The sequence below is a fragment of the Donghicola eburneus genome, assembly GCF_900115865.1.
GTDB classification, from domain to species: domain Bacteria; phylum Pseudomonadota; class Alphaproteobacteria; order Rhodobacterales; family Rhodobacteraceae; genus Donghicola; species Donghicola eburneus.
The window spans coordinates 165,942-217,447 of sequence record NZ_FOXY01000008.1; the positions used below are offsets into that span (position 1 = coordinate 165,942).

The 51,506-nt window shown below is 58.6% G+C and carries 50 protein-coding genes (1 of these 50 only partly in view); 13 read left to right on the plus strand and 37 right to left on the minus strand.

What is annotated here, in order from left to right; all coding sequences use genetic code 11:
• Positions 1 to 45 carry the 5' portion of an ABC transporter permease gene (locus tag BM225_RS15050; RefSeq protein ID WP_072709881.1) on the minus strand. 1,038 nt of this gene lie to the left of the window's left edge, so the window shows 45 of its 1,083 coding nt (coding positions 1-45); it begins with the start codon at positions 43 to 45; the stop codon falls past the left edge of the window.
• 120 nt (positions 46 to 165) lie between these two features.
• Positions 166 to 1,200: a sugar ABC transporter substrate-binding protein gene (locus BM225_RS15055; RefSeq protein ID WP_072709883.1), complete on the minus strand. Its 1,035-nt coding sequence runs from the start codon at positions 1,198 to 1,200 to the stop codon at positions 166 to 168.
• Positions 1,201 to 1,401: 201 nt separating this feature from the next.
• On the opposite strand from BM225_RS15055, the gene BM225_RS15060 reads away from it, so the two are divergent.
• Positions 1,402 to 2,622, plus strand: a complete 1,221-nt coding sequence (locus tag BM225_RS15060; protein WP_072709885.1) for an ROK family transcriptional regulator — start codon at positions 1,402 to 1,404, stop codon at positions 2,620 to 2,622.
• Here the strand turns inward: BM225_RS15060 and cysG are convergent, their stop codons facing one another.
• The 12 genes from cysG to BM225_RS15120 all read right to left on the minus strand — a co-directional run bounded on the left by cysG (position 2,623) and on the right by BM225_RS15120 (position 20,682).
• Complete coding sequence (cysG, locus tag BM225_RS15065) at positions 2,623 to 4,005, minus strand: siroheme synthase CysG (RefSeq protein WP_072709887.1); 1,383 nt, start codon at positions 4,003 to 4,005, stop codon at positions 2,623 to 2,625.
• 25 nt (positions 4,006 to 4,030) lie between these two features.
• A complete protein-coding gene (locus BM225_RS15070) occupies positions 4,031 to 5,020 on the minus strand; it encodes a glycosyl transferase family protein (protein WP_072709889.1) in 990 nt (329 codons plus the stop codon).
• Positions 5,017 to 7,695 carry a nitrate reductase gene (locus tag BM225_RS15075; RefSeq protein ID WP_083595784.1) on the minus strand — a complete coding sequence of 893 codons (2,679 nt, stop codon included), beginning with the start codon at positions 7,693 to 7,695 and terminating at the stop codon, positions 5,017 to 5,019. The genes BM225_RS15070 and BM225_RS15075 overlap by 4 nt, the downstream gene beginning before the upstream one ends.
• Positions 7,695 to 8,024, minus strand: a complete 330-nt coding sequence (gene nirD, locus BM225_RS15080) for a nitrite reductase small subunit NirD (protein WP_072709890.1) — start codon at positions 8,022 to 8,024, stop codon at positions 7,695 to 7,697. The genes BM225_RS15075 and nirD overlap by 1 nt, the downstream gene beginning before the upstream one ends.
• A complete protein-coding gene (gene nirB / locus BM225_RS15085; protein ID WP_072709892.1) occupies positions 8,021 to 10,459 on the minus strand; it encodes a nitrite reductase large subunit NirB in 2,439 nt (812 codons plus the stop codon). Before nirB ends, nirD begins: the two co-directional genes overlap by 4 nt.
• Positions 10,459 to 10,938, minus strand: coding sequence for a globin domain-containing protein (locus tag BM225_RS15090; protein WP_072709894.1), 480 nt, complete (start codon positions 10,936 to 10,938; stop codon positions 10,459 to 10,461). Before BM225_RS15090 ends, nirB begins: the two co-directional genes overlap by 1 nt.
• A gap of 2 nt (positions 10,939 to 10,940) precedes the next feature.
• Positions 10,941 to 12,620 carry an ABC transporter ATP-binding protein gene (locus tag BM225_RS15095; RefSeq protein WP_072709896.1) on the minus strand — a complete coding sequence of 560 codons (1,680 nt, stop codon included), beginning with the start codon at positions 12,618 to 12,620 and terminating at the stop codon, positions 10,941 to 10,943.
• Between the two features lie 5 nt (positions 12,621 to 12,625).
• A complete protein-coding gene (locus tag BM225_RS15100) occupies positions 12,626 to 13,708 on the minus strand; it encodes an ABC transporter permease (RefSeq protein ID WP_072709897.1) in 1,083 nt (360 codons plus the stop codon).
• A gap of 91 nt (positions 13,709 to 13,799) precedes the next feature.
• Entirely contained in the window at positions 13,800 to 15,167 is a 1,368-nt protein-coding gene (locus BM225_RS15105) for a CmpA/NrtA family ABC transporter substrate-binding protein (RefSeq protein ID WP_072709899.1), read from the minus strand.
• Between the two features lie 264 nt (positions 15,168 to 15,431).
• Positions 15,432 to 16,616, minus strand: coding sequence for an ABC transporter substrate-binding protein (locus BM225_RS15110; protein ID WP_072709900.1), 1,185 nt, complete (start codon positions 16,614 to 16,616; stop codon positions 15,432 to 15,434).
• Complete coding sequence (locus tag BM225_RS15115; RefSeq protein WP_072709902.1) at positions 16,613 to 17,206, minus strand: ANTAR domain-containing response regulator; 594 nt, start codon at positions 17,204 to 17,206, stop codon at positions 16,613 to 16,615. Before BM225_RS15115 ends, BM225_RS15110 begins: the two co-directional genes overlap by 4 nt.
• Positions 17,207 to 17,343: 137 nt before the next feature.
• Positions 17,344 to 20,682 (minus strand): transglutaminase family protein, encoded by a 3,339-nt coding sequence (locus BM225_RS15120; RefSeq protein ID WP_072709904.1) that lies wholly within the window; start codon positions 20,680 to 20,682, stop codon positions 17,344 to 17,346.
• Positions 20,683 to 20,814: 132 nt separating this feature from the next.
• Between BM225_RS15120 and BM225_RS15125 the strand changes: the two genes are divergently transcribed.
• The 3 genes from BM225_RS15125 (at position 20,815) to BM225_RS15135 (ending at position 24,032) form a co-directional block, all read left to right on the plus strand.
• Complete coding sequence (locus BM225_RS15125) at positions 20,815 to 22,218, plus strand: circularly permuted type 2 ATP-grasp protein (protein WP_072709906.1); 1,404 nt, start codon at positions 20,815 to 20,817, stop codon at positions 22,216 to 22,218.
• Positions 22,218 to 23,231 carry an alpha-E domain-containing protein gene (locus BM225_RS15130; RefSeq protein ID WP_072709908.1) on the plus strand — a complete coding sequence of 338 codons (1,014 nt, stop codon included), beginning with the start codon at positions 22,218 to 22,220 and terminating at the stop codon, positions 23,229 to 23,231. Before BM225_RS15125 ends, BM225_RS15130 begins: the two co-directional genes overlap by 1 nt.
• 69 nt (positions 23,232 to 23,300) lie before the next feature.
• Positions 23,301 to 24,032: a proteasome-type protease gene (locus BM225_RS15135; protein ID WP_072709910.1), complete on the plus strand. Its 732-nt coding sequence runs from the start codon at positions 23,301 to 23,303 to the stop codon at positions 24,030 to 24,032.
• 24 nt (positions 24,033 to 24,056) lie between these two features.
• Here the strand turns inward: BM225_RS15135 and BM225_RS15140 are convergent, their stop codons facing one another.
• Entirely contained in the window at positions 24,057 to 24,647 is a 591-nt protein-coding gene (locus BM225_RS15140; protein ID WP_072709912.1) for a hypothetical protein, read from the minus strand.
• The gene (locus tag BM225_RS15145) at positions 24,640 to 25,173 is read right to left on the minus strand and encodes a sigma-70 family RNA polymerase sigma factor (protein ID WP_072709914.1); all 534 of its coding nucleotides are present in this window, start codon (positions 25,171 to 25,173) and stop codon (positions 24,640 to 24,642) included. The genes BM225_RS15140 and BM225_RS15145 overlap by 8 nt, the downstream gene beginning before the upstream one ends.
• Positions 25,174 to 25,233: 60 nt before the next feature.
• On the opposite strand from BM225_RS15145, the gene BM225_RS15150 reads away from it, so the two are divergent.
• On the plus strand, positions 25,234 to 25,473 hold the full coding sequence (locus BM225_RS15150) for a hypothetical protein (protein ID WP_072709916.1): 240 nt from the start codon (positions 25,234 to 25,236) through the stop codon (positions 25,471 to 25,473).
• 228 nt (positions 25,474 to 25,701) lie between these two features.
• Here BM225_RS15150 and BM225_RS15155 read toward each other — a convergent pair whose 3' ends face one another.
• Together BM225_RS15155 and BM225_RS15160 are read right to left on the minus strand one after the other, a co-directional pair.
• The gene (locus BM225_RS15155; protein WP_072709918.1) at positions 25,702 to 26,496 is read right to left on the minus strand and encodes a metallophosphoesterase family protein; all 795 of its coding nucleotides are present in this window, start codon (positions 26,494 to 26,496) and stop codon (positions 25,702 to 25,704) included.
• Entirely contained in the window at positions 26,493 to 27,485 is a 993-nt protein-coding gene (locus tag BM225_RS15160; RefSeq protein ID WP_083595785.1) for a diacylglycerol/lipid kinase family protein, read from the minus strand. The genes BM225_RS15155 and BM225_RS15160 overlap by 4 nt, the downstream gene beginning before the upstream one ends.
• A gap of 94 nt (positions 27,486 to 27,579) precedes the next feature.
• Between BM225_RS15160 and BM225_RS15165 the strand changes: the two genes are divergently transcribed.
• Positions 27,580 to 27,762 (plus strand): PLDc N-terminal domain-containing protein, encoded by a 183-nt coding sequence (locus BM225_RS15165; RefSeq protein ID WP_072709920.1) that lies wholly within the window; start codon positions 27,580 to 27,582, stop codon positions 27,760 to 27,762.
• A 190-nt stretch (positions 27,763 to 27,952) separates the two neighbouring features.
• Here the strand turns inward: BM225_RS15165 and BM225_RS15170 are convergent, their stop codons facing one another.
• Together BM225_RS15170 and BM225_RS15175 are read right to left on the minus strand one after the other, a co-directional pair.
• Positions 27,953 to 28,291: a phage holin family protein gene (locus BM225_RS15170; protein ID WP_072709922.1), complete on the minus strand. Its 339-nt coding sequence runs from the start codon at positions 28,289 to 28,291 to the stop codon at positions 27,953 to 27,955.
• Positions 28,291 to 28,605 (minus strand): DUF883 family protein, encoded by a 315-nt coding sequence (locus BM225_RS15175; protein ID WP_072709924.1) that lies wholly within the window; start codon positions 28,603 to 28,605, stop codon positions 28,291 to 28,293. The genes BM225_RS15170 and BM225_RS15175 overlap by 1 nt, the downstream gene beginning before the upstream one ends.
• A 173-nt stretch (positions 28,606 to 28,778) precedes the next feature.
• Between BM225_RS15175 and BM225_RS15180 the strand changes: the two genes are divergently transcribed.
• Together BM225_RS15180 and BM225_RS15185 are read left to right on the plus strand one after the other, a co-directional pair.
• Positions 28,779 to 28,940 carry a DUF1328 domain-containing protein gene (locus BM225_RS15180; RefSeq protein ID WP_072709925.1) on the plus strand — a complete coding sequence of 54 codons (162 nt, stop codon included), beginning with the start codon at positions 28,779 to 28,781 and terminating at the stop codon, positions 28,938 to 28,940.
• Between the two features lie 55 nt (positions 28,941 to 28,995).
• Positions 28,996 to 29,493, plus strand: a complete 498-nt coding sequence (locus tag BM225_RS15185) for a Dps family protein (RefSeq protein WP_072709936.1) — start codon at positions 28,996 to 28,998, stop codon at positions 29,491 to 29,493.
• A gap of 77 nt (positions 29,494 to 29,570) precedes the next feature.
• Here BM225_RS15185 and BM225_RS15190 read toward each other — a convergent pair whose 3' ends face one another.
• Positions 29,571 to 30,389, minus strand: a complete 819-nt coding sequence (locus BM225_RS15190; protein WP_072709938.1) for a response regulator — start codon at positions 30,387 to 30,389, stop codon at positions 29,571 to 29,573.
• 93 nt (positions 30,390 to 30,482) lie between these two features.
• Between BM225_RS15190 and BM225_RS21625 the strand changes: the two genes are divergently transcribed.
• From BM225_RS21625 to BM225_RS15210, 5 genes are all read left to right on the plus strand, one after another.
• Positions 30,483 to 30,647 carry a NepR family anti-sigma factor gene (locus tag BM225_RS21625; protein WP_143095393.1) on the plus strand — a complete coding sequence of 55 codons (165 nt, stop codon included), beginning with the start codon at positions 30,483 to 30,485 and terminating at the stop codon, positions 30,645 to 30,647.
• A gap of 8 nt (positions 30,648 to 30,655) precedes the next feature.
• Entirely contained in the window at positions 30,656 to 31,201 is a 546-nt protein-coding gene (locus BM225_RS15195; RefSeq protein WP_072710012.1) for an RNA polymerase sigma factor, read from the plus strand.
• A complete protein-coding gene (locus BM225_RS15200; protein WP_072709940.1) occupies positions 31,198 to 32,937 on the plus strand; it encodes a sensor histidine kinase in 1,740 nt (579 codons plus the stop codon). Before BM225_RS15195 ends, BM225_RS15200 begins: the two co-directional genes overlap by 4 nt.
• A gap of 64 nt (positions 32,938 to 33,001) precedes the next feature.
• On the plus strand, positions 33,002 to 33,139 hold the full coding sequence (locus BM225_RS15205; protein WP_072709942.1) for an entericidin A/B family lipoprotein: 138 nt from the start codon (positions 33,002 to 33,004) through the stop codon (positions 33,137 to 33,139).
• Between the two features lie 74 nt (positions 33,140 to 33,213).
• Entirely contained in the window at positions 33,214 to 33,858 is a 645-nt protein-coding gene (locus tag BM225_RS15210; protein WP_245780507.1) for an exopolysaccharide biosynthesis protein, read from the plus strand.
• Positions 33,859 to 33,865: 7 nt separating this feature from the next.
• Here BM225_RS15210 and BM225_RS15215 read toward each other — a convergent pair whose 3' ends face one another.
• The 16 genes from BM225_RS15215 to BM225_RS15290 form a co-directional block, all read right to left on the minus strand.
• Positions 33,866 to 35,608 (minus strand): hypothetical protein, encoded by a 1,743-nt coding sequence (locus BM225_RS15215; protein ID WP_072709946.1) that lies wholly within the window; start codon positions 35,606 to 35,608, stop codon positions 33,866 to 33,868.
• Positions 35,609 to 35,612: 4 nt separating this feature from the next.
• Entirely contained in the window at positions 35,613 to 36,743 is a 1,131-nt protein-coding gene (locus tag BM225_RS15220; protein ID WP_092464829.1) for a protein-glutamate methylesterase/protein-glutamine glutaminase, read from the minus strand.
• Positions 36,740 to 37,576 (minus strand): CheR family methyltransferase, encoded by an 837-nt coding sequence (locus BM225_RS15225; RefSeq protein WP_072709959.1) that lies wholly within the window; start codon positions 37,574 to 37,576, stop codon positions 36,740 to 36,742. The genes BM225_RS15220 and BM225_RS15225 overlap by 4 nt, the downstream gene beginning before the upstream one ends.
• The gene (locus tag BM225_RS15230) at positions 37,573 to 38,091 is read right to left on the minus strand and encodes a chemotaxis protein CheW (RefSeq protein WP_083595786.1); all 519 of its coding nucleotides are present in this window, start codon (positions 38,089 to 38,091) and stop codon (positions 37,573 to 37,575) included. Before BM225_RS15230 ends, BM225_RS15225 begins: the two co-directional genes overlap by 4 nt.
• Positions 38,084 to 39,811 carry a methyl-accepting chemotaxis protein gene (locus BM225_RS15235; RefSeq protein ID WP_072709961.1) on the minus strand — a complete coding sequence of 576 codons (1,728 nt, stop codon included), beginning with the start codon at positions 39,809 to 39,811 and terminating at the stop codon, positions 38,084 to 38,086. Before BM225_RS15235 ends, BM225_RS15230 begins: the two co-directional genes overlap by 8 nt.
• 12 nt (positions 39,812 to 39,823) lie before the next feature.
• Positions 39,824 to 40,324: a chemotaxis protein CheW gene (locus tag BM225_RS15240; RefSeq protein ID WP_072709963.1), complete on the minus strand. Its 501-nt coding sequence runs from the start codon at positions 40,322 to 40,324 to the stop codon at positions 39,824 to 39,826.
• Positions 40,321 to 42,339, minus strand: a complete 2,019-nt coding sequence (locus tag BM225_RS15245; protein WP_092464830.1) for a chemotaxis protein CheA — start codon at positions 42,337 to 42,339, stop codon at positions 40,321 to 40,323. The genes BM225_RS15240 and BM225_RS15245 overlap by 4 nt, the downstream gene beginning before the upstream one ends.
• Entirely contained in the window at positions 42,339 to 42,704 is a 366-nt protein-coding gene (locus BM225_RS15250) for a response regulator (RefSeq protein WP_072709967.1), read from the minus strand. The genes BM225_RS15245 and BM225_RS15250 overlap by 1 nt, the downstream gene beginning before the upstream one ends.
• Positions 42,705 to 42,729: 25 nt before the next feature.
• Positions 42,730 to 43,038 (minus strand): hypothetical protein, encoded by a 309-nt coding sequence (locus tag BM225_RS15255; protein WP_072709969.1) that lies wholly within the window; start codon positions 43,036 to 43,038, stop codon positions 42,730 to 42,732.
• Positions 43,039 to 43,285: 247 nt separating this feature from the next.
• Positions 43,286 to 44,686: a TRAP transporter large permease gene (locus BM225_RS15260; protein WP_072709971.1), complete on the minus strand. Its 1,401-nt coding sequence runs from the start codon at positions 44,684 to 44,686 to the stop codon at positions 43,286 to 43,288.
• A 4-nt stretch (positions 44,687 to 44,690) separates the two neighbouring features.
• Complete coding sequence (locus BM225_RS15265) at positions 44,691 to 45,320, minus strand: TRAP transporter small permease subunit (RefSeq protein WP_072709972.1); 630 nt, start codon at positions 45,318 to 45,320, stop codon at positions 44,691 to 44,693.
• A gap of 83 nt (positions 45,321 to 45,403) precedes the next feature.
• Positions 45,404 to 46,414: a C4-dicarboxylate TRAP transporter substrate-binding protein gene (locus tag BM225_RS15270; protein ID WP_072709974.1), complete on the minus strand. Its 1,011-nt coding sequence runs from the start codon at positions 46,412 to 46,414 to the stop codon at positions 45,404 to 45,406.
• A 217-nt stretch (positions 46,415 to 46,631) separates the two neighbouring features.
• Complete coding sequence (locus BM225_RS15275; protein ID WP_420809857.1) at positions 46,632 to 47,648, minus strand: quaternary amine ABC transporter ATP-binding protein; 1,017 nt, start codon at positions 47,646 to 47,648, stop codon at positions 46,632 to 46,634.
• Positions 47,645 to 48,478: an ABC transporter permease gene (locus tag BM225_RS15280; protein ID WP_218157059.1), complete on the minus strand. Its 834-nt coding sequence runs from the start codon at positions 48,476 to 48,478 to the stop codon at positions 47,645 to 47,647. Before BM225_RS15280 ends, BM225_RS15275 begins: the two co-directional genes overlap by 4 nt.
• Positions 48,479 to 48,632: 154 nt before the next feature.
• The gene (locus BM225_RS15285; protein WP_420809858.1) at positions 48,633 to 49,604 is read right to left on the minus strand and encodes a glycine betaine ABC transporter substrate-binding protein; all 972 of its coding nucleotides are present in this window, start codon (positions 49,602 to 49,604) and stop codon (positions 48,633 to 48,635) included.
• A 290-nt stretch (positions 49,605 to 49,894) separates the two neighbouring features.
• Entirely contained in the window at positions 49,895 to 51,145 is a 1,251-nt protein-coding gene (locus BM225_RS15290) for an Hsp70 family protein (RefSeq protein ID WP_072709992.1), read from the minus strand.
• Positions 51,146 to 51,506 lie beyond the last annotated feature (361 nt).

Consider the following 51,506-nt stretch of genomic DNA (forward strand, 5'->3'; position numbering starts at 1 on the left):
TTCAAAATCCTGACCTCGCGGCCGGGATTGGCTCTCGTCGCTCATGCGGCTCCTCCTTCGCTGCCAGACGTGCAGCTTTGGTTTGGATGGTGTGTGGGGAAGAGAAATTTACAAACAAATCGGGGGGCGGAATGCCCGCCCCCCTAAATGGCGGTTAAGCGTCGATTAGCCCCAGCACTTGCCCAGACCCTCTTCCGAGGACAGGCTTTCGATACCGTCTACAGGCTCGTCGGTGATCAGCTCGACGCCGGTGTTGTAGAAGTCCAGACCGTCGGAGTTCTGGGGCTTCTCACCAGTTTCAGCGAAGTGCTTGATCGCTTCGATGCCTTTGGACGCCATCAGCAGCGGGAACTGCATCGAGGTCGCGCCGATCACGCCATCAGCGACGTTCTGAACACCGGGGCAGCCGCCGTCGACCGATACGATCAGAACGTCGTTCTCACGGCCCATGGACTTCAGCGCTTCATAGGCACCAGCTGCAGCGGGTTCGTTGATGGTGTAAACAACGTTCACCTCGGGATCCTTCTGAAGAAGGTTCTCCATCGCGGTACGGCCGCCTTCTTCGTTACCGTTGGTTACGTCGTTGCCAACGATACGCGGATCGTCTTCGTCACCGATGTCGGTGGGGTTTTTGATGTCGACGCCAAAGCCCTGCAGGAAGCCCTGGTTGCGCAGATAGTCGACCGAGATTTCCGAGGGGTTCAGGTCGAGCATCGCGATCTTCGCGTTCGCTGCGTCGTCACCCATCTTGGCCTTGGCCCACTGACCGATCATCTCGCCAGCTTTGAAGTTGTCGGTGGCAAAGGTCGCGTCTGCGGTGTCTGCGGGCTCGAACGGGGTGTCGAGAGCGATCACCAGCAGGCCGTTCTCACGCGCTTGGGTCACAACAGGTGCCAGAGCGCGGCTGTCGGTCGGGGTGATCAGGATGCCCTTGGCACCCGATGCGATGCATGTCTCAACAGCAGAGACTTGGCTTTCCACGTCGCCATCGATCTTGCCTGCGAATGTCTGCAAGTTAATGCCGTTGGCTTCGGCACCAGCAACCGCGCCTTCCTTCATTTTCACGAAGAAGGGGTTGGTGTCGGTTTTGGTGATCAGGCATGCGCCAACTTCGTGGCCCGCTGCCATCGCGGGGGCCGCTGCGATCGATGCGGCGACTGCTGCGCCTGCCAGCAGAGCGGTTTTGATGGTGGTCTTCATAAGTCTTCCTCCCAAGTAAACTTCGACCGTCCTCTCGGTCGTCGGATCGGCATTGCTGCCACCCTTGGCGCAAAGAAAACCGATTCACTCGCGTTCGTCAATAAATAAATCAAGTTGATTTAATATTGACAGAACGGTTCAGATTTTGAAGCTTGTGGGAATTGAGCAGGCGCAATACTCAGAGCGCCTGAGGGAGAAAGAATGGCCAGTTCCACACTCGACGCTACTGTAAATAAGGCGGTAGGCCACGTTCGCGGGTCTAATCAAACGGGTGTGCGCGCGCACAACGAACGGTTGGTTCTCACGCTCATTCGTCAGTACGGACCCATGGCCAAAGCTGAAATCGCACGTCAGACCGGTCTGTCGGCTCAGACTGTTTCGGTGATCATGCGATCCCTCGAAGCAGACGGTCTGGTCACCAAGGGCGAGCCGATACGGGGTAAGGTAGGGCAACCTTCGGTCCCGATCAAATTGCGTCAGGACGGCGCCTTCTTTTTGGGGCTGAAGGTTGGTCGGCGCAGTCTAGATTTGGTGCTGACAGATTTTCTGGGCACGATTCTCAATCGCGTTCAGTTAACCCACCATTTTCCGACACCAGACGGCGTTGTCATGTTTGCCAATCATGGGATCACCCAGCTGCTTAGCCAGCTCACGGACGAAGAGCGTGGTCGAGTGGCAGGTATGGGAATCGCAGTGCCATTCCGTTTGTGGGATTGGGCCAAGTCGCTGGGTCTCGAGGATGATGCCATGGACGACTGGCGCACCCGTGATATCCGAGAGGAGATCGAGGCGCGCTGTGATTTCCCCGTTTTCCTGCAGAATGACGCGTCTGCGGCCTGTAGCGCCGAGGTCGTCTTTGGGGATGCCGAGGACAGGTCAAATGACTTCGTCTACTTCTTTATCGGGTTCTTCGTCGGCGGCGGTCTTGTTCTGGACAACACGGTCTACACGGGCAAATCCGGTAATGCTGGCGCGGTCGGGTCGATCCCGATTTCGTTCACCAAGACGAATTTGACCCAGTTGGTTGATGTGGCTTCGTTATCCTGCCTCGAGAACGCTATGACCAGCAATGGGTTATCTGCAGATGTGATCTGGGCCAACCCGAACGACTGGCATGTCCCACGCGCGCTTGTGGAAACATGGATAGAAGAGGCGAGCCAAGGTCTGGCCTACGCGATCGCGTCGGCCTCTTCTCTGATCGACTTTGGGTGCGCGATGATCGACGGCTGGATGCCCGCGGCAGTTCGCGAGGAACTGGTCAAACGCACGATCCAAAAAGCCAGCATGCTCAACACAGCGGGGATCGAGTTGCCCACCGTGCGATGCGGCACCATTGGCAGCGATGCACGCGCCCTAGGCGCGGCAAGTCTACCGCTGTCCGAACGCTTCCTCGTGGATCGCAACGCGCTGATGAAGGGCTGATCAGCCCTCGGCACGTTTGAATGCAGGCGCGGTGAGTTTCGGGCGCCGGACCATGATGATCGCTGGGTTCTCGACGCCATCTTCGGCCACAGTGCGGGCCAGATCCCCCAAGGTGGTTTTCCAGATTTTTTCGTCAGAGTGGCTGGCGCGTGTCACAATCTCGACCGTGCAATCGACTGGGGCCCCGTTCCGTACCAAGGTTTCTGCGATCTCGTCTGCGCGGGCGACTGCCATGTAGAGCGCGAGGGTCGCTCCCTCGTTCAGCATGCGCCCCCAATCAGGGTTCGGCGCGCCGGGACGGCAGGTGCCGGTGGAGAAAACGACATGGTCGGTTTGCCCACGTTCGGTCAGAGCGCGATTGATCGACGCCGCCGCGGCGCTGGCCGAGGTCACGCCGGGCACGATCTCTACTTCGATACCGGCGGTTTCAGCTGCAGCCATTTCTTCGGTACTGCGTCCAAAAAGCGAAGGATCGCCGGATTTCAGACGAACCACTTTTTTGCCCTGCTTGGCGCTGGCGACGATGACTTGGTTGATTTTGTCCTGCGGCCAGCTGTGCGCGCCAACCTCTTTGCCGACAAAAACGCGTTCGGAATCTCGGCGGGCCAGTTCTAGAACTTCGGGGTCAACCAGACGGTCATAGTAAATGATGTCGGCTTCTTGCAAACGCGCGACGGCACGCATCGTCAGCAGATCTCGCGCTCCCGGACCAGCACCAACGAGCGCAATGCTCCCCACGGTCGGTTCAGGAATGCCGCCAGCCTCGATTTCGGCCTTCAGCATTTGGGCCGCTTCGCGTTCGGCCCCTTGGCGGTGTTTGTCCCAAGCAGGCCCACTGAAGGTCCGACGCCAGAACTCGCGGCGCGCCTCTTTGGGGACACGAAACGCGACTGCATCACGCAGACGACCCGCCAGCGCGGCGAAGCCGCCAAGGCGCGGGTCAAGCATGGTCTCAATCTGGGTTTTGATCTGACGACCAAGGACGGGGGCCGTGCCTTCGGTCCCTATGGCGACGACGACCGGATTGCGGTCCACCAGCGATGGCGTGGTCGCGTCGCACAGGTGCGGTTGGTCAACCACGTTCACCACGACGCCCGCCTCTTTGGCGATGGCGTGGATGCTGGCGTCGATGCCCGGACAGCCCGAGCCGATAAAGACCAGAGCAGCGCCGCGGAACAGATCCGGCGTGATGGGGCCATCGTAGTGGCTGGCACGGCCGTCGGCCACCAGCGCGGCCAGTTCCGGCTCTAGTTCTGGCGCGGCGAGAACGATCTCGGCCTCGGTTTTCAGGATCAGCCGAGATTTCTGGGCGGCTTGCTCGTCTCCGCCCACAATCACCACGCGGCGCCCTGCCATCGTCAGGAACATGGGAAAGGATTTCATGGCGTCACTCCAGTGATCGTAAAAGTCAGGCCGTTACAGTTGCCGCGCGTTTTGCCCACAGGTCTTGTGCCAGTGCAAGACCTTCGCCGTCGGCAGCGGCACCGACTGTTTCCAATGCAACAGCGGCAGTGCCCAACACGATCGCCTCGGCGTAGGGATCGGCATGGGTGCCTTCCCAGAATTTGGTCAGGTACTCGGCCTCGTGCGGGGTGTCGGTTTCTGACAGGCGCTGATGGACGTCCAGAATTGGTTTCGCGGTGCTGTTCCACAGTTGACCGTCACGCAACCCGTGCAGAGCGATCGGTTTCGCCGGATTGCGTTCGAATTCGCCGCCGCCGCCCTTCAGGACAGACAGTTGCGATTGACCAAGCAGGGCAGAGGCTTCGGCTTGGAGGGTCAGATAGGGCGGGTGAAACACGCCCTGTACTTGCGCATCAGCCGTCGCGGGGTTCATCACGCGGCAGGTGGTGTTGATGCAGGACCGCAGGCCCAGAACATCGCGCAGTTTCAGCAGCGCCAGCGCCTGAGGTGCAAAGTTTTCCAGCGGTAGATAGGCGATCTGACCATCGGCCAGCAGGCGGTTCGCATCCGCGTAATCCGCCGCCATGGGGATACCCACAAACGGCAGCGCCGAGCGGACGTCGGCCCCCTCGACCTGATAGCTGTTCCAACCGTGCAGCAGCACCGAATGGCCCGCCATCGCGACGATCCGCGCAGATAGCAGGAACCACGGCAACCCGCGGCTGCGGCCCGCAGCATAGGTCGGCCAGTCTAGCGCAGGATGGGCCCCCTGCCATTTCGGCAGCGTGGCGCGAAACGCACGAACGAACCCCTCGATCTCCTGAGGCTCTTCTCCCCTGTACCGCATCAGCATCAGCAATCCGCCTACCGCCTCGGGGGCGCATTCGCCGCGCAGGATGATGCCCATGGCCTCCTGCGCTTCTTCGGCGGTCAGATTGCGACTGCGTCCCGGGCCACGGCCCAAGATGCGGACGAAAGGAGCAAGTTGGTTCATTCAGCAGCCTCCGGAACGGGACGTTTGGCCAACAATTGTGCCAGCTCTGGCCGACAAGAGCCACAGCTTGTTCCCGCTCCGAGTGCCTCACCGATTTGAGCGACCGAGGTCAAGCCCTGCTCGGTGATTGCGTTGAGGATCGTGTTGATGCCCACATTCAAGCAGGCGCAGACCGTGGCCCCCGGATCGGGTTGGTCGGCCCCGGGCCGCCCCGCCAATAACTCTGGACCAGCCTTGCCCAATTCCGAAATCACATGGGTGCGAGACAGGGCGACAGGTTCCGGCGCGACGAACAGAACGGCCTGAACGCGGCCTTCTTCCATCAATGCGACGCGGGCGATGCCTTTGGTCGGATCGTCGAACACCACGGCTTCGGCGTTGGGCATGCCAAAAAGCTCGCGGGCATAGTCTTCCCAGTCGTCCTTGATTTGCAGGCCAGCGAGTTCCGCGCGGTAGCCAGAGTTGCTGCGGCCCAAGGCCCAGTAGCTGGCATTTGGCGTGAACTCGTTTGAGCTGGCCGCGAAACCGTACCACGTGGCGTCGAAACGCTCGGCTGCGGTGACGCTGGCTTTGCTCTCGGGTTGGCCGGAAACAGGGTCAACATGGGCCGTGACCAAGCGGTCGATGCGGCCCGTGGGCGCGTTCTGGCCGGTCCAGTGAATGGGGGCAAAGATCGATCCGGGCTGTGCACGGTCGGTGATCAGAACGCGCAGGATCGCCTCGCCATTCGGGTTCGACAGCTGGATCAGGTCTGCATCCGAAACGCCAAGACGTTGAGCATCCATGGGGTGCAGCTCGGCAAACGGTTCGGCAATATGCTGCGTCAGGCGCGCCGATTTCCCTGTGCGGGTCATCGTATGCCACTGGTCGCGCACCCGTCCGGTGTTCAGGCGGAAGGGCAATTCGGCGGTCGGCTGGGACTGCGGCGCACGGTGGGTCAGCGGCAGCATCCGGCCCTTGCCCGATGGGGTAAAGAACTTGCCGTCGCCGAACATCCGTCCCGTCGGACCGTTCGAGGTCACGGGCCAGCGCTGGGGCTTCATCCCGTTGTATTCGGCGTCGCTGATGTCGCGAAGACCAGAGATGTCGAAGTCGCGGCCCATATCTGCGGCCAGCCCCGACAGCGCTGCGTATTCGCGAAAAATCTCGGCGCCAGTTTCGTAGTCGAACGCTTCGGTGTAGCCCATACGGCGGCCTACGTCGGCGATGATCGCCCAATCGTGACGCGCCAGACCGGGCGCAGGCAGAACAGCGCGCTGGCGGCTGATGGTGCGGTCAGAGTTCGTGACCGTGCCGTCCTTTTCCCCCCAGCCGGTGGCGGGCAGGACCAGATCAGCCAGCTTTGCGGTGTCGGTCTGATCGGTCAGATCACTGACCACCACGAAGTCACAGTCGCGGATGGCATTCGCCACGGCGTCGGCTTCGGGCAGGGAAACGGCGGGGTTGGTGCACATGACCCAGAGCGCCTTGATCTTGCCGTCGGACATGGCGCGGAACATGTCCACGGCCTTGAGGCCCGCCTTTTCCGGCATCCGCGGCGCGTTCCAGAAGTTCTGGACCACATGACGATGCTCGGCGTTTTCGATGTCCAGGTGGCAGGCCAGCATGTTGGCCAGACCGCCAACTTCGCGACCTCCCATTGCGTTGGGCTGACCGGTGACGCTGAACGGGCCCATGCCTTCGCGGCCGATGCGGCCGGTGGCAAGGTGGCAGTTCAGGATCGCGTTCACCTTGTCACTGCCCGAGGAAGACTGGTTTACGCCTTGGCTGAAAACAGTGACGACTCTCTCGGTCCCGATCCACATGTCGGCAAAGGCCTTGAGGTCCGCAGCGGACAGGCCCGTGATCGCGGGGTTGTTCGCCATCGCAGATTGAAGCGCATCGTCAAAGCCTTCGACGTTTTGGTCCACAAAGGCTTGATCCACGGCGCCGCGCTCTGCGATCTCAGCAAGCAAGTAGTTGAATAGGGCCACGTCGGTGCCAGGCTGCAACGCCAGATGCAAATCGCTGAGGTCAGAGGTCGCGGTACGGCGCGGGTCAACGGTGATCACGCGCATATTCGGGTTTTCGGCCTTAGCCGCAGCGACGCGCTGGTATAGCACAGGGTGGCACCACGCGAGGTTCGAGCCGACCAGAACCAACAGGTCGCACTGTTCCAGATCCTCGTAGACGCCGGGGACGGTGTCGGTGCCGAAGGCGCGCTTGTGGCCCGCAACGGTGGATGCCATGCACAGGCGCGAGTTGGTGTCGATGTTGGCCGAGCCGATGAAACCTTTCATCAGCTTGTTGGCCACGTAGTAATCTTCGGTCAGGAGCTGACCCGAGACGTAGAAAGCGACAGAGTCGGGGCCATAGCGGTCAATCGCGTCCTGAAATTTACGCGCGACCAGATCCAAGGCATCGTTCCAGCCGACATCCTTGCCATGCAGTTTGGGCTGCAGCAGACGACCGTCCAGATCGACGGTCTCGCCAAGTGCAGAGCCCTTGGAGCACAGGCGGCCAAGGTTCGCAGGGTGGTTGGGGTCACCCTTGACAGTCAGGCCACCAGCAGTGTCAGGCGTCGCAAGAACGCCGCAGCCAACGCCGCAATAGGGGCAGGTGGTGCAGACCGTCGCGCCAGCTGCCATCGGGCCGGAACGGCGGGGAACGGAGTGGGGAAGATCTGCACCATCCATTATGCTGCTACCTTGTTGATTTCGCTCAGGTCCATGAGGACGCGGCCATTTTCGACACGGGTGGGGTAGGTGGCGATCTGACCTTCGTCAGCGCCCTGCGCCTCACCTGTTTCCAGACTGAACACCCAGTTGTGCAGGGGGCAGGTCACGGACTTGCCGTGGACGATGCCCTCGGACAGGGGGCCGCCCTTGTGGGGGCAGCGGTCCGAGGTCGCAAAGACCTCGTCGCCATCCGTGCGGAACACCGCGATACAGCCCGCGTGGGTTTTCACAATCCGTGCGCCGCGCACGGGGATGTCTTCCAGTGCGGCGATATCGGTCCAGCTCATTCTGCAGCCTCCAGGGTGAAATCTGCGATGGGGGCGAAACGCTCGGCCTTATGGGGCTCTGCCAGATCCGCCCACGGATCCTTGCGGTAGATGGATTGGGACAGTTCGAACCGTTCAGCCAGCGCCTTGCGGTTGGCTAGATCGTCAACAACTTGTTCCTTGACCCAATCGAGGCCGACTTTGGCGACCCATTTGTAGGCGCGGTCTAGATATTTCGCGTTCTCGCGGTAGATCTGGACAAAGGCGCAGGTCAGCTCCAGCGCTTCTTCTTCGGTCGGGACCTTGGCAAGGAGTTCGGTTTCCTTCACGTCCATGCCTGCGGCGCCAGCGACGCTGACCTCGTAGCCCGAGTCGACGCAGATGATACCAACGTCCTTGCAGGTCGCCTCGGCGCAGTTGCGGGGGCAGCCAGAGACACCCAACTTGACCTTGTGTGGGGTCCAAGAGCCCCAGAGCGCTTTCTCCAGCTTGATCCCCAGACCGGTCGAATCCTGCGTGCCAAAGCGGCAATGGTCCGAGCCGACACAGGTTTTCACTGTGCGCAGACCTTTGGAGTATGCATGACCAGAGACCATGCCCGCCTGATTGAGGTCGTACCAAATGCCGGGCAGGTCTTCTTTCTTGATGCCAAGCAGGTCGATGCGCTGGCCGCCGGTAACCTTGACGGTCTTGGCGTTGTACTTCTCGGCGGCGTCGGCGATGGCGCGCAGCTCGTCAGGGGTGGTGATCCCGCCCCACATGCGCGGCACAACCGAATAGGTGCCGTCTTTCTGGATGTTCGCGTGGTTGCGTTCGTTCACAAAACGCGACTGCGGGTCGTCCTGATACTCCACCGGCCAGTCGGCCAGCAGGTAGTAGTTGATCGCCGGGCGGCAGACGTGGCAGCCGTTCACGGTTTTCCACCCTAGTTCCTGCCAGACGGCTTGTTGGGATTGCAGTTCCTGCGATTTGATCAGGCGGCGGACATCCTCGTGGGACAGGTCGGTACAGCCACATACGGACTGCGACGCGGGCATGACGAAATCATCGCCCAACGTGACCGCCAGAACCTGTTCGACCAATCCTGTGCAGGTCCCGCAGGACGCGCTGGCCTTGGTCGTGGCGCGGATGCCCGCCAAGTCTTGGGCCCCCGCATTGATTGCGTCAACGATCTGACCTTTACAAATGCCGTTGCAGCCGCAGATTTCTGCGTCAGCCGGTAAGGCTGCAACGGCCGCCATAGGGTCCACAGAGGCACCCCCTTGGTAGGCCGGACCAAAGATCAACGTCTCCCGCATATCCGAGATATCTGTGCCGTCTTTCATCATGCCGTAGAACCAGTTGCCGTCGGCAGTGTCGCCATACATCACGGCGCCGATGATCTTGTCGTCCTTGATCACAACGCGCTTGTAGACGCCGCGGGCAGGGTCGCGGAACACGATGTCCTCGCGGTCGGTGCCCTCGGCAAAGTCGCCGGCGCTGAACAGATCACAGCCTGTGACTTTCAGCTTGGTCGAAATTTCGCGGGGCTGGAAGGCCGCCTCTTCGCCCATCAGAGTTTTGGCGACGACCTTGGCTTGGTCATAAAGCGGTGCCACCAGACCAAAGACCGCGCCGTTGTGTTCGACACATTCGCCAAGCGCCAGAACGTCGGGGTCAGAGGTGATCATCTGGTCATCCACGTGGATGCCGCGACCGACCGCCAGACCTGCCTCGGCAGCCAGCTTGGTGTTGGGGCGGATACCGACCGCCATGACCAGCAGATCACAGGGCAGTTCGGTGCCATCGTCCAAGAGTAGTGCGCGGACCTTGCCATCCTCTCCGAGAATCTCCTTGGAGTTCGCCTGACATTTGACGGTGATGCCCTTGTCCATGAGCGCGCGGCGCAGCAAGTAGCCCGCAGGCTCGTCCAACTGGCGTTCCATGAGATGGCCCATGATGTGCACCACGGTCACGTCGATGCCGCGCGCGGCCATGCCTGCAGCAGCCTCGAGGCCCAACAGGCCGCCGCCGATCACGACGACTTTGGACTCTGCGGGCATGTTCATCATGCGCTCGGTGTCTTCGAGATCGCGGTAGGCGATGACGCCTTCCAGATCGTGACCGGGCATCGGGATGATGAACGGATTAGAGCCAGTCGCGAAAACCAACTTGTCGTAGCTCACTTCGCTGCCGTCGTCCGCGCGCACGATCTTGGCGGCGCGGTCGATTTCGGTGACGCGTGTGCCGAAATGGGTGTCGACGCCGTGCTGCAGGTACCAGGCTTCGTCATGGGTGACGATTTCTTGGTAGGTCTTTTCGCCCGACAAAACAGGGCTGAGCATGAGGCGGTTATAATTGCCGCGGGGCTCGGCGTTGAACAGGGTCACATCCCAGTCCGCACCGGCCTCGAAGAGGTGCTCTAGTGCACGGCCAGAGGCCATACCTGCACCGATCACAACGAGTTTCTGTGTCATCACCAAAACTTCCAAAAGGGTTTCTGTCCTGCGTGCCGCGTTGATCTGAAGCTGCGACTGCTGGTGTCTTCGTCGTAGGCGGCCATCTTCATCACCGTGGCCATGGTGCTGTATGTTTCGTCCCAAGCCATTTCGGCCTCTTGGTGGAAATCCTCTTCCAGAGCGCGGGCGAGGGTGCGCATTAGCGATGCGCCGACCTTGTCGTAGTCATCGGGTTGCACCCCGTAGGCCACGTGCCGTTTCGCCAGTTCTTCCACCATTGGAATGGTCGTCTCTAGGTCGTTGAGCCCCTTTACCAAGGCAGACAGGGCGGCCATCAGCTTCTTGCCCTGCTGTTCGGTATCGACCCCCTCGAAATAGGGTCTGACTTCGGGTGCCGATGCGAACAGATCATCGTAGAAGTGCCGGGCAAAAGCCTCTGACTGGGGCTCGATTTTGGCAAAGGTTTCTTCAACAAGACTGATGGCAAAGGGGGTCATTCTTACTCCGCGGCGATCGCCTTTGGCGCTTTGGGTTTTGGTTTGGCGCCGTGTTCGTACTCCTCAAGGAAGTCGAGAACTTCCTGTCGGTATGTGTAGTAGTCCGGATGTTCGAGCAGAGCTTTGCGAGTGCGGGGGCGCGGCAGGTCGACATCCACGATTTTGCCGATAGTCGCCTGCGGGCCGTTGGTCATCATGACCACGCGGTCAGCCAGCAGGATCGCTTCGTCGACATCGTGGGTCACACAGATCGCGGTCACCTTGGTGCGCGACCAGACTTCCATGAGCACTTCTTGGAGTTCCCAGCGGGTCAGCGAGTCCAGCATGCCAAAGGGTTCGTCGAGCAGAAGCAGCTTGGGCGACAGGGCGAAGGCGCGGGCAATACCCACACGCTGCTTCATGCCGTTCGACATGGAGCTGGCTTCTTTGTCCATCGCATCAGCCAGACCAACACGCTCGAGGTAGTACTCGACCACGTCCTGACGCTCTGCCTGAGACGCGCGGGGGTAAACCTTGTCCACACCGATTGCCACGTTCTCTTTGGCGGTCAGCCAAGGGAACAGGTTGGGCGACTGGAACACAACCGCGCGCTCGGGGTCGGCGCCTTCGACATGGCGGCCGTCGAGTTTGATCGCGCCTTTGGAGATGTCGTTCAGACCTGCGGCCATGGTCAGAACGGTGGATTTACCACAGCCCGAGTGACCGATGAGGCTGATGAACTCGCCGCGGTTTACCTTGAGGTCGAAATCCTCGACCACAGTGAGCGGGCCCTTGGGTGTGGGGTAGATTTTATGCAGCTGGCTGAAGTCGAGGAAACGCTCTTCGATCAGGCCCTCTTGGGCATCCTTGACTACTGTCGGAACGCCATGGATCGGGGTGACGTTGGGCAGTTGGCGGGTGCCTTCGACTTTGGCTTCGATGCCGACGTCCATCAGGTAGTTGGTCACCTGCATGCGCAGTTGCTTGAAGGTTTCGTCGTGGTTCATCGCCATCCGGTCACGGGGACGGGGGATGGTGACGCGCACTTCTTCGCCCAAGGTGCCATCGGGGTTCAGCGGGATGATGCGGTCGGCCAACAGGATGGCCTCGTCCACGTCGTTTGTGATCAGGACACAGGTCTTCTTATCAGTGTTCCAGATCGCCTCGATCTCGTCGCCCAAGTTGGCGCGGGTCAGAGCGTCCAGAGCGGACAGAGGCTCGTCCAACAGCAGAACATCAGGGTTCATCGCCAGAGCGCGGGCGACGTTCACACGCTGCCGCATACCGCCAGACAGTTCGGCCGGGCGGCGAGTGGTGGCGTGGCTCAGGCCGACCATCTGGATGTAATGAGCAACCTTCTCTTCTTTTTCTGCCTTGGGCATCTTGGGGAAGACGGTGTCCATCGCCAGCATGACGTTTCCGTGCACGGTGAGCCAAGGCATTAGCGAGTAGTTCTGAAAGATCACGCCGCGCTCGGGGCCGGGGCCAGTAATTTCCTTGCCGCGGTAGGTGACGCCGCCAGTGGTGGGCTTTTCGATGCCCGCCATCAGGTTGATCAAGGTGGTCTTGCCGGTGCCCGAGAAGCCGAGGAGAACGAGGAACTCGCCCTCTTCGACATTCAGGTTGATGTTCTTCAGGACGTGGGTGGTATGCTCACCCGTGCCGAAGCTTTTGGAGACATTCTTAAATTCGATGACAGCCATATCGATCACCGGTTGTTCGAGAAGGTGAAGGCGGCCTGGATCGCGTACATCAGACGGTCAAGGGCGAAGCCGATGATGCCGATGGTGAACACTGCAACCATGATACGAGCGAGCGAGCTGGACGAGCCGTTCTGGAACTCATCCCAGACGAATTTGCCGAGACCGGGGTTCTGGGCCAGCATTTCGGCCGCGATCAGAACCATCCAGCCCACACCCAGCGACAGCCGCAGACCGGTGAAGATCAGGGGCAGAGCCGAGGGCAGAACCAGCTTGGTGATCTTGGTGTAGGTGTTCATTTTCAGAACTTTGGACACGTTGATCAGGTCTTTGTCGATCGAGGCCACGCCAAGTGCGGTGTTGATCAGGGTCGGCCACAGCGAACACAGGGTCACGGTGATCGCCGAGGTCAGGAACGCTTTGTCGAACCAACCGTCTGAGGTGGTGTAGGTGGCGGACACGACCATGGTTACGATAGGCAGCCATGCCAGCGGTGAGACGGGCTTGAAGATCTGGATGATCGGGTTCAGCGCGGCGTTCGCATAGGGCGACAGGCCAGCCATGATCCCGAGCGGTACAGCAACGACAGTCGCCAGCAAGAAACCGAAGAACACGGTTTTGATCGAGGTCCAAATCTGCTGGTAGTAGCTGGGCGCGCCGGTGTATTCGATGTTCTTGACCTTGTCGGCCTGACCGGCGGCGATCAGTTTTTCGTTGCGGGCGTCTAGGCGCTCTTCGAATTGTGCTTTCTTGGCGGCTTTGGCTTCGGCGTCTTCGTGCAGGTTAACTGCTTCTTCCCACACAGCAGCGGGGCCGGGGACGGCACCAAGCGAGGTCTGAACCTGCGGCGCAAGCGTGCCCCAGAGCACGAGGAAGGCCAGAATGGCCAGAACGGGGGTCCCCAGCAGGCGCCAGATTTCTTTGGCTTGGGCCTGAGGGTTATCGCCAGCGGCGGCGCGCAGGATCGGTGTGACCCAGCCTAGACCCAGAACGGTCAGCCATTTGTCGGCGGAATTGATGCGGGTAAAGAGTTTGGCGCGGCGGGCCTCGCGGGCCTGTGCGGCTGCAAACTCAGGATCGGCGATGGTCATATGCGGGGCTCCTGCGGCTGCGGAAGAGGTACGGAATGAGGGGACAGGGAGAAAAGCAGGGGGCGAAGGACGCCCCCTGAAGTTTCAGGAGTTAGCCTTGGATTTCGGTGCCAACGACAGTCTGGTCGCCCTTCAGGCCGATCGGCAGGCTGTCGAGGTAAGCGTTGGGTGTTTTGCCGTTGTAAGGAATGCCGTCGATGATGTCTTCGGCAGGGGTCTCGGCTTTGTAGCCGTCGCTGTCCCAGGGGAAGTCAGCTTCGTTTGCCAGACCTTCGTCGACCAGAGCGCGCGCCGCTTCGAGGTAGATTTCAGGCTTGTAGACCGACTTTGCGACTTCGTCGTACCAGCTGTCAGACTTGGCCTCGGAGATCTGGCCCCAGCGGCGCATCTGGGTCAGGTACCAGACCGCGTCCGAGTAGTAGGGGTAGGTCGCGTTGTAACGGAAGAATACGTTGAAGTCGGGGACTTCGCGCTTGTCGCCTTTTTCGTATTCGAAGGTGCCGGTCATCGAGTTCGCGATCACGTCGTAGTCCGCGCCAACGTATTCAGGACGCGACAGGATTTCCACCGCTTCGGGACGGTTGGCGTTGTCGTTCTCGTCCAGCCACATGGCCGCGCGGATCAGGGCCTTCACAACCGCTTTGGTGGTGTTGGGGTACTCTTCGGCAAACTCGTTCGTGATGCCGAAAACCTTCTCGGGGTTGTTCTTCCAGAGTTCGTAGTCGGTGATGACCGGAACGCCGATGCCTTTGAACACGGCCTGCTGGTTCCAAGGCTCACCTACGCAATAACCGTAGATGGTGCCGGCCTCGAGAGTCGCGGGCATCTGGGGCGGAGGGGTTACGGACAGTAGAACGTCTGCTGCGATCTGACCCGAGATGTTGTCGGTGCTGTAGTAGCCGGGCTCCAGACCACCTGCAGCCAGCCAGTAGCGCAGTTCGTAGTTGTGGGTCGAAACGGGGAAAACCATGCCCATGTTGAAGGGCTTGCCTTCGGACTTGTACTTCTCGACAACGGGCTTCAGAGCCGACGCGCTGATGGGGTGTACGGGCTTGCCGTCGTCGCCAACGGGGATGTTGGGCTTCATCTCTTCCCAGATTTCGTTGGAAACGGTGATGCCGTTGCCGTTCAGGTCCATCGAGAAGGGGGTGATGATGTGGGCTTCGGTGCCGAAACCGATGGTTGCCGCCAGAGGCTGACCAGCCAGCATGTGCGCGCCGTCCAGTTTGCCGTCGATCACGCCGTCCAGCAGAACTTTCCAGTTTGCCTGTGCTTCCAAGGTGACGAACAGACCTTCGTCAAGGAAGTAGCCCTGTTCGTATGCTACCGCGAGGGGCGCCATGTCGGTCAGCTTGATAAAGCCGAAGGTCAGTTCGTCTTTCTCGAGGTCCATGCTCTGTGCGTAGGCCGCGCCGGTCAGGGCGGTGCTCGCAGCGAGGGCCATCACGAATTTCTTCATTCTTTACTTCCTCTGTTGGTAGGTGCCGTTCGTTCCGGCAAAACGCAAAAAGCCGCTGACACGCATCGCGAGGGAGGATCGCGACGGGTCGAGCGGCTTTGCTCAAAGATTTTCCCGATCAGTGGGAGAATTCTGTATCAGACGTAGCGTCTTTGCTGCATCTGCATCCATATTGCGGCGCGATTTATGAGTCTGGAAGTCGCAAATTTAAAAATGTTCCGTTTCGCCGCAGTTTAGCATTCGGAAATGCCGCACTTGCACAATTCATGAGCATCCTTCAGCGTAAGGGTCGAAAACAGCGCCATCAAAGAAACGGTCGCGCTCCAGAATCAGCGATCCTTTGGCGCTAGCGGCGGGTTCCGGTTGGTCGATTGCGCCTTCGACTTTCTCGGATGCGCCGGGCAGGGCGGCCGTCGTTTCAGCGAGTGCTTTGCGATAAAGGTCGGTTCTGAAGACGTCCCGTGCCGTGCTCATTGCGCCTGATGGTTCAAAGCCGAGACGGGTCGCCATGCGCCGCGCGATCCACGCGGCTTGGGATTTCCAAGGGAAGGTCGCCGCACCTTTGTGGAACTCGATAAAATTCGGCACGTGTCGCTCCTCACCGCGCTGGTTTACAATCAGCTGACCGGACAAAGTGCGGTCGATGACTTCACGTGAAACGTTCAGCACATCCTTGCGGCTCAGGATTTCCGTCGCGGTCGTGTGGCTGTCAGGGTCCGAGAGCCAGCGGCCAGCACGCCAGACGGCTCGGATCAGGCGCTGCGCCAATTCGGAACGGTCAGCGATCCAGTCCTTGCGCATGGCAAGGATCTTTTCGGGTGCAAAATTCCAGATCGCAGAGGTGGGCAGGATCAATTCGCCATACCCACGTTCCACTGCGATCGAACCCCACGGCTCGCCCACGCAGAAGGCATCGATTTCCCCGCTCGCCACAGCATTCGCCATTAGTGGCGGTGGAACCGTGCGGATTTCCAGTCCTTGCGGAGCCGCATATCCTAGCGCGCTCAGCCAGTAGTACAGCAGCTCTGCGTGCATCGAGAAGGGGAAGGGCACACCGATCCGCAGGCGCGCGCCTTTGGATGTCATCATCGCGTGGCCAATGCTGGTTGCATCGCGAAAATCGAGCGTAGCGCCGTTGCTTCGCATCTTTTCCGCCAACGAAATGCTGACACCAATGACGTTGCCGTTCACCGAAGTGGTCATCGCTGCATGTAGGGGCGGCAGCGCGCCACCCAAACCCAGCGAAAGCGCCACGGGGACAGGCGCTAGCATGTGGGCCGCATCGACGCGGCCAAATGCCAGCATATCCCGCAAACTGGACCAAGAGGGCGCCTTCTCAAAGCTAAGGTCCAGTCCCTCTTGGGCGGCGAACCCCATCTCCTGCGCCATCAGTAGCGGTGCAGAGTCCAGTAGAGGGATGTATCCGACGGTCAGCTCAACTTTCTTCATCCAAGAAGCCCCGCTGCTGTGACAAGGGCGGAGGCCACATCAACAACCCGTTTGTTCTGGTCCATCGCTGTTTTCCTGAGCAAGCTATAGGCAGCATCCTCGTCGATCCCGCGGGCTTTCATCAGCAAGCCCTTGGCGCGGTCGATCACTTTGCGCTCTTCGAGGGCGCGCTTGGTCGTCTCCAATTCCTTGCGGACACGGCTGAACATGTGAAAGCGGGTGATCGCGGCATCAAGGATGGGTTTGACCCGATCCGCGCGTAGTCCATCCACCACATAGGCGGAGACGCCAGCTTCGATCGCGGCCTTGGTCATGGCGTCGTCGGATTGGTCGACGAACATCGCGACCGGCCGTTCCAGCGGGGTCGAGGCGATCGACAGTTCTTCGATAATATCGCGCGAGGGGTTGGCCAAATCGACCAGCACCACGTCAGGATTAAAGGACGCGACGGCGCGGGCCAGTCCCGTACTCTCGGTGATGACGCGGATGTCGTAGTTCCCAGCAGCCTTCAGGCTGTCGATAATCTGGAGGGCACGGTTCTTGTCCGGCTCGACCAGCACGATGGAGAGGGGGCTCGCTTCGGGAGGCATGGCACTCGCACTTTGTCAGACAGTCCTGCGAGTCCTGCCTGTCTGTTAGGCAAAGCGACACTCATCTTTGCGTGAAAACACCGCCAAACAACGGGTTGCTTGGCGGTGTGATTATTTCATGAGCGTAATTGCACAAATTATGTGCGACGCATGTCTAGGGTCATGGGGAAGTCTGGATGCGTGCCGAGGAACGATGGCGTTTGGCCTGGCGCCAAGTCCGCCCCTGGGAAGAAACGCGCCATACGACGGCCTTCGGCCTCGAGTGCGTTGATCGGACGATTGTCGTGCGAGCGTCCGCCAGGGTGGAACGTGTGATAGGTCGCGCCACCAATAGAGACACCGTTGTAAGGATCGTAAATCACCAGACGCAGCGGGCCGTGGGCCGGAATCGTCGGGTGAAGCGCTTTCCAAGGTTGCCACGACCGGAACCGGATACCAGCCACATGAGAGCCATCGGACATCTTGGTCACCGGCACCACGACCCCGTTGCACAGCAGCTGATAGCGGCTGGCGTCAAAGTTTTGCAGCTGGACCTCGACTCGCTCGACCGAGCTGTCGACATACCGCGCGGTGCCGCCGGGCACGCCTTCTTCGCCAAGGACGAGCCAAGGTTCGATGGCGTTGCGGATGGTCATGGTCGTGTCGCCAACCTTGGACTGCCCTGCGACGGGGAAGCGGAAGTTTAGCTGCGCCTGATACCATTCAATGTCGAAAGGTACGCCGTGGGCATTAGACAGGTCATTCAGGACAGTTTTGAAGTCGTCCCATAGCGGGGTCGGCAACAGGTAGCTGTCATGCAGATGGGTGCCCATAGGTTTGAGCGAGCCGCGATACGGCTCTTCCCAGAACCACGCGATCAGGCCGCGGATGATCAGGGCTTGGGCCATGCTCATCTGCCAATGGGGCGGCATTTCAAACCCGCGGAACTCGACCAGACCCAAGCGGCCGGTGGGACCGTCAGGCGAGTAGAGTTTGTCGATGCAAATCTCGGCGCGGTGGGTGTTGCCGGTGCTATCTACCAGCAGGTTGCGGAAGATCCGGTCCACCAGCCACAGGGGCGGATTTTGGCCCAGACGGTCCAGTTCCTTGAGCGCAATCTCCATTTCATAGAGCGCATCGTGCCGCGCCTCGTCTAGGCGTGGGGCCTGCGAGGTCGGGCCAATGAAGAGGCCAGAGAACAGGTAGGACAGCGACGGGTGGTTCTGCCAATAGCGGATGATCGACCCTAGAACATCAGGGCGGCGCAAGAATGGACTGTCCGCGGGGGTGTTGCCACCGACCACGATGTGGTTGCCGCCACCCGAGCCAACGGGCCGGCCGTCAATCTGGAAAGTGGTTGAATCCAGCCCGCACTGACGTGCTTCTTCGTACAGGACTTCGGTAATCTCGCTCAGTTGGTCCCAGCTTTGGGCAGGGTGAATGTTGACCTCAATCACGCCGGGGTCGGGGGTTACTTTGATGACGTTCAGGCGCGGATCGTGGGGCGGCTCGTAGCCTTCGATGCGAATGGGTTCACCGCTGGCTGCCGAGGCTTCCTCGATCGCCTCGATCAGATCGATATAGGCCTCTCCCGAGGGGGTCGGCGGCAAGAAGACCGTCAGCTTTCCATCACGTGGTTCGACCGACAGCGCGGTGCGCGCGTAGTTGCCGGGCGAGGAAACCAGCGAACCAGAGCCGACCCAATCCTGCTGGGACCGGATGCGCATCTGACGCAGGGTTTCTTCGGCTTTTTTATCGACGTCTTTCTCGGTTTCCGGCTCCAGCTTGCGGGGCTGGGTCATCGGATCGCGATACATTTCGGGATCTGCCGCCGGATAGGCGTTCAATGCAGTCAGAGGCAGACGGAAGCCCGCGGGGCTGTCGCCGGGGATCAGGAAAATCTGGCCACGTCGCGTGGTCCAGCGGGTGGCTTGCCAGCGGAAACGGCGCTTGGGGCGCTTGTCCTCGGCCTGCGCGAGCTGCAGGGGTAGGACATAGGCAACAGGGTTTTTGAAGCCTTTGTCAAAGACGCGGGCCAATCGCTGACGGTCCACTGGATTTTCTAGCCGGTTGTCAGCGGGCGACAGGTCGGCAGGTAGCTTGTGCTCCATTTCCATGAACTCGAGCGGATCCTCGTAGGCAGGCATGGCTGCCTCGGTCTCGACATCGAGCGCTTGAGTCAGGTGGTTCATAAAGTTTTCGGCCGACTTATGGTCGGCATTGGTCTGCTTCTCCTCGGCGATGCGACTGATGTCGGACCACACAGGATTGCCATCGCCGCGCCAGATCAGCGCAAAGGCCCAGCGGGGCAGGGGCTCGCCGGGATACCACTTGCCTTGGCCGTGCTGAATGACACCGCCGGGCGCAAAACGGTCGCGGAGTTTGCGGATCAGTCTGTCGGCGTAATCGCGTTTGGTCGGCCCAACCGCGCCGATGGTCCATTCGTCGGCGTCACGGTTCATTTCTGACACAAAGGTCGGCTCGCCGCCCATAGTCAGACGCACGTCATTTTCTTGTAGCTTCTTGTCTACGATCTTGCCTGCGCGGTCGATTTCGGACCATTGCGACGGGGTGAGCGGACGGGTGATACGCGGCGGCTCCGCGATGCGGGTGACCGACATTTCAAAGTCGAACGCCACCTCTGCCGGTTCGTGCGCGCCGGTGATGGGCGCGGCGGACGAGGGCGAGGGCGTACAGGCCAGCGGGATGTGGCCTTCGCCTGCGAACAGACCGGATGTCGGGTCAAGCCCAACCCAGCCCGCGCCGGGCAGGTAGACTTCGCACCACGCGTGCAGGTCGGTGAAATCTTCTTCTGGCCCAGAAGGGCCATCGACTGCCTTCAGGTCTGCGGCCAGCTGGATCAGGTAGCCGGATACAAAGCGCGCCGCATAGCCGAAACGGCGCAGCATCGCGACCATGAGCCATGCGCTGTCGCGGCAAGAGCCGAGCGCTTTGCTGACCGTTTCGCCCGGTTTCTGGACGCCGGGTTCCATGCGAACGGTATAGGCGATGGACTGCTGAAGATAGCTGTTCAATGCGACCAGCCAGTCGATGGTCACGCCCTCGGGCTGGGGCGCGTCCTTCATCACCTTTTCAAACGCTTCGCGGTGCTCGGCGGTGTCGTTCGCCTGATCCACCTGCGCCAGATAGGGAGCCAGATCGACGCGCAGCTCCCGCTCGTACTCGAACGGCATTTCCATCGCAGAGTCGTCGAGGAAGAAGTCGAACGGATTGATCGCTACCATTTCGGCGACCAGCGTGACGGTCACGCTCAGCTCCTTGGCCTTCTCCGGAAAGGCCAGACGGGCCTGCCAGTTCGCGAACGCGTCTTGCTGCCAGTTCAAGAAATGGTCTGACGGGGTAATCTGCAGATCGTAACTTTTGATGGGTGTCCGCGTGTGGGGTGCGGGGCGCAGGCGGACGATGTGAGCGCCAAGACCGACCAGCTTGTCATATGAGTAAGTGGTGCGGTGTTTGAGCGAGACAGTAATTGTCATAATTTTAGGCAGTCCGTACGTTTGGTAAGCAAATGGTATGCGATACGCTTGAAGTCTTGGTTTAAACCTGCACCACTCAACCATGGATAGCTAGAGTTATTGGGGGGTTATGTGGTCGCGTATTACGATGAAATGAAAGACCGCGCAGGAATTAAGCCAGCGTATGCCGATGTGGCCGAATGGGCCAAGGCGACAACCGCTGAGGATCTGCGACTTCGCCAGAACGAGGCGGAAGGTCTGTTTCGAAGAAATGGTATTACTTTTGCGGTGTACGGAGAGGGGGGAGACCCCGAGCGACTGATCCCGTTTGATTTGATGCCCCGCGTGTTTTCCTCGAGCGAGTGGGATGTGATTGAACGCGGTTCGATCCAACGCGCTCGCGCGTTGAACGCCTTTTTGACCGATGTTTACGGTAAGCGCGAGTTTATCAAAGCCGGTAAGATACCCGCGCGTCTGGTCGAAGGTAACCCCGCCTACGAGCCGATTATGCAGGGCATTCAGCCGGTCGGTGACATCTTCTCGCACATCATTGGCGTCGATTTGGTGCGTACCGGCCCTGACGAGTTCAACGTACTCGAGGACAACTGCCGCACGCCATCTGGCATCTCATATGTGTTGCAGAACCGCGAAGTGATGCAGCGCATCATGCCGTCGATGTTCCGTAGCGGGCAGGTTCGTCCGGTCGATCATTATGGCGATATGTTGGCCGCCGCGATGCAGTCCGTCGCCCCCGACGACTGCGACGGCCGACCCACATTAGCGATTCTGACGCCTGGCCACTATAACTCGGCCTATTTCGAGCATAGCTTCCTCGCTGATATTATGGGCATCGAACTAGTCGAAGGGCAGGATTTGTTCGTTGAGAACGACATGCTCTTTATGCGGACGATCCGCGGGCCAGAGCGAATCCACGTTCTGTATCGCCGGATCGATGATGCATTCTTGGATCCCGAAGCCTTTAATCCCGACAGTATGCTGGGTGTGCCAGGTCTGATGCGGGCCTATGCGGCTGGCGGTGTGACCATCGTCAATGCCCCTGGCGCGGGCGTAGCGGACGACAAGGCAACTTATGTCTATGTGCCGGAAATGATCCGCTTCTTCCTTGGCGAAGAGCCGATCTTGCCGAACGTAGAGACGTGGCAGTGTGCGGACGAATCCGAGTGCAAATACGTGCTGGATAATCTGTCTGAACTGGTGGTGAAAGAAGTCCACGGTTCGGGTGGTTACGGCATGCTGATTGGCCCGAAATCGACCAAGGCCGAGATCGAGAAGTTCGAAGGCCTGATCAAGGCGAACCCCGGTAACTACATCGCGCAGCCCACCTTGGCGCTGTCGACGGTCCCGTCACTCAGCGAAGAAGGACTCGCTCCGCGCCATGTGGACCTGCGCCCGTTTGTGATCTCGGGTAAGGGCAAAACGGAACTTATTCCGGGTGGTCTGACCCGTGTGGCCCTGCGTGAGGGCTCGCTTGTGGTGAACTCCAGCCAAGGTGGCGGCGTTAAGGATACGTGGGTTTTGCGAGGGGATCGTTTGTAATGCTGAGCCGTACCGCACAAGGACTGTACTGGATGTCGCGCTACGTCGAGCGCGCCGAAAACAACGCCCGTTTGCTGGACGCTGGCCGCCGGATCGAAGGTCTGCCCGGCGCGGAGGCTGCCGGAAATACGGAATGGCCGTCGATTATCATCGCGGCGGGATGTCGTGAAACCTTTGGCGAGACGTTGGAGGATGCCGACCGCGACAGCGCGACCTTCCATTTGGCGTTCGACAAGGACAACGCGTCGAGCATTCAATCCTGTTTCCACGCCGCGCGGGAAAACGCCCGAGCCATGCGTGGTGCGATAACGTCCGAAGTCTGGACTGCGATAAACACTACATGGGCCGAATTCCGGACCAAGACGATGGCCGATACCGACGAGCGTCGCTATGCGGACTTTGTGGAGAGCGTGCTTGCCGCAAGCTTTACTTTCCGCGGCGCGATCAATTCCACGCTTCTGCGGGACGAGCGCCAGTGGTTCATCGAACTGGGCAAACATATCGAGCGCGCCGATGCGACAGCGCGACTGCTGGATGTGAAATATCACGTGCTGCTCCCCCAAGCGGACGAGGTTGGGGCCGGCTTGGACTTGCTTCAGTGGCAGCAGATTTTGCGGGCTGCGAATGCTTTGCGTGCGTTCCGCCATGTCTATCGTGAACAGGTCAGCGCCCCGCGCGTGGTTGATCTGCTGGTCGTGAATAGCCAATCGCCGCGCTCGTTGCGTTATTCCTACGAGGCGATTTGCGACAACATCGACAATATCGGGGTGCACACCAAAGCACAGCGCAAGGCCTCCGACATCGCGCGCGCCTCGCGCGATAAGCTCCGCTCGGCGGACGCGCACTCCATCATCGATTTTGGCCTGCACGAATGGCTGACTGAAATGATCACAGAGACGAACCAGCTCGCCAATGAGCTGGGCGAGAGCTACGGCTTCTTCTCGCAGGTGGATCGTGATTCGCTAGACGATGAAGCAATAGGCACTAGCACTATTGAGGTATGCGAACCTTAAAAGTGTCACTTGTTTCGGGGGAAGGGCACGGATACTTGAGTGTGTGTCTTTCCCTCTGGAGGAGCTACTGTGACCTACTGTCTGGCGATGCTGCTAAACGAAGGTATCGTTTGTCTTTCTGATACTCGCACGAATGCGGGTCTCGATAACATTTCCAAGTTTCGCAAAAGCTTCACATGGGAGATCCCGGGCGATCGGGCTATCTGTTTGATGACGGCCGGCAACCTTGCCATCACCCAAGCGGTGATCGGTTTGCTACAGGAAAACATCGACGAACCCCAAGACGGCATCGACACGCTGCTCAGTGCGCAGTCCATGTTTCGCGTTGCTGAAATTGTAGGCGACGCCATGCGGACGATCCAACAACGCCACGGCGCGGCGCTGGCGCAGATGGGCGAAAGCTCTATCGCGTCGATCATCGTGGCTGGCCAGCGCAAAGGCGGCCGACAGCGTCTGTTCCACGTCTACGCGGCCGGTAACTTTGTCGAGGCGACAGAGGACAGCCCCTATTTCCAGATCGGCGAGCACAAGTACGGCAAGCCCATTATTGATCGTGTCATCACACGGGAAACCCCGTTGAAGACCGCAGTGACGGCTGCGCTGCTGTCGATGGATTCGACACTTCGCTCGAACCTGTCCGTTGGGATGCCACTGGATCTGACAGTGCTACGCTCGGACGAGTTGTGTATGTCCGACCACCGCCGGATCGAGGCTGACGATCCCCAATTTGACGCTTTGTCCAAAGGGTGGAGCCAAGCCCTCAGGGATGCGTTCGAAGAAATGGACGCCATGTGGAATTAAAAAAGGGGCCAATTGGCCCCTTTTTCATTCCGCAAGCAGTGTTGTCTGCCCAATCGGTTCTGGCGCCGTCGCCAGCGGACCGTCAGCAGACAGGATAATGATATCACCTGCCACAAAACCAGCTGTGATTTTGCTACCAGCAGAGCCCAAGTAGCTGAACCCGTCTCCCACCTTCTTCCAGAGGTGTAGAGTCGTGTTGCTCTGGCTTTTGAGCTGCAGTGTGCCAGCACGTGTATTCCAGCTCACGGTCGCGTCCCCATATCGCGTCTCGACCACGTAGCTTTCTGTATTTACGGCGCGGGACACCAGATAAGCAGACAAGAGTGCGGCTTTGACGCTCACAATCCCGCCGACGATCGGCTTCCAACGCAGTTTGCCTTTGGCTGTTTTTATTTCTTTTCCAAAGAGCGTGTCATGAATCCCTGCCAACGCATTACGCGGCGGCGCGACAGGGTCTACTTGGGAAATGGCACCGGACAAGTGCTCTTCCCACCACCAAACAGCGTTATCAAACGCCTTGTCATTACGGCGCAACCGTTCGGCTCGAAGCTCTGCTTCGCCGTCCAGTAACCCCATGGCATATTCAGCGGCCATGATCTGATGGTCTTCAGTCATCTTCGCCTCCTAAACATTCTCGAAGCTTCAACAAGCTTCGTCGCAGCCAAGTTCGCACCGTGTTCAACGGCGACCCAAGGATGTCGGCGACCTCTTGGTAAGAGAGGCCGTGCAAGTACACCTGAACCACAGCCCTTGCCTGTTCGGCTGGCAGTGTTTCAAGACAGTGAACCAGATCCTTGCGCATCTGCCACTGCTCACTCGAGGTTTGGACCGGATCGGCCACCATGTCGACTTCCTCAGAATCTGACACATTCCGCCGACTGCTGCGGATATGGTCAATTGCGACGTTTCTCGCAATGGTGGCGATCCAGGCTTCCCCACTTCGTGATGGGTCAAACCGTGGCGCGCCTCGCCATGCTTTAACGTATACGTTCTGTAAGGCGTCTTCTGCGTCAGACCTGTTGCGAAGAATTTTTAAAAGTATCGCAAAAACCTTTCCGGACGTTAATCTATAGACACGATCAAGCGCTTTGCGTTCTCCCGTAGCCATGCGGGAAATTTCGTGAGAAACTTGATCGTACATTCTGGGATCTATCATCCGTTAGGTTCTAGTAGTTGCATAACAGCAAGGGAGACCATCGCAATGCAATCACTTATTCAAGGAATTGATAGAGTGACATTCCAGCTCATGGCGGTCGCATTTGTTGGTATCCATGTCCCTCTCACTGTTTTGGTTGTGTATGGAATAATCGTAGGTTTTCAGGGGCTTGTAACCGTACTTCTGCTCGCCTTAGCTGCAACACTCGTATCGACTCTCGTCTCGCTCGTCGTTGTTTATCGCATCCGTGCGGATCGTGACGATGTCGCCCACAGCCTCGGCTGACCACTCCAAACCACTCATCAAACTTGGTTGAGGCCTGATCGTATTTCGCGATCAGGCCTTTTTTGTGACGGATTCGCCCCGCAACTAACCGATGTGTTTTCGCGATTTCAGATTGTCACAAGCGCTTTCACTTTTTTGTATGCATTTGAAACTTGTAACTGCGTCATTTCGCCTTACTTGGGCTCATCAAGGCAAATTCGGCAAAGCGGGCGCTGCCGCCACTGACTCTCAGCCGCTCTGGTCAGCGCTTTGCCATCCCCGCTCTGTCCTGCAATATGCGCGGGTCAGGGCGGGTTCGAACCTTCCCCCATTTTCGGACATACGCGTGATTTCAACGTGATCGCCATCTGTGCGAATGATCGCGAAATCGTTCTGCTGGTTCCGTAAACGCGAGGACAGTCCGGTGCCCACGTGGATTTGCATGACCTGACGTCCGCTGCCTTTGGCAACAAAGGGGTCATCTCGCCATTGGTGCAGGTGCCCGGTCAGGACCAGATCAAGCCCTGCATCCGCCAATTTGCCCAAGGCTTTGCCCGCACCGCGCATGAGCGCTTTGGAGCTATCCTCTGATTGTTCGAATGGATGATGTGCCACCAACACCCGCAGCCCCTGCAACTGAGAGAGGCGGCGGCAAAGATGACCGATCTGGTGCCCGTCAATTGATCCGCGTTGCCAATGCCATGGGGCCACAGTGTTGAGACCGAGCACCGAAAGCTCTGGCGTTCGGATCTCCGGCCAGAAGTTGCGGGTCACGTATTTCTTGTAGTTGCGATAAGGGGTCACGAACCGCCTGAACGGATTGTGTAGTGGGACGTCGTGGTTGCCCGGCACGACCAGCGTCGGCGGTTCAATCTGTTCTATAAAATTGCGCGCGGCCATAAACTGGGAGGGCCGCGCCCGCTGGGTTAAATCCCCAGAAATCGATACAAAGTCTGCTTTTTGAAGTTCCGCGAGCAGAGGCGCGATGAGTTCTGGTCGGTCTTTGCCAAAGTGCAAATCCGAAATGTGGTAGAGGGTCTTCATGCGGAGTTGGGCACCATCACGTTCAATGCATTCTCCCGCAGGTTAAATACAAAAGGCGCCTTCATGCGCTCTTTTTCTCCGTCTCGAGCAATCCACATGTGCTTTTTTCTGCCGACATCGATCTCGATGTCCTTGCCAATCAGCAATTGGAACTCGCGACCATGCTCTGTGGTGTTGCGAAACAGGTTCATGGCATGGGCAATCAGCTGGCGCCAGTTGGTCGCATTCGTCAGGTAGAGCGCAAAACTTCCGTCCCGTACGTCCTCGGCACCATCCAAGCTGAAAGCCTCGAGTTGGTAGGCGCTATTGGCCACGAACGCGAGCGCAGTCTTTTTGTGGATCGTCGTTTCCCCGTCTACGGTCACTGTTAGATCGTAGGGGCGCTTAAGTCCCATTAATCCTGACAGTACCGACCAATACGCAGTGATCCGGCTACGACCCCATTTTTTGTAGAGGGTTTCGCGTTCTCTCAGGATGCTGGGATAAACGCCCAAACTGGCGTTGTTCAAAAAGATTTCGCCGTTCACGCAGCCCACGTGCATGGGCTTGGGTGCCGACCGACCCAAGGTTTCGATCGCTTCGGGTATGTCTTCGGGCAGGCCAAGCCCGCGAGAAAAATAGTTAAAGGTTCCCATCGGCAAAACGCCCATCGCGACATCCGTATCCATCAACGCATTCGCAACGCCCGCGATCGTACCGTCTCCGCCAGCGGCAACCACAATGCGATACCCTTCGCGGATCGCATCTTCGGCCAATTTGGTGGGCGAGTGATCCTTTGAAACCTGCTTGATGTCGCACGGGGCGTCGAACGCGCGCCGCATCATCTGGGACAGTTCATCAGGATCCGGCTTGGTTTCTTTTTTGCCAGATTTCGGGTTGAGTATGACGCAGACATCCCCACCTTTGACTGCAGCGGCTGAAGATTGATTTTCAGGGGTCTCAATGGGGGTGTGGCTGTTCATCTCGGAACCTTTGGGCGTCGAAAGCATTCAAGTTTTCAACGTCAGGCGGAGCGAAACGTTCCATCCGGCGTCAGGTTTAAAGCCACCTTTGCGGGCGGCACTTTCAGAAAGGATTTCGGACATGTTGGAAATCAGCGGTCTTGGTGGCCTCATTATCCTGATTTTGGATATTTGGGCTCTGGTTTCAATCGTCGGATCAAACCGTGGCACAGGAAGCAAGGTCCTGTGGATCCTTCTGGTTCTGATCTTGCCCGTGGTAGGCTTTATTATCTGGCTTATTGCCGGCCCGCGGTCCCGCCGGTAATTTTCTGAATTTTTCTGGAAACCTTTTCCAGTGGCAGCGCGTTACAATCATGAGCAGCGGGGCTGTCCCTTATCCCCGCATCCAGTCAGGGTCACCATTCCCAGCGGTCTCTGATCGGCTCGTCCCAATCCCGTAATGGGAACTGCCCCGCCAATTGGCGGGGCTTTTTTTGTCTAGCGATGTAGAAAAATCAGCGGCGGGTTGCGCGTCCGGCGTGTAGGCCGGTGATAAATCCTTCGGTCACTTGGGCGATCACGGCTGCGGTTGGATCAATCGCCGGAGTGTGAGGGATTCTGCGGCGGCGAGACGGCATAGAGATAGCAAATAAAATCAGGCCGACGCCGAAGTATATGCCGCCAATGACTGACGTCGCGAACAATGCGCTGTGTGTAGACGCGATCAGGATGAACAGGGCTGTGGTCAGAAAACCAAGCCCCACCACGATCATCAGACCCGCCAATGTCGAGAGCGCAGCGCGTTTGGCTGCACTCTGAACGGTGTATTGCAGGCTCTGTAGCATCAGGGGCATTATTTGCGGCTTGTCAGAAGACCGGCAATAAAGCCTGCGGCGACGGCCATGCCCACAGCTGCTGCAGGCTGACGTCGGATCGCGTCTGCTGCCTGTGCGCCATAATCTTCGGCGGTGGACTGAGCCATCTCCAGTTGCTTGTGACCCTCGGCGCGTAGGTGCTCAGCTTGCGACTTCGCGCTATTTACAGCGGCATCTTTGCGCGCTGTTCCCATCTCGGTCAGAGTCGTTGTGATCTGGCTGATGTCAGCTTTCAGTGCTTCGATTTGAGCCGAAAGATCCTGCATGTCGGGAGCTGTCTTGGTGGTGGGCATTAGAAAACCTCATCAGAAATAAAATGGTCGACAGTAGAACGCACTGGTATCGAAAAGGTTCCATATGGAATTTCGTTCTGTATGAATCTTTTTCGACTGCCTTTTTTGGAACCATTTTCCGTCCGGCGACGTTTCAGCCCCAGATTGCACATATTCGTTGAAAGGATGAACTCATGCTCTACTGGGCCCTTATTTTCTTTGTTGTTGCACTAGTTGCTGGTGTCTTTGGTTTTGGCGGAATCGCGTCGGCATCGGCCGGCATCGCGCAAATCCTCTTCTTCCTGTTCTTGGTGCTCTTCGTTGTCACGCTGATTGCTCGAATGGTGCGCGGGTAACCCCCGCCGCCGATCCGGCTTTCACCCAATTTAACTATTAATCTGGAGGCTTGTTATGAAAGACATTCTACAGACCACCCCGCAAACGCAAAAAGTAAACACCGGCGTCACCGAGCCCGGTGCGGTCGCGACCGGTTTGGCGGATGTTTTGGCGGATACCTACCGCCTGATGTACAAAACTCACGCGTATCACTGGAACGTAGAGGGGCCGCTATTCTATTCGCTGCACCATTTGACCGAAGAGCAGTATGAAAACTTGTTCGAGGCTGCGGACGAACTGGCGGAACGCATCCGTGCCTTGGGATCGCTGGCACCGATGTCGCTGGGTGAAATCTGTGAACGTTCGGTAATCAAGGACGCCGACGGAACGCCCGATGCCCGAGAAATGGTGGAGGAACTGGCCGCCGATCACGAGCGGATCGCATACCGTATGCACGCGCTCGTTGAACTAGCCGGTAAGTCCAACGATCCCGTGACAGACGACATGGCAACTGCGCGCTCGGCTTTCCACGAAAAGGCTGCTTGGATGTTGCGTTCTATTGCAGCCGAGTGACGTGATTCCGCAAAGCGGGCCACAAAAAAGCCCCGGTGCCGAAGCATCGGGGCTTTTTGATGTGGTGACGACGGGTGTTACGCCATCAGAGTTTCGGTGCTAGTAAAGAACATTGCCTGGCTGACAGCCGAGCGAACTTGGTCTTCGGAATAGGGTTTGGTGATCAGGAAGGCAGGTTCTGGACGGTCACCGGTCAGCAGACGTTCTGGGAACGCAGTGATAAACACGACGGGACGGTCGCCAAGCTCTGCCAGAATTTCGTTTACAGCGTCGATGCCCGACGATTTATCTGCCAGTTGGATGTCGGCAAGAATCATATCTGGGGGAGTTTCGCGTGCCAGATCGACGGCTGCGGTCTTGGTACGGGCGATGCCAGTGACCTCGTGACCCATCTGAGCCACGATTTCCGAGATGTCCATCGCGATGATGGCTTCGTCCTCGATGATCATGACATTACCGACAATGCCCTTGCTCATCTCGTCGCGGGCGATTTCCAGCAGCTTGGCGGCTTCGTCACCGGATACGCCTACGATCTCACCGATCTCATCTGCGTTGAACCCTTCGATGCTCTGCAGCAAGAGCGCTTCGCGGGTGTTTGCAGTCAGGCGCGACAGGCGCATCTGGGCCCGTGCCTCGGGTCCGTTGGGCAAAATGCTCTCTTCAATCGGTGCGCCAGAAGAGACCCAAATCGAGTTGAAGACCTTGAACAGCGCTACGCGCGGCGAGGTGGAACGGTCGAAGATTTGAGGATCGGCCAGAATAGTCTCGAGCGTGATGATCGCGTACTTGTCCCCCGTCGATTGGGTGCCGGTCAAAGCCCGCGCGTAGCGGCGCAGGTAGGGAAGGTCCGCTGCGATGGTTGTCGAAATGTCGGTAGGCGCTGCAGAAGATGTCATAGCTTCCTCAAAAAAACTGAATTTGTTGGGAACCTAATGCACCCAGCGGCGTTTGGTTCCCGATAAAGTGAAAAAATCAATAGGTCGTACACGATGTCCGATAAGCCCAAGAACCGTTTGGACGAACAGATCGACGAAAATCTGCGTCGCGTCTACCAAACGGCGGCGTCAGAACCCGTGCCGGATCGTTTTACCCAGCTACTCGAACAACTTCGCCAGTCTGAAGGCGAGAAGCCGAACAATGAGGCCGGTGCGTGAGTGTTGAGATGAATGATCCCAGAGATGAGCTGGTCACCCATTTGCCTGCAATGCGCGCCTTTGCGCTAAGCTTGGCTCGGAATGGCGCAGCGGCGGATGACTTAGTGCAGGATGCACTGGTCAAAGCATGGTCGAATTTTGACAGTTTCCAGCCTGGTACCAACATGCGGGCATGGTTGTTTACGATTTTGCGCAACACCTACTATTCTCTGCACCGCAAGCGCCGCCGCGAAGTCGAAGATCCCGATGGGGTCATGGCAGGTCAACTCTCCGTCAAACCTAGCCATGACGGAAGCTTGGCGATGCGAGATTTCCAAGGCGCTTTTGCCCAACTGAGCGATGAGCAGCGCGAAGCGCTGACGCTGGTTGGCGCCGAAGGGTTCTCTTACGAAGAAGCCGCCGAAATGTGTGAATGTGCCGTTGGCACAATCAAAAGCCGCACCAACCGAGCTCGCAAACGTCTGGCCGAACTGATGGGCCTTGATGAAGATGAAACCTTCGAGGTCACAGACGGCAAGACGATGGCGGTGCTTTCCGGGAAACCGGCTGCATGAGTGAAAGCAAACTTGAAGCGATGCGCAGTGCCACCGGTGGGTTGGCGCTGCGATTGATTGGGGTGATGACGCTGGCGATTTTACCGCTGGCGTTAATTTCGTTCTATCAAACCGCTCAAGTCATGGAGGAATCTGATAACCTGTCCGAGACCGTGCTTTTGGACCGGACAGAGCGCGCCGCGTCGCGCGAACGCGAACTGATCCAGCAGGCGATCGGCGCGGCAAAAGCCCTTGCCGAGACCGAGATCGTGATGGTCGAGGATGCAAACCTGTGTAACGGCGTTCTGAAGAGTCTGGTCGAAGGTGACAACACCTATACGATGGCTGGATACATCACCGCTTCGGGGCGCGTTGCTTGTGCATCTGATACATCGGACGAGATTCTGCGCATTGGGCGCGACCTGTTTTCCAAAATCCAACAGAGTGATCCCAACGCGGATTTCTGGTCGAACACTTCGGCCGGTCCGAAAGCGGCGTTGAGCCTGGCCGTTCCCGTGGGTTCTTCCTCGGCCCGTCAGGGATACGTCTGGATTTCGATCCCCTACGCGCTCGCGAACATCATGCTCCAGAGTGAAGGTAACAAGGTCGATCTGGTCATTTTCGATGCCACCGGCGCTTTGCTTGCAGCGGATTTCACCGAAGAAGAGTTGGTGTCTTTTCTGCCCCAAGGCAGATCCCTGTCCGATTTCGTTCAGCCCAACCGGCAACTTTACAATGGTCCCAATCAGAACGGCGAGAACCGCCAGTTCGCGGTTGTTCCGATCATGGAAGATCAAGCCTTTGTCATGGGCAGCTGGGAGCCAGAGCAGATTGCGCCGTTCCCACTCATGGGCCGCGTGATGGCACTGTATTTCCCGCTGTTGATGTGGGGTATCGGCATTCTGGTTGCGTATTTCGGCACCCACCGTCTGGTGATCCGCCATATCCAGCGCCTTCGTGTCTGGATGCGTCTCTACGCGGCGGGCCGGTCCGAGGTGGGTAGCGCGCGTCTGGACAACGCCCCCGAAGAGCTGGAAGCTGTAGCGCAGGCCTTTCGTGAGATGGCCCAACGCCTGAGCGAACAGGAACGCCAGCGCGCCGAGGATCTGACCGAGAAAACCACCCTCCTCAAAGAGGTTCACCACCGCGTCAAAAATAATTTGCAGCTGATCTGTAGCATTATGAATATGCAGGTCCGCAATACCCGCAGCGACGAAGCGAAGCGCCTGCTGCGCCGCGTGCAGGAACGTGTGATGGCTTTGGCTGCGGTGCACCGATACCTCTACACAGCTCGCAAGCTATCGATGGTCCGGGCTGACTTGCTGCTCGAGGATATCATCAGCCAGATGGTCGTAGTCGGCGGCATTGACCGGCTCGACAGCCGTGTCAAGATCAGCACCAATTTCGCAAATGTCGAGATTACGCCAGAGCAATCGGTTCCGCTGTCGTTGCTCGCGACCGAGGCAATTACCAACGCTGTGAAGTACTGTGGCGGCCACCAAGGGCAGACCGGTTGGATATCCTTGGTGCTTGCGGACCTCGGCAACGACGAGGTTTGCTTCTCGATCGTGAACTCGAAATCGGACATAGATGCTACCCAAATTCGGGACGAACCCTCGCTTGGGCATGGCTTGATCAAGTCCTTTGCTTCGCAGCTTCAGGGGCGGTTCGAGGTCGAAGATCTAGACGAACGGTATGGCATCCACGTGACCTTTGACATCATGTATGACGACGAAGAAGAGAGCCAAGCGGCTTAAATTCGGAACATAAGCAACCCTTCCGCGTTGAATATTCAGAACGAAAACACGGAAGGGTTACCTGATGACTATCTCGAACAAACTGACCGCAGCTATTCTTGTCCTGTTTGGTCTGGCCGCTTGTGAAACCATTGAAGGTGCCGGTCGTGACATTGAAGATACTGGCGAAGCGATCACCGATGCATCGCAAAACGCGCAATAATAGCGCTCTCTAAGGCAGTTCTCTGGACTGCCTTTTACAATTTTTTACCAGCACCTTTATAGACGGATTGGCTTATGCCTCCCAGACCTGCGATGCGTGTCTATTTCCCCAAACCATTTCTACAGCCGGAGAGCCCCAACGGGCCTGTGCGCGATGTGGTTGAGCGGCTGTCGCGGCATGCGGAGAAATCCGAAGTCACGATGAGAGAGCTGCTTGCGGGGTTCGGTTCGACATCGTTTTTACCCGTGCTGATGGCTGTCGCGCTGCTGGTGGTTTCTCCGCTTAGTGGCATTCCCCTATTCTCATCAATTTGCGGCCTGACCATGGCCTTTGTGTCCGTCCAGATGTTTTGGGGGGCAGACCACCTGTGGCTACCTGATTTCATTATGCGCCAGAAGATCAGTGGGGAACGCATGTGCGGAGCCCTACTCAAGATGCGCAAGGCTGCGGACTGGCTGGATGATCACGCACGCAAACGCATGTCATTCATGGTCCGAGGCCCCATGCGCAAAGTTCTGGAATTTATGTGCATTGTGTGCGGTGCCGCGATGCCGTTCTTGGAAATCGTTCCATTTTCGTCATCAATTTTGGGCTTGGCGATCATGATGATCTCGACCGCACTCTTGACCCGTGACGGGCTATTTGCGGCTTTTGCGGCTGCACTTGTCGCGACAGCGGCGATGGTCCCTGTCACCGTCCTGACTGCGATGACAGGGTGATTTCAATTTAGAACAGAATGTCCGACAGGTCTTCGGACCCACCGTCTGCAGCAGGCGCTGCGGCGGGCGCGGGAGCCGCGGCTGGTTCGGGCTCTCCGAACATGTCGATACCCGAGGTCGGTTCAACCTTGGCTGGGGCAGCGGGGGCTTCGACAAAATTCGCCAGCAGATTGTCATGCAGATCGCGCTCTGCCTGCATCGTGTAAAGCTTGCGAATGCGGCCCGCGACACGCTGGAAGCGCGGCTCAAGGGTCAATGTCTCGGGGAACTTGCGACGGATATTGCTGGACTTGCGATTGCTGTCGGTCAGGTCACGAACCAGATCGCGCAGCATGCGGTCGCTGGCTTCGATCGCGCGGGCGACCTGTTCAGAGTCCGATGCCAGCTTGGGGAGCAGGTCACTGACCACCGTGACGACTTCAGGGATCATCTGAACGACGTCGACATCCATGTCATCGGTCGCGCTATCATCATGCATGCTCAGGTAGGTTTGCAGACGTTGCTTGGTGCCTTCGAGCGCCTCGCTGAAGGTCACAAAAATCTCTGGCACGGTTGAAACAACCGAGTTCACCTGCTGCGAGATCACAATCATATCTGCGGCGGCGCGTCCTTCGCGGGCACAGGCGATGATGGTGTTCAAAGAAGCCAATTGCATCTGGAACGCCGCATTGTTCAGGTTGCGGCTGTGCTCTTGCAAGCGTTCGTCATTTGCGCAGATTTCTTCGTACAGCGAACGTGTTTCTGGCGATCCAACGGTGATCTCGGCCTTCTGCTGCCGGAGTGCTTCGCCTTGCAGGACGCCGTTGCTCAGTTCGTGGCGTTCGGCAAAGGCTTTGCGCAGGGCAGAGTTGTTGATCTGGTACTGGTCCAGACCCGCGGCCAGTGCGGACAGAGTTGTCATCGCTTTTTCCGCGTCGTTCAGGGTCTCTTTGATGGCCTGTTCCATCTGGATATCGGCCAAAGCTGTTAGGAGTTGGCTTTCATTCGAGTCCACACCAAAGGAGCTGGCTTCGTGCAGGATCTGTTGGATGTGCTCAGCACGCTGGCGGGCACGGTCGCCGACCTGCAGCGACTGGATGATGGCCATCACGTCGCTTTCTGCCTTGCGGTAGTAGTCGTTCATCCAGGCCGCAGCTTCGTGAGAGTTGGCCAACGCGTGGTCCAAGGTTTTCAATGCCCGCTCTAGGGCACGCACCTCGGGCTGGACCGTATCAGACAAACGCAGCGACTGACCCTCTGCATAGACCATCAGCTTTTGCAGGGCTTTGGTAATGACCTCGGTGGCCTTCAGCATTTCGGCAACTTGCTCCGAGGCACTGTCCGTGATCCCCGAGATATTTTCAGCCAGACGCACCAGTTGCTCGCCCTGCTTCAGGGTGCGGTGGCCCTGCGCGATGATGCGCGCATTCAACGATACAATGCCCGCTGAATGGATGTTCTGCGCCAGATCCTTGATCTCGGCATTCATCATTTGCCGCTTGTGCCCGATCTCGTTCATGAAGCCCGAAGACTGCTGGATGCGGTCTGCGATCATGGTCGAAAACTGGTTAATCTCTTGGCGCCCCTGTGCGACTTTTTCGAGTTGGTTGGAACTCGTGATGTCGACCAGTGCGCCCATGGATCCCTTGAGCTGCGATGCTTTTTCGCTTGCGAAAAACAGGCTGTCAGTCACACGACTGAAGACCGTTTCCAAGCGGAACAGCGGGCTGCGCAGGATGGCGTTATGGTCGTTTTGTACAGAGGCGGCCATGAGTTTAGCGTCCTAATGCGGGTTTGGAGGCAGAAGCACCAGCCGAGAACTGCATGATCTCGGCGGCAATATTATTCAGAGCGACAGAGCGCACCGCAGCGCCGCGTTTCACGGCTTCGCGGGGCATGCCGTAGACGACGCAAGACGCTTCGTCCTGAGCGAGCGTGAGCGAGCCAGCGTTGCGCATCTCGAGCATTCCCTGCGCACCATCATCACCCATGCCAGTCATCAGAACACCCAAGGCGTTCTGGCCCGCCTCGCAAGAGGTCGAACGGAATAGCACGTCGACGGACGGGCGGTGGCGGCAGACATAGGGGCCATCAAGGACGTTGCAGCGGTAGCTACGGCCCATGCGTGTCAGGGTGACGTGCGAATGTCCCGGTGCGATCAGCGCAAGGCCGCGCTCCAGCATGTCACCATCCTCGGCTTCCTTGACGCGGATCGAGCACATGCCGTCGAGACGGCGGGCAAATGCCTCGGTAAAGCGTTCGGGCATGTGCTGAACGATGACCACAGGGGCGCAATCGGGCGTGAGGCCAGTCAGCACCTTGGCCAGTGCGTCGGTGCCGCCGGTAGAGGCGCCAATCGACACGATGGGATCGGTGTAGGGCGTCATCGGTGCGCCAGCGGGGCGAGGGGGCATGATTACGTCCGCGCTCAGCTTCTTTTCCGCGACGAGCGGCTTACGCTCGACCGGCTTTTTGTTGGGGCGCACGCGCGCTTGCGCAGTAGCACGGACAGAGTCGCAGATCTGGATCTTGGCTTCGTCCGACATGGCGTTGCCAAGCTGCGATTTCGACATCACCTCGACTGCGCCCATCGAGAGCGCTTTCATCGCGGTGTCCGAACCGGCCTCGGTGTGGTTCGAGCAGATGACCACGGGCAGCGGGTGCTGCGACATGATCCGACGCAAGAAGGTCAGACCATCCATGCGCGGCATCTCGATATCCAAGAGGATGACGTCCGGCAGGCCGTTCTTCATCTTCTCTACCGCGTCAAAGGGATCGCGGGCCGTATCAGTCACAGTGATATCGGGCGCACTCTCAAGCATCATCTTAAGCATAGTACGGGCCGTGATCGAGTCTTCGACGATCATGACCTGAATTGCGTCCGAATGTTTCTGCACTGTATTCATGTTGCCCTCTCCTTTTTGAAAACGGCAAATGACACCTGTTTTAAGCGGGAATCTGTCACCACCATCGATTCAGAGTGTCCGACGAAGAGATAGCCGCCGACTTTTACGTGATCTGTGATTTCTTTGATGACACGCGTTTGGGTCGGAGGATCGAAGTAAATCAACACGTTACGCAGGAAAACAACATCCAGTTCCTTGTCCACGGGGTAGTTTCCGTGGATCAAGTTCATCTGTTCGAACTTCACGCGGTCGCGCAAAGTTTTTTCGACACGGCCGCAGCGCAACCCCTTAGAGTTGTGCCCCATGACGAAATAGCGTTCGAGCAGCGCGTCCGGAATATCCAGAAGCTGCTCTTCGGGGTAGACGCCCGCACGGGCCTCTTCGACGATCCCTTGGGAAATGTCGGTGCCCAGAATTCCGTATTTGAAGCCGGGATTCTGTAGCGCGTATTCAGACATGAGCATGGCGATCGTATAGGCCTCTTGGCCGGACGAAGACGCCGCGCTCCAGATCCGCATGGGCTGGGACGTGGGGTGCTCTGGCATGATCTTGTGCATCAGCCATTTGAAGTGCGCAGGCTCTCGGAAGAAGTCCGTTTTGTTCGTGGACATCAGGTCCACGATATACGGCATCTCATCTTGGAGTGTGTGGCCATCGAACAGGTGGTCCAGATAGGCGTCCATCGAGGACAGGCCAAGCACAGAGAACCGACGGCGCATCCGGCCCTCGATCATGCTTTGCTTGTTCTCCGGCATCTGGATACCGGTGACTTGGGTCACCAGTGCCCGAAACCGTGCCTTGTTGCAGGACAGCTGTTCACTCACGGGGATCATGCACTGATCCCATCCATGGCGTCTTCGACATGCTTGTCGAGCGACGAGATGATCTTGCTGCTGAGCAAGCGATCAAGGTCAAGCAAGGTCACGTAGCTGCCATTGCGGCGCGCCAAACCCGACACGATGCGGTGGTCCCAGTTCAGCATGGTCCCGGTTTCGATGGGCTCGATCCGGTCGTCGTCAAAGCGAGACACTTCGGTCACTTTGTCGGTGCGCAGGGCCAGCACTTGCTCGCGGCCTTCGTCCTCGACCCAGAGCACAACGATGCGGGTGTCCACGTCGTCCTTGCGGAAGGGGCGTCCGATCAAGGTACGCAGGTCCACAACAACAATGCTGTCGCCGCGCAGGTCGATGTAGCCCATAATATAGTCGGGCGCCTGAGGCAGGCTCTGGACATCACGTGCATCCAGAATTTCGCGAACGCGCTCGACGGGGATCGCCATGAGCGTTTCATCCAACATGAAGTTCAGGAATGTGCCGCTGCTGGCAGGTGCGTTGATTTGCTCAGGCATGGGGCGCCTCCGGTTTGAAGTCGACGTCTGCGTCGTCAGTTGCTTCGTTTTCTAGATCGAATGAGAAGCCACCCTTGGGCGCGCCTGCTGGCCGAAAAGACACGAGGTTGTCAGCTTGCACAGGTGCGAGCGTGGCGGCAGGGGCAGCCACGGGGGCGGGTGCGTCGTTTGCGGGGCTCAGTTCTGCCACATCCAGAATGTCGTCGACGGTCACAGACACGTCGAAGTCGCCAGTGCGGAAGAATTCAATCGACGATCGCAGAGTGGCAGCCTGAGCTGCCAGTTCTTCGGCAGTGGCGGACATCTCTTCGGCGGCGGCTGTGTTGGCTTGGGTTACGCGGTCCAGCTGCTGGATCGCGCCGTTGACCTGAGCCCCGCCCGAAGACATCTCGTTGTTCGCGCGGCTGATGTCGCTGACCAGCTCCGAAGTGCGCTCGATATCAGGGACAAGCTGATCCAGCATACGGCCCGCATCCAGCGCTGCGGTGATGGTTTGGACCGAAAGTTCGTTGATTTCGCCCGCAGCTGCTTGGCTTCGCTCCGCGAGCTTGCGAACCTCTGATGCCACAACAGCAAAGCCGCGGCCATGCTCGCCCGCACGGGCCGCTTCGACGGCGGCGTTCAAAGCCAGCAGGTCTGTCTGACGCGCGATCTCTTGGACCACGTTGATGCGGTCCGCGATGGTGTTCACGGCCTTGACCGCGTCGCGCACAGCGTCGCCGCTGGCACGGGCACGTTCGGCTGACTGGCGGGCCATCTTTTCGGTCTCGGTCGCGTTTTCGGCGGTGGCTGCGATGTTCGCCGCCATCTCTTCCATCGAGGACGAAGCCTCTTCGGTCGAGGACGCCTGCTGGGTCGCCACGTCGCTCATCTCTTCCGAGGTTTTGGCCATCTGGTTGGCGCCCGTGGACACGTTGCTTGCCCCCGAGGCGACCTCGCCCACGACGGTGCGCAGACGTTCGACCATGGTGTTGGCGTGGCGCAGCACTTCGGTTATTTCGTCGTTGCCCTTGAGGTTCGCAGTCTGTGTCAGATCGCCCTCGGACACGGCCTTGGTCAGTTCCTTGGCACGGTTAAGACCACGTGAAAGCGAAGACAGGATCCAGAAACCTGCAACCGAACCCAGAATGCCGGACAGAGCCACGAGGCCCAGGATCAGCGTTCGGCTCTGGTTGAAAGACGTGTTCGACTTGTCGAGGCTGCTTTCCATCTCGGTTGTGTTGATATCCAGCAAGGTCTCGGTGGTCTGCGCCATCTCGGTGCTCAACGCGCCGCCCTGTTCGCGCAGCAGTGTGCCCGCCTCTTTGGTCATGTCGAACAGCAGGAGCTGCATAACCTCTTTGTTCACTTTGTTGATCTCGTCACGGACGCGAACGAACTCGTCGATGGCTGTTTGTGCTTCCTCGGTAAAGGCATGCTCGCGAGCTTGTTCGATCATGTCGGTCTGCGCGTTGCGCAGGTTCAGCATGTGGGTTTCCAGATCGCGCTTGGTCGCCACGTCACTCGACAGGACGTAATCGCGGATCGCCTGCTGTATCTGATCCTGATAGCGCAGGATTTCGTAGGACTGCTCGATTGCGTCCACGTTTTCGTGGACCACAAGCTCGTTCCGTTCCCGCATCGCGTCCATGTCGCGCAGGGCCACCAGACCAGAGGTTGCTGAAACCCCGATCAGGATGGCGCATGTCACGACGAGCTTTGCTTTGATGGTTAAACGCATCAGTCAGGTCTTTCAGTCTACGGTCGCGAGCTGAGGCTCTGCGGCGATCTGGTTTTCAAAGATCTGCACAACATCAGGGATCGCGACGAAGTTGTCGTTCCAGCGTGCCATGGCCAACAGGGTGCCTTCGGGCCAGCGGGTGCCCACGGCAGGGACGGGGCGCAATGTCTCGGGGTCGATCTCGGCGATGGCGTGCACCTTTTCTGCGATCACGCCGACGGTCATCGCTTTTTCGTTGACCGTGGTTTCGATGATCAGAATGCGCGTTTCTCGATCCGCAGGCTTCTGTTCCATGCGAAACAGGGGGCGCCAGTCCGCGACGGGCAGAACCACACCGCGGATGTTGATCAGACCGGCCGAGAAGTCGCCCGCGCACGGCACGGGGGTCAGGGCGGGCAGTTCCAGCACTTCGCGCAGAACGTCGGTGGGCAGAGCCATTTGCTCTCCGCCCATTTCAAACGCTACCACGCTGTTCAGGCGCGGGATCAGGTCGGCATAGGTCTTCTTGCTCATGCTGCGTTTCCTTTCAGGCGCTGTTCAATGTCCTGACCCAGCGAAACCAGATGCAAGACATCGAGGATCAGCGCGACGCACCCGTCCCCAAGAATTGTCGCACCCGAGAAAATCTTGAGGCGGCTGTGGAGAGGCGACAGCTGTTTGATAACGGTCTGGTTGGTGCCGATGATCTCGTCCACGATCAGACCGACGCGGGTGTCATTGGTGCCCACGATGACGATCTTCTGGTGTTCCGAAGTTGCGCTCTGACGGTTGAACACCTTGTTCAGACGCAGCACTGGCACCAGCTCATTGTTCAGTTCGATGACGCCGGTGGCTTCATCGTTGGCCGCGAGCTTTTCAGGCAGTTCGAGAATCTGCTCGACTGCCAACAGGGGCAGGGCGTAACGCTCGGTGCCGACGCCGATCAGTAGGCCTTCGATAATGGCGAGGGTCAGCGGCAAGCGCAGGGTAAAGTTTGTACCCTGCCCAGGTTCCGAGGTGATCTCGATGGTGCCGTTGAGCGCTTCGATGGCCTGTTTGACCACGTCTGCACCCACACCGCGCCCCGAAAGAGCCGTGACCTGAGCCGCAGTCGAGAAGCCGGGCTCCAGCACCATTTTCAGGATTTCGCTGCGGGGCACGTCGCTGTCTTCGGTCAGGAGGCCGCGCTCGATAGCGCGCTTGCGGATGGCTTCTTCGTTCATGCCGCGACCGTCATCGATGATTTTAATCACCACCTCGGCGCCCGCATGGCGTGCGGATAGCTTGACGAGACCGCGCTCGGGCTTGCCAGCTTCGGCACGCTCTTCGGGCCCCTCAAGTCCATGGTCCACAGAGTTGCGGAGCATGTGAACGAGAGGGTCTGTCAGCTTTTCGACCACGGTTTTATCAAGTTCGGTCTCTTCGCCTTCGACGATGAAGTCAAAAGTCTTGCCAGTGCTTTCCGCCAGATCGTGGGTCAGGCGGCGGAAGCGGCCCATGATACTGGACAGCGGCGTCATCCGGAGCGCCATGGTCGAGTCGCGCAGGCCCAGAGCCAAACGTTGAATGTCCTCTACCACGCTGTGCAGCGCCTCGTTTTCCAACTGGTTCGCAATGGCTGCCAGACGCGCTTCGGCGATCACAAGTTCACCCACGCGGTCCATGATCAGGTCAACGCGGTCTGCTGCAACGCGCAGCTGCGCAACGGGGGCTGCGGCGGCCTTGGTCGGTTTCGAGGCTTCTTTGGCTGCGGGCTTTGCCTCGACAACGGGTGTGGCGGGCGCAGCAGGAGCGGCTTCGGCGGGCGCCGCAGGGGCTGCGACCTCAGCTGCTGGGGCCTCGGCGCGGACGGGGTCCAGCGACAGCTCCATCTGGTCTTCGTGAAACATAAAGACGTCGCGGATCACGCTCTCTTTGAGCGCGCCGGGCAGAATGACTTGCCAGCCAGTGTAAATCGCGCGGGCATCCATCTCTGCGATGCGCGGTAGGCGGTCGGTCAGGGGGCGAACCATGGTGGTCTCTCCGCCAACTTCGCGCAGTTCGTCCAGCATCGCGATCGGGTTGCCGCCGATTTCCATGAAGTCTTGGGGCAGGCGGAACTTGAGGTCCCATTCCTTGATTTCGGCAGGGGCGGCAGCAGCTTCGGCCACAGGCGTGGCAGCCGCCGCAGGCGCAGCTTCCCCAGAGGTGGCCGCAGACAGGGCAGCTGTCAGCTCTGCGTCGCGTGACGGATCGGGCTCGCCGCCTTCGAGCAGGTCGGCGATCAGGTCATATGCGGTCAGTGCCACATTGATCAGCTCTGGCGTCACAACAGCATTGCCGGAGCGGACCGCTTCGAACGCGGCCTCGAAGTTGTGGACAAAGGAGGCGAGGCGCGAAAAGCCAAACATCGCGCCTGTGCCTTTGATTGTATGAAGAGCGCGGAAAACGCCAGCGACCACTTCTAGGTCGTCAGGGGTATCCTTAAGCACCAAAAGCCCCTCTTGCAGGGCCTCCATGAGAGCTTCAGCTTCCTGACGGAAGATCTCTTGCGTTTCCGCGTCCATCATTATCCGGCTACCTTCTTAACGACTGCGAGAAGCTGCTCTTGCTCGAACGGCTTCACCATCCAACCCAGTGCACCAGCGGCACGGGCGGCTTCTTTCAGACCGCCTTCGCTCTCGGTCGAGAGGAAGATGATCGGCACACCGGAGCTGCTGGGATCGGCGCGGTACGCCTGAATGAATTCCAGTCCGGTCATGTTGGGCATGTTCTGGTCGGTGATGACCATCGCATAGCGGTGCGATTTGGCGGCCTCGAGCCCTTTGGCCCCGTCGACAGCTTCGGTGACGGCATAGCCCGCTTGTTGCAGGGTCATCGACACCATTCGACGCACCGACGGGGAATCGTCGACGATCAGGATTTCTTTGCTCATATTAATCTTCCGTTATGAAAGGGGATCAGTGCTGCGTTGTCAGTGCAGACAGTTCCGCATCGGTCAGACCGATCCGGATGAACGCTTCTGCGAGTTTGGGAGAAGTCAGCAGAGCCGCCGTCACCTGATCCTTGGTGACCGCTTTTTCCTTGAGGGCGACCATGATGAGTTGGGCGATGCCAAAGAGCACCGTGTCCGAACTATCATCGTCAATTGCAGTGGTCAGCTCGGCACTTTCTGTGCCGACAGCTTCTTCGAAGCCGAAGCGAACGGACTCGAGGTCCGAAAGAGTGCTGGTCATCTGCGACGACAGGTTAATCTTAATCTTGTCCATAGGGTCCTCCGCGCAGGTTCAGCTTAAAACGCGATACCTTATTGTGGAGGTAGCGCGCCTTCTCCGCATCCTGTCAAAACGGCGGCACAATCCACCGCTGTATAGTCCGAAGGTATATTCGCGGGTCACCGAAGGGCGGGAATTCACGACCATTGCCCCCGATGTTCGGCAGGACGACCCTACGTAAAGGGCCGACCCGCAATTTTGCAGGCTGGCCCTATGTTTTCGTTGATTCTGTTGGCTGGCCTTACGCCAAGGACGGGAGCCAGAGCACAATTTGCGGGAATGCTACGAGCAGCGCGATGGTTACCGCATCGGCGATAAAGAAGGGTGTGACCCCCTTGAACACGTCCTGAACACTCAGATCATCACGCACGCCAGCGACCACAAAACAGTTCAGACCAATGGGCGGCGTGATCAGGCAGAACTCGGCCATTTTAACGACCAGAATGCCGAACCAAATTGCACACATGGGCCCCGACATGCCAAAGGTGCTGTCTGCTGCGCTGACCATCTCGCCCCCGTTCAGGGCCATTATGGCGGGATAGACCACAGGCAAGGTCAGCAGCAGCATTCCGATCGCGTCCATGAACATCCCAAGCACCGCGTAGGCCAAGAGAATGCAGATCAGGATCAGTAATGGGCTATACTCCAGAGACGTGATCCAGTCCGAAAATGCATGCGGTAGGTCCGCAAAGCCCAAGAAGCGCACGTAGATCAGGACCCCCCAAATGATGGTAAAGATCATAGCCGACAGACGGGCGGTTTCGATGATTGCATCCTTGAACTGGGCCCACCGCATTCCGCGTGCCAGTGCCATCACAAAGATGATAAAGGCACCGACCGCGCCGCCTTCGGTGGGGGTGCCCCACGCGTCACCGCCGAACGGGTTGTAGACAAAGAAGATGATGATAACGACCACCGCGACGATCGGTAGGGCGGGGGGCAGCGAGGCAAACCGCTGTTTCCACGTGAAACCCCGCACCGGCGGGCCAAAGTTCTTGATCGTGAGCGCGAGCCCGATGATGAGCGCGCCGTAAACGATGGCCGAAAACAGTCCGGGGATGAAGCCTGCTAGCAGCAGCTTGCCCACGTCTTGTTCGACAATAATCGCGTAGATCACGAGGATCGCCGAGGGCGGGATCAAGGAGGCCAGCGTGCCGCCAGCGGCCACAACCCCAGCGGCAAAGCGTTTGTCGTAGCCGATTTTCAGCATCTCTGGTATGGCAACTCGGGCAAAGACTGCAGCCGTCGCGACGGATGCGCCGGACACTGCGGCAAAGCCTGCGGTCGCAAAGACGGTCGATACTGCCAGCCCGCCCGGCACCCATGCAATCCAGCGTTTGGCGGCTTCGAACAGGGCGCGGGTCAGTCCCGCATAGTAGGCCAAATAGCCGATTAGAATGAAGGTCGGGATCAGGCTGAGCGCTTGGCTGGCAACCTTGCCGTGGGGGACTTGACCAGCTGTTTTCACAGCGACCGTCAGGGCCCATCCGAATTGTTCGGGGTCCATGCCCTTCTTGGCCCAAAAGATCCAGATCAGGCCGACCAGACCGGCCATTGCCGCTGCGAATGCAACGCGCATTCCCAGAAGCACCATGACCATCATACCGCCGGTGACCCAGAGGCCGATTTCAATGCTATCCATGGCCTTAATCCCTGCCTTCGATGTGTTCAGCCTCGGCTGCGGCTTGTTCGGCAGCGCTCTGGATCAAGGGGACGGCGACGGGGCTGTCGGTTCCGCTGATGATCGCGCGCCCATAGCCAATGACCTGTATGGTGCACCGCAGGCAGAGCACGGCAAAGGCGACGGGGGCCAAGAGTTTCGCGGGCCAGATCGGCAGGCCGATATCAATGGTGCTATCGCGACTCCACATGGGTTTGCTCATGTCAAAGCTACGATCAAAATGCGCCCAACTGCCCCAGACAAGGAGCAGCATCAGGATCAAAATCAGGCCGGTGGTTATTAGTTCGAACAGCCATAAGGGGCGGCCCGACAGGCGCGCGACCAGAATGTCCATGCGGATGTGGCCGCCGTCGCGCTGTACGTAGCTGACCCCCATAAACGCGATCAGCGGCATCAGCTGGGTGATCCAATCCACATATCCGGGCAAAGGTTGGTTGAACCCGTTGCGCCCCGAGACGGACACCACCGCTAAAACCATTAGGCCAAAGACGGCCAGACCGGCCAACAAGGCCATAAAGCGCTCCAGACGCATCAACCCCTGATCCATGCGGCTCAGGAGGCTGTCGTCGGTCAATACTGTGGCAGACCCCGCCATGCGTATTCCCCGTTCATTCAGAATGGACAGGCCCCGAAGGTCGTCTTCGGAGCCTGCAACAGTCTTGGGTTAGTCCAAGCGGATCACTTGCGGGCGTCTGCCAGCGTGTTGTTCACCAGATCATAAAGCTCTTGGGCGGGCAGGCCCTGCGCGCTCATCTCGTCGATCCAGGCTTGGTGGATGGGGCCGCCAGCCTTTTCTTTGAACGCCGCGATCTCTTCGTCCGAGATCATGACCTTTTGAACGCCCTTCTCCTCGAGAACGGTGTCCCAACGCTTGAGCAGTTCGCCGTAGTTGGACAGGTAGTAGTCGATCGCCTCAGGCACGGATTCGTCCAGAATGGCGCGGTGTTCATCCGACAGGCTTTCGTAGGCGTCGATGTTCACGACCACGGGGCAGTTCACCGTGCCGGGGTTCAGGTTCGCGGTCCACCAATCGGCCTCGTTGATGGTGCCAAAGGACAGGTGCGCGTGCTGAGCAAAGGCCACGGTGTCCACAACGCCCGACTGCATCGCCTGATAGGCTTCGGAGCTGGTCACAGATGTGGGGACGCCGCCCACGGCTTCGAACGCGCGACCCAGACCGCCAGTCGCGCGAACGCGCATGCCGTCAAACTCGGCTAGTTCGTCGCGGGGCTCGCCAGTGCCGACCAGATTGTATTGAGGCATCGGGCTGGTCATCAGCATCTTGGCGTTCCACTGGGCCATTTCATCGGCCACGGCGGGGTGGGCGTAAACGGCGTGGCTGACGGCCACCTCTTCGTCCAGCGTGTTCACGCCAAGGAAGGGCAGTTCCAGCACAGTGATCGCGCGGTTCTTGTCCGCGTGGTAGCCCGCGCAGAACTGGGCCATTTCAAAGGCGCCAATCGAGATGCCGTCGAGGTTCTCTTTGTTGTTGGACAGACCGCCATAGCTGACGTTCATGGTGAAATCACCGCCCGACTTTTCCGCAACCAGTTCAGCCAGCTTTTCGATGTGCTCGGTGAAAGCGCGGCGCTTGCCCCAAGTGGAGACGTTCCATTCGGTTGCGCTGGCCTCGGCAGCGAAGCTGACAGCAACAAGTGCGATGGCCGTACGGCCAAGCAAAGTTTTCATACATTTTCCTCCCATTATCGCGCCCTATCCCGCACCTCGTTTCCAAGGCTCCTCTTGCGGTCAGAGCGTCTGATGCCTCAATTCGTGCATGACCGGACCCCACATGGCAAGGGTAACGCGCGGCTTTTTCCACCCAGCGGAAGTGTAAGACGTCAGGGCATAAAAAAGTCGCCCACCGGTGATCCAGAGGGCGACTTTGTTCGTAGGTGGCAAGGTTTTAGCCCGCGAGGGCGCCAATCACCTTGGTTAGAGACACAGTGCCTAGGTATTGGCCATCCTCTTCGGTCACGCCTAGGGTCTGGTTTGGTGCCTGCGCCAACGGGTGCAGCGCATCGTTCAGCAGCGTGCCTGCCGGAATGTTCGCGCCGTCATAAGGTGTTCCAGCCTCGGCCAGTGCCCGCAGTCGAATCACTTTGCCGCGGTTAATGTCCTTGGTGAAGTCAGCGATATAGTCGTCGGCGGGGGTCAGAACGATCTCGGGGGCGGTGCCCTCTTGAATCATGGCGCCGTCGCGCAGGATCGCGATCTTGTCTCCAAGGCGCAGCGCCTCGTCCAAATCGTGGGTGATGAAGATGATGGTCTTGTGCAGCTCGTCCTGCAGTTCCAGCAGGATGGATTGCATGTCGTAGCGGATCAGTGGGTCAAGCGCACTGAACGCTTCGTCCATCAGCAAGATTTCGGCGTCGGTGGCTAGGGCGCGGGCCAGACCCACGCGCTGCTGCATGCCGCCAGACAACTGGCCTGGATAGTGATCCTCGTAGCCGGTCAGGCCAACGCGGTTGATCCAGTGCTGGGCCTTTTGCTTGATCTCGTCTTCCTTGAACCCTTGTACCTCGAGCCCGTAGCCGACATTCTCCATCACTTTACGGTGGGGCAGGAGGCCGAACTTCTGGAACACCATCGAGGTCTTCTTGCGGCGGACATCGCGCAGTTGCTTGTCCGACATTGTCAGTACGTCGTCACCGTCGATCAGAATCTGACCATCAGTGGGCTCGATCAAGCGGTTGATGTGGCGGATCAGGGTCGATTTGCCCGAACCGGACAGGCCCATGACGACCTGAATCTGTTTGGCCGGAATATCGAGGCTGACGTTGTTGATCCCCAGCACGTGGCCGGTCTGGTCCAAGAGTTCTGGCTTGCCGAGGCCGCTTTTGACCTGCGGCAGCACCTTTTTCGGATTCTTGCCAAAGATCTTGTAGAGGTTTTTGATCTGTACCTTGAGTTCGGACATCATTTGCCTCCGTTGCGGTAGGCTTGCAGACGCTTGCCGTAAGTTTGCGACACGCGGTCAAAGATGATGGCTAGAGCTACGATTGCCAGACCGTTCATTAGGCCAAGCGCCAGATACTGGTTCGAAATCGCACGCAGCACGGGCACACCAAGGCCTTTGACCCCGATCATCGAGGCGATCACGACCATGGACAGCGCCATCATGATGGTCTGGTTGATGCCGGCAAAGATGTTGGGCAGGGCCAGTGGCACCTGTACGCCCCACAGTTTCTGCCACGGCGAGGTGCCAAAAGCATCTGCCGCTTCGAGTACGTCTTTGTCCACCAGTCTGATGCCCAGATTGGTCAGGCGCACAATCGGGGGAATTGCATAGATGCACACGGCCAAAAGGCCCGGCACTTTGCCAATGCCAAGCAGCATCACAACGGGGATCAGGTACACGAAAGACGGAATGGTCTGCATCACGTCGAGGATGGGCGTAATAACGCCTTGGGCACGGTCGGATCGCGACATCAGGATGCCCAAAGGTATCCCGATTGCAATGCAGAGCAGCGTCGCAACCGAGATGATCGCCAGCGTTGCCATCGTGTCTTCCCACATGTCGAGGACACCGATCGCGATGAACGCCAGAACCGAACCTGCAGTGATCTTCCACGAACGCGACCCCAGCCATGCCAGACCGCCGACAACCAGCAGGATCACGGGCCAAGGGGTGGCTTCGAGCAGTTTCTCGAACCAGATCAGGAACCGCAGCAGCGGATCAAAGAAATTCTCAAGCTGTTCGCCATATGCGCGGGAGAAACCCTTGAAGGTCTCATCGACCGCTTGCTTCATGCCGCTCAGCGTTTTTCGGCCCAGGGAGGGAAATTCGTATAAGAATTCCAAAGCCGTCACCTCTTTTGTTGTCTTGTTGTCCGGATAACGGTCCGGCGCCCATAGCAAACGGGGGGCGCTTCAGACGCCCCCCGTTCAACGTTCCCAATGGCTCTTAGAGCTCCGACTTCACGCCTTCAGCCGCTTCTTCGGACACCCAGCCAGTCCAGATCTCGGGGTATGTCTCAAGGAAGTGGTAGGCTGCGTCTTCGCCAGTCGCCTGGTTCTCGTTCATGTAGACCAGCATCTCGTTCATGATTTCGCCGGGGAAAACACGGCTTTTCAGGTAATCAACGGCGATGCCGCCTTCCTGCATCAGACGATCGGTGATGATGCTGTGAACTTCGGACTCGGTGTACGACGAAGGCTGCGGGTCGAGGCATTCCTGTTCGGGCTTCACGATGCAGCCGTCCCAGTTTTCGCTGCCGGCCCATTCGGTTTCCCACTCAAGCATCTGCAGCTTGTATTTGCCGATGATCGCGGTCGGAGCCCAGTAGTAGCCGAACCATGGCTCGTCACGCTCGACAGCCTTGGCGATCGAGCCGTCCAGACCTGCGGCCGAGCCGGGATCGACGAGGGTCCAGCCCTTGTCTTCCATGTCAAAGGCGCGGAAGAGGTTCGCGTTCGAAAGCTGACAGCCCCAGCCTGCGGGGCAGCCCATGAAGGCACCCAGCGATTCATCTTCGGCGTAGGGGAACAGCTCGGGGTGCTCCAGCAGCTTTTCGACAGTGTCCAGCTCGGGGTGGTCTGCTGCGAATTTCTCGGTGACCCACCAGCCTTCACCCAGTCCGGTGATCGGGCCTTCGACGACCGAATGCAGGCGGCCTTCTTCCATGGCGGCCATCAGGGGGTCGCGCACAGCGTTGATCCACAGCTCGCCTGCGACGTCAGGCTCTCCCTTTTCATTCATCGAAGCAAAGGTGGTGGTGGTCGCGCCAGGGATCAGTTCGACATCGCAGCCATATCCTTCTTCGAGAATGAGTTTGTCTACGTTCGCCATCAGTTCCGCCGAGGCCCAGTTCATCTCGGCCATGGTCAGCTCGCCGCATTCGCTGGCCATCGCGCCGGATGCCAGTGCTGTGGTCATGCCAAAGACGGTGAGCGCGCCAAGTTTCTGAAGTTTCAACATCATCCCTCCCAAGGGGTTTGCTTTTCGCTTTTGCCGAGTGGTCCCCGACGATCATTGAACATCGGCGCCGCATTCTGCGAGTGCAAAATCGCGACACCGTGATGTCGGAAACAGACCATATGTTTTCAGAGGTGTAAAGGAATAGAGCGCGGCGGGCCTTGGGCCCAATCCATCTGCGCATGGGACAACGGCCTTTGGGTCAGGGCAAAGGCAATAAATCGATGGAGATGCGAGAAGAAATGGTCGGATCAGTCGTCCATTTGTGACGCAGCTATCGCCAGACCATCAACGACTGCCGTAAATGCCTCTGACCTTTGCAAGGTCGCCGAGGGGCAAACTGCCTTGGCTTCGTCTTCGACCATGGACATCAGGCTAGAGCCGCCCACTAGCACAATGGTGTCGATCTGTGTGGGCATCACGCCCGCCTCCATAAAGGTCTGGTAGAGCGCATTTCGCATCTTCTCGCGTTGCCCTTCGAGGGCGGCGTTCATGCTGCCCTTAGTGATCGGGGCAGCGAGTCCCGGTTCGACAAAGCCCATCTGAATTTGGGTTCCGGACTGACCTGTATTTGCGCCGATCTTCCCTGCCTCGACCGCAAAGGCCAACTCATGCCCTAGCTGCTCTTTGATAACGGTATCAAGGCGGCTCATGGCGTCGGGGTCCTCGGCATGGCGCAACATGTCTTCGACCAGCTTCTCTGTGTCGCGAGAGTAGACAAAGGGGATCTTTGCCCATGTTGCCAAATCCGCGTAGATCGCGTTTGGCACCGGGAGCCGTCCATCGCCAAAGGTGCGTCGTAGAGTGCCCCCATAGCCGAGTAGTGGCATGGCATGGGTCATCGAAATTGCGTGGTCAAAATCCGTCCCGCCAAGGCGGACCCCGTGGCTGGCAAGAATCTGAATGTTGTCACCCTTGGCTTCAAAGATCGAGAAGTCTGACGTGCCGCCCCCGATATCTACGATAAGGCCTCGTCCATTTATCTGTTGGTCTGCGCCATATGCATGGGCTGCTGCCTCGGGTTCGTTCATAAACGCGATCTCAGAGAAGCCAGCAGCGCGGTAACATGCCTCAAGATCTTCGAGTGCGCGTGCATCTTTGTCAGGGGCGCCGGAGTGGAAGTGTACAGGGCGGCCCGACAAAACGCGTTCGCAGCTATGCCCTGTCTGTTGTTCTGCTCGCTGCCTTATACGGGCTAGAAAAGCCGTAACCACATCTGCAATGGTGCGGCGCTGCCCACCAATCAACCTGCTCTCGTGAAACAGGGGATCGCCAAGCACAGATTTCAGCGCGCGCATGTAGCGCCCCTCTTCCCCGTCGATCAAAGCCGAAGAGGCGGCTTGTCCATAGAGCATGGTTTTTGTCTCTGCGGGGAAAAACACAGCGGTGGGGATGGTATCTGCGCCAGCTTCCAAGGCGACTCGTGATAGCTGCCCGTCTTTGTAGGTTGCGGCTGCAGAGTTGGAAGTCCCGAAATCAATCCCGAGTCGGATGGCGGCCATGGTCTTTCCCTCGAATTTAGCAAAGCCATTGGCTAGCGCGCCGGACTTGGGGCATCAACCAAGAATACAAATGCTTTGCTGGTTTTGCTCTGCTCCGTAGTGGGCCTCTGCAGAGTGGCGTCCAATATCTGTCGCTCTGTTGGGTGAAGAACCCCTGTTTGTCGCGTTTCTCGCTATGTGATGTGCTTGTTCATTCGCTTGTTGCTGTTTGATTTTGAGTATTTTGGATTTTTTTGAGTTTTTTGGATTTTGTGTTGATTTGGGGGTTGCGACTCTTTGTTGGTATCCGTAGAAGGCCCCTCACCGGCGGCGCTGAGGCGCGGTTGGGGCGGACGGGACGGTCGGAAGGCTGGAAGGTTCG

What these genes read in the sequence shown, in the direction of transcription:
- BM225_RS15090 (WP_072709894.1), bottom strand. Translation starts at nt 10,938, where the DNA reads ATGACCCCCTTTGCCATCAGTCTTGTTGAAGAAACCTTTGCCAAAATC.
- BM225_RS15150 (WP_072709916.1), top strand. Translation starts at nt 25,234, where the DNA reads ATGCAATCACTTATTCAAGGAATTGATAGAGTGACATTCCAGCTCATG.
- BM225_RS15165 (WP_072709920.1), top strand. Translation starts at nt 27,580, where the DNA reads ATGTTGGAAATCAGCGGTCTTGGTGGCCTCATTATCCTGATTTTGGAT.
- BM225_RS15265 (WP_072709972.1), bottom strand. Translation starts at nt 45,320, where the DNA reads ATGGCGGGGTCTGCCACAGTATTGACCGACGACAGCCTCCTGAGCCGC.
- BM225_RS15140 (WP_072709912.1), bottom strand. Translation starts at nt 24,647, where the DNA reads ATGACTGAAGACCATCAGATCATGGCCGCTGAATATGCCATGGGGTTA.
- BM225_RS15280 (WP_218157059.1), bottom strand. Translation starts at nt 48,478, where the DNA reads ATGAAGCAAGCGGTCGATGAGACCTTCAAGGGTTTCTCCCGCGCATAT.
- BM225_RS15125 (WP_072709906.1), top strand. Translation starts at nt 20,815, where the DNA reads ATGAAAGACCGCGCAGGAATTAAGCCAGCGTATGCCGATGTGGCCGAA.
- BM225_RS15060 (WP_072709885.1), top strand. Translation starts at nt 1,402, where the DNA reads ATGGCCAGTTCCACACTCGACGCTACTGTAAATAAGGCGGTAGGCCAC.
- BM225_RS15180 (WP_072709925.1), top strand. Translation starts at nt 28,779, where the DNA reads ATGCTCTACTGGGCCCTTATTTTCTTTGTTGTTGCACTAGTTGCTGGT.
- BM225_RS15245 (WP_092464830.1), bottom strand. Translation starts at nt 42,339, where the DNA reads ATGATGGACGCGGAAACGCAAGAGATCTTCCGTCAGGAAGCTGAAGCT.
- BM225_RS15215 (WP_072709946.1), bottom strand. Translation starts at nt 35,608, where the DNA reads ATGGCCGCCTCTGTACAAAACGACCATAACGCCATCCTGCGCAGCCCG.
- BM225_RS15145 (WP_072709914.1), bottom strand. Translation starts at nt 25,173, where the DNA reads ATGTACGATCAAGTTTCTCACGAAATTTCCCGCATGGCTACGGGAGAA.
- cysG (WP_072709887.1), bottom strand. Translation starts at nt 4,005, where the DNA reads ATGAAATCCTTTCCCATGTTCCTGACGATGGCAGGGCGCCGCGTGGTG.
- BM225_RS15120 (WP_072709904.1), bottom strand. Translation starts at nt 20,682, where the DNA reads ATGACAATTACTGTCTCGCTCAAACACCGCACCACTTACTCATATGAC.
- BM225_RS15160 (WP_083595785.1), bottom strand. Translation starts at nt 27,485, where the DNA reads ATGCTTTCGACGCCCAAAGGTTCCGAGATGAACAGCCACACCCCCATT.
- BM225_RS15195 (WP_072710012.1), top strand. Translation starts at nt 30,656, where the DNA reads ATGAATGATCCCAGAGATGAGCTGGTCACCCATTTGCCTGCAATGCGC.
- BM225_RS15275 (WP_420809857.1), bottom strand. Translation starts at nt 47,648, where the DNA reads ATGATGTCCGAACTCAAGGTACAGATCAAAAACCTCTACAAGATCTTT.
- nirD (WP_072709890.1), bottom strand. Translation starts at nt 8,024, where the DNA reads ATGAGCTGGACCGATATCGCCGCACTGGAAGACATCCCCGTGCGCGGC.
- BM225_RS15070 (WP_072709889.1), bottom strand. Translation starts at nt 5,020, where the DNA reads ATGAACCAACTTGCTCCTTTCGTCCGCATCTTGGGCCGTGGCCCGGGA.
- BM225_RS15170 (WP_072709922.1), bottom strand. Translation starts at nt 28,291, where the DNA reads ATGCCCCTGATGCTACAGAGCCTGCAATACACCGTTCAGAGTGCAGCC.
- BM225_RS15250 (WP_072709967.1), bottom strand. Translation starts at nt 42,704, where the DNA reads ATGAGCAAAGAAATCCTGATCGTCGACGATTCCCCGTCGGTGCGTCGA.
- BM225_RS15095 (WP_072709896.1), bottom strand. Translation starts at nt 12,620, where the DNA reads ATGGCTGTCATCGAATTTAAGAATGTCTCCAAAAGCTTCGGCACGGGT.
- BM225_RS15205 (WP_072709942.1), top strand. Translation starts at nt 33,002, where the DNA reads ATGACTATCTCGAACAAACTGACCGCAGCTATTCTTGTCCTGTTTGGT.
- BM225_RS15110 (WP_072709900.1), bottom strand. Translation starts at nt 16,616, where the DNA reads ATGAAGAAAGTTGAGCTGACCGTCGGATACATCCCTCTACTGGACTCT.
- BM225_RS21625 (WP_143095393.1), top strand. Translation starts at nt 30,483, where the DNA reads ATGTCCGATAAGCCCAAGAACCGTTTGGACGAACAGATCGACGAAAAT.
- BM225_RS15220 (WP_092464829.1), bottom strand. Translation starts at nt 36,743, where the DNA reads ATGAATACAGTGCAGAAACATTCGGACGCAATTCAGGTCATGATCGTC.
- BM225_RS15260 (WP_072709971.1), bottom strand. Translation starts at nt 44,686, where the DNA reads ATGGATAGCATTGAAATCGGCCTCTGGGTCACCGGCGGTATGATGGTC.
- BM225_RS15210 (WP_245780507.1), top strand. Translation starts at nt 33,214, where the DNA reads ATGCCTCCCAGACCTGCGATGCGTGTCTATTTCCCCAAACCATTTCTA.
- BM225_RS15175 (WP_072709924.1), bottom strand. Translation starts at nt 28,605, where the DNA reads ATGCCCACCACCAAGACAGCTCCCGACATGCAGGATCTTTCGGCTCAA.
- BM225_RS15200 (WP_072709940.1), top strand. Translation starts at nt 31,198, where the DNA reads ATGAGTGAAAGCAAACTTGAAGCGATGCGCAGTGCCACCGGTGGGTTG.
- BM225_RS15230 (WP_083595786.1), bottom strand. Translation starts at nt 38,091, where the DNA reads ATGCCTGAGCAAATCAACGCACCTGCCAGCAGCGGCACATTCCTGAAC.
- BM225_RS15225 (WP_072709959.1), bottom strand. Translation starts at nt 37,576, where the DNA reads ATGATCCCCGTGAGTGAACAGCTGTCCTGCAACAAGGCACGGTTTCGG.
- BM225_RS15105 (WP_072709899.1), bottom strand. Translation starts at nt 15,167, where the DNA reads ATGAAGAAATTCGTGATGGCCCTCGCTGCGAGCACCGCCCTGACCGGC.
- BM225_RS15055 (WP_072709883.1), bottom strand. Translation starts at nt 1,200, where the DNA reads ATGAAGACCACCATCAAAACCGCTCTGCTGGCAGGCGCAGCAGTCGCC.
- BM225_RS15235 (WP_072709961.1), bottom strand. Translation starts at nt 39,811, where the DNA reads ATGCGTTTAACCATCAAAGCAAAGCTCGTCGTGACATGCGCCATCCTG.
- BM225_RS15240 (WP_072709963.1), bottom strand. Translation starts at nt 40,324, where the DNA reads ATGAGCAAGAAGACCTATGCCGACCTGATCCCGCGCCTGAACAGCGTG.
- BM225_RS15285 (WP_420809858.1), bottom strand. Translation starts at nt 49,604, where the DNA reads ATGACCACAGCACTGGCATCCGGCGCGATGGCCAGCGAATGCGGCGAG.
- nirB (WP_072709892.1), bottom strand. Translation starts at nt 10,459, where the DNA reads ATGACACAGAAACTCGTTGTGATCGGTGCAGGTATGGCCTCTGGCCGT.
- BM225_RS15270 (WP_072709974.1), bottom strand. Translation starts at nt 46,414, where the DNA reads ATGAAAACTTTGCTTGGCCGTACGGCCATCGCACTTGTTGCTGTCAGC.
- BM225_RS15075 (WP_083595784.1), bottom strand. Translation starts at nt 7,695, where the DNA reads ATGGATGGTGCAGATCTTCCCCACTCCGTTCCCCGCCGTTCCGGCCCG.
- BM225_RS15185 (WP_072709936.1), top strand. Translation starts at nt 28,996, where the DNA reads ATGAAAGACATTCTACAGACCACCCCGCAAACGCAAAAAGTAAACACC.
- BM225_RS15190 (WP_072709938.1), bottom strand. Translation starts at nt 30,389, where the DNA reads ATGACATCTTCTGCAGCGCCTACCGACATTTCGACAACCATCGCAGCG.
- BM225_RS15255 (WP_072709969.1), bottom strand. Translation starts at nt 43,038, where the DNA reads ATGGACAAGATTAAGATTAACCTGTCGTCGCAGATGACCAGCACTCTT.
- BM225_RS15155 (WP_072709918.1), bottom strand. Translation starts at nt 26,496, where the DNA reads ATGAAGACCCTCTACCACATTTCGGATTTGCACTTTGGCAAAGACCGA.
- BM225_RS15130 (WP_072709908.1), top strand. Translation starts at nt 22,218, where the DNA reads ATGCTGAGCCGTACCGCACAAGGACTGTACTGGATGTCGCGCTACGTC.
- BM225_RS15290 (WP_072709992.1), bottom strand. Translation starts at nt 51,145, where the DNA reads ATGGCCGCCATCCGACTCGGGATTGATTTCGGGACTTCCAACTCTGCA.
- BM225_RS15100 (WP_072709897.1), bottom strand. Translation starts at nt 13,708, where the DNA reads ATGACCATCGCCGATCCTGAGTTTGCAGCCGCACAGGCCCGCGAGGCC.
- BM225_RS15115 (WP_072709902.1), bottom strand. Translation starts at nt 17,206, where the DNA reads ATGCCTCCCGAAGCGAGCCCCCTCTCCATCGTGCTGGTCGAGCCGGAC.